At 34.3% G+C, this 57,671-nt stretch carries 51 protein-coding genes, 6 tRNA genes and 1 riboswitch (1 of these 58 running past the window's edge); of the genes, 11 read left to right on the top strand and 46 right to left on the bottom strand.

Going from position 1 to position 57,671, the window contains the following annotated elements; all coding sequences use genetic code 11:
* The 5 genes in view from fabG to H8909_RS02565 are tightly spaced (at most 54 nt apart) and all read left to right on the top strand, a layout consistent with a single transcriptional unit that may run on beyond the window.
* Nucleotides 1–126 carry the 3' portion of a 3-oxoacyl-[acyl-carrier-protein] reductase gene (fabG, locus tag H8909_RS02585; protein WP_187011710.1) on the top strand. Its footprint begins 627 nt before the window's first position, so only the last 126 of its 753 coding nucleotides appear in the window; its start codon lies beyond the left edge, outside the window; it ends in the stop codon at nt 124–126.
* A gap of 10 nt (nt 127–136) precedes the next feature.
* Nucleotides 137–1,387, top strand: coding sequence for a beta-ketoacyl-ACP synthase II (fabF, locus tag H8909_RS02580; protein WP_187011709.1), 1,251 nt, complete (start codon nt 137–139; stop codon nt 1,385–1,387).
* Nucleotides 1,374–1,802 carry a 3-hydroxyacyl-ACP dehydratase FabZ gene (gene fabZ, locus H8909_RS02575; protein WP_022424954.1) on the top strand — a complete coding sequence of 143 codons (429 nt, stop codon included), beginning with the start codon at nt 1,374–1,376 and terminating at the stop codon, nt 1,800–1,802. Before fabF ends, fabZ begins: the two co-directional genes overlap by 14 nt.
* Nucleotides 1,802–2,470, top strand: a complete 669-nt coding sequence (locus H8909_RS02570) for a biotin--[acetyl-CoA-carboxylase] ligase (protein ID WP_187011708.1) — start codon at nt 1,802–1,804, stop codon at nt 2,468–2,470. The genes fabZ and H8909_RS02570 overlap by 1 nt, the downstream gene beginning before the upstream one ends.
* A gap of 54 nt (nt 2,471–2,524) precedes the next feature.
* On the top strand, nt 2,525–2,980 hold the full coding sequence (locus H8909_RS02565; protein WP_187011707.1) for a MarR family winged helix-turn-helix transcriptional regulator: 456 nt from the start codon (nt 2,525–2,527) through the stop codon (nt 2,978–2,980).
* Between the two features lie 297 nt (nt 2,981–3,277).
* On the opposite strand, the gene thiD is transcribed toward H8909_RS02565, so the two are convergent.
* From thiD to H8909_RS02505, 12 genes are all read right to left on the bottom strand, one after another.
* Nucleotides 3,278–4,696, bottom strand: a complete 1,419-nt coding sequence (gene thiD, locus H8909_RS13735; RefSeq protein WP_187011706.1) for a bifunctional hydroxymethylpyrimidine kinase/phosphomethylpyrimidine kinase — start codon at nt 4,694–4,696, stop codon at nt 3,278–3,280.
* Nucleotides 4,683–5,483 (bottom strand): hydroxyethylthiazole kinase, encoded by an 801-nt coding sequence (gene thiM, locus H8909_RS02555; protein WP_238928198.1) that lies wholly within the window; start codon nt 5,481–5,483, stop codon nt 4,683–4,685. Before thiM ends, thiD begins: the two co-directional genes overlap by 14 nt.
* A 33-nt stretch (nt 5,484–5,516) precedes the next feature.
* Nucleotides 5,517–5,617, bottom strand: a riboswitch (TPP riboswitch).
* A 246-nt stretch (nt 5,618–5,863) separates the two neighbouring features.
* Nucleotides 5,864–5,946: transfer RNA gene (locus H8909_RS02550), tRNA-Leu, on the bottom strand.
* Nucleotides 5,947–5,953: 7 nt separating this feature from the next.
* A tRNA-Lys gene (locus H8909_RS02545) sits at nt 5,954–6,029 on the bottom strand.
* A 5-nt stretch (nt 6,030–6,034) separates the two neighbouring features.
* Nucleotides 6,035–6,110: transfer RNA gene (locus H8909_RS02540), tRNA-Thr, on the bottom strand.
* 7 nt (nt 6,111–6,117) lie between these two features.
* Nucleotides 6,118–6,193: transfer RNA gene (locus H8909_RS02535), tRNA-Val, on the bottom strand.
* A 5-nt stretch (nt 6,194–6,198) separates the two neighbouring features.
* A tRNA-Glu gene (locus H8909_RS02530) sits at nt 6,199–6,274 on the bottom strand.
* A 2-nt stretch (nt 6,275–6,276) separates the two neighbouring features.
* A tRNA-Asn gene (locus tag H8909_RS02525) sits at nt 6,277–6,351 on the bottom strand.
* Nucleotides 6,352–6,489: 138 nt separating this feature from the next.
* Nucleotides 6,490–6,831, bottom strand: a complete 342-nt coding sequence (locus H8909_RS02520; protein ID WP_187011704.1) for a tautomerase family protein — start codon at nt 6,829–6,831, stop codon at nt 6,490–6,492.
* 193 nt (nt 6,832–7,024) lie between these two features.
* The gene (locus H8909_RS02515; RefSeq protein ID WP_187011703.1) at nt 7,025–8,188 is read right to left on the bottom strand and encodes an RNA-guided endonuclease InsQ/TnpB family protein; all 1,164 of its coding nucleotides are present in this window, start codon (nt 8,186–8,188) and stop codon (nt 7,025–7,027) included.
* A gap of 642 nt (nt 8,189–8,830) precedes the next feature.
* Nucleotides 8,831–9,604, bottom strand: a complete 774-nt coding sequence (locus H8909_RS02510) for an HAD family hydrolase (RefSeq protein WP_187011702.1) — start codon at nt 9,602–9,604, stop codon at nt 8,831–8,833.
* A gap of 52 nt (nt 9,605–9,656) precedes the next feature.
* On the bottom strand, nt 9,657–10,607 hold the full coding sequence (locus tag H8909_RS02505; protein ID WP_187011701.1) for an L-lactate dehydrogenase: 951 nt from the start codon (nt 10,605–10,607) through the stop codon (nt 9,657–9,659).
* 82 nt (nt 10,608–10,689) lie between these two features.
* Here H8909_RS02505 and H8909_RS02500 point away from each other — a divergent pair, with 82 nt between their 5' ends.
* The 3 genes from H8909_RS02500 to H8909_RS02490 all read left to right on the top strand — a co-directional run bounded on the left by H8909_RS02500 (nt 10,690) and on the right by H8909_RS02490 (nt 13,732).
* Entirely contained in the window at nt 10,690–11,892 is a 1,203-nt protein-coding gene (locus H8909_RS02500; RefSeq protein WP_187011700.1) for a class I SAM-dependent rRNA methyltransferase, read from the top strand.
* Between the two features lie 79 nt (nt 11,893–11,971).
* Nucleotides 11,972–12,307: a DUF3784 domain-containing protein gene (locus H8909_RS02495; RefSeq protein WP_187011699.1), complete on the top strand. Its 336-nt coding sequence runs from the start codon at nt 11,972–11,974 to the stop codon at nt 12,305–12,307.
* 315 nt (nt 12,308–12,622) lie between these two features.
* On the top strand, nt 12,623–13,732 hold the full coding sequence (locus tag H8909_RS02490) for a 5-methyltetrahydropteroyltriglutamate--homocysteine S-methyltransferase (RefSeq protein ID WP_187011698.1): 1,110 nt from the start codon (nt 12,623–12,625) through the stop codon (nt 13,730–13,732).
* A gap of 58 nt (nt 13,733–13,790) precedes the next feature.
* On the opposite strand, the gene H8909_RS02485 is transcribed toward H8909_RS02490, so the two are convergent.
* The 16 genes from H8909_RS02485 to H8909_RS02410 all read right to left on the bottom strand — a co-directional run bounded on the left by H8909_RS02485 (nt 13,791) and on the right by H8909_RS02410 (nt 33,246).
* On the bottom strand, nt 13,791–14,030 hold the full coding sequence (locus tag H8909_RS02485; RefSeq protein ID WP_117458100.1) for a purine biosynthesis protein PurH: 240 nt from the start codon (nt 14,028–14,030) through the stop codon (nt 13,791–13,793).
* On the bottom strand, nt 14,027–14,734 hold the full coding sequence (locus H8909_RS02480) for an EFR1 family ferrodoxin (RefSeq protein WP_187011697.1): 708 nt from the start codon (nt 14,732–14,734) through the stop codon (nt 14,027–14,029). The genes H8909_RS02485 and H8909_RS02480 overlap by 4 nt, the downstream gene beginning before the upstream one ends.
* Nucleotides 14,735–14,773: 39 nt before the next feature.
* Nucleotides 14,774–15,574: an SDR family NAD(P)-dependent oxidoreductase gene (locus tag H8909_RS02475; protein ID WP_022425935.1), complete on the bottom strand. Its 801-nt coding sequence runs from the start codon at nt 15,572–15,574 to the stop codon at nt 14,774–14,776.
* A gap of 84 nt (nt 15,575–15,658) precedes the next feature.
* Entirely contained in the window at nt 15,659–16,708 is a 1,050-nt protein-coding gene (locus H8909_RS02470) for a GTP pyrophosphokinase (RefSeq protein ID WP_187011696.1), read from the bottom strand.
* A gap of 298 nt (nt 16,709–17,006) precedes the next feature.
* Nucleotides 17,007–17,801 carry a prolipoprotein diacylglyceryl transferase gene (lgt, locus tag H8909_RS02465; protein WP_187011695.1) on the bottom strand — a complete coding sequence of 265 codons (795 nt, stop codon included), beginning with the start codon at nt 17,799–17,801 and terminating at the stop codon, nt 17,007–17,009.
* 3 nt (nt 17,802–17,804) lie between these two features.
* Nucleotides 17,805–18,740, bottom strand: a complete 936-nt coding sequence (gene hprK, locus H8909_RS02460) for an HPr(Ser) kinase/phosphatase (protein ID WP_117458104.1) — start codon at nt 18,738–18,740, stop codon at nt 17,805–17,807.
* A gap of 11 nt (nt 18,741–18,751) precedes the next feature.
* A complete protein-coding gene (gene uvrA / locus H8909_RS02455) occupies nt 18,752–21,574 on the bottom strand; it encodes an excinuclease ABC subunit UvrA (RefSeq protein ID WP_187011694.1) in 2,823 nt (940 codons plus the stop codon).
* On the bottom strand, nt 21,549–22,913 hold the full coding sequence (locus tag H8909_RS02450) for a CCA tRNA nucleotidyltransferase (RefSeq protein ID WP_187011693.1): 1,365 nt from the start codon (nt 22,911–22,913) through the stop codon (nt 21,549–21,551). The genes uvrA and H8909_RS02450 overlap by 26 nt, the downstream gene beginning before the upstream one ends.
* A complete protein-coding gene (gene uvrB, locus H8909_RS02445; RefSeq protein ID WP_187011692.1) occupies nt 22,903–24,873 on the bottom strand; it encodes an excinuclease ABC subunit UvrB in 1,971 nt (656 codons plus the stop codon). Before uvrB ends, H8909_RS02450 begins: the two co-directional genes overlap by 11 nt.
* A gap of 14 nt (nt 24,874–24,887) precedes the next feature.
* A complete protein-coding gene (locus H8909_RS02440) occupies nt 24,888–26,300 on the bottom strand; it encodes a S41 family peptidase (RefSeq protein WP_187011691.1) in 1,413 nt (470 codons plus the stop codon).
* A 115-nt stretch (nt 26,301–26,415) separates the two neighbouring features.
* Nucleotides 26,416–27,429 (bottom strand): type I glyceraldehyde-3-phosphate dehydrogenase, encoded by a 1,014-nt coding sequence (gene gap, locus H8909_RS02435; protein ID WP_187011690.1) that lies wholly within the window; start codon nt 27,427–27,429, stop codon nt 26,416–26,418.
* 201 nt (nt 27,430–27,630) lie between these two features.
* Nucleotides 27,631–27,969, bottom strand: coding sequence for a DNA-directed RNA polymerase subunit delta (gene rpoE / locus H8909_RS02430; protein ID WP_187011689.1), 339 nt, complete (start codon nt 27,967–27,969; stop codon nt 27,631–27,633).
* 9 nt (nt 27,970–27,978) lie between these two features.
* Nucleotides 27,979–29,640: an arginine--tRNA ligase gene (gene argS, locus H8909_RS02425; protein WP_187011688.1), complete on the bottom strand. Its 1,662-nt coding sequence runs from the start codon at nt 29,638–29,640 to the stop codon at nt 27,979–27,981.
* Nucleotides 29,641–29,708: 68 nt separating this feature from the next.
* Complete coding sequence (cls, locus tag H8909_RS02420) at nt 29,709–31,271, bottom strand: cardiolipin synthase (RefSeq protein WP_187011687.1); 1,563 nt, start codon at nt 31,269–31,271, stop codon at nt 29,709–29,711.
* Nucleotides 31,268–31,663, bottom strand: a complete 396-nt coding sequence (locus H8909_RS02415; RefSeq protein ID WP_117458112.1) for a YwiB family protein — start codon at nt 31,661–31,663, stop codon at nt 31,268–31,270. The genes cls and H8909_RS02415 overlap by 4 nt, the downstream gene beginning before the upstream one ends.
* A complete protein-coding gene (locus H8909_RS02410; RefSeq protein ID WP_187011686.1) occupies nt 31,663–33,246 on the bottom strand; it encodes an HD domain-containing protein in 1,584 nt (527 codons plus the stop codon). The genes H8909_RS02415 and H8909_RS02410 overlap by 1 nt, the downstream gene beginning before the upstream one ends.
* A gap of 88 nt (nt 33,247–33,334) precedes the next feature.
* Between H8909_RS02410 and H8909_RS02405 the strand changes: the two genes are divergently transcribed.
* The gene (locus H8909_RS02405; protein WP_187011685.1) at nt 33,335–34,150 is read left to right on the top strand and encodes a purine-nucleoside phosphorylase; all 816 of its coding nucleotides are present in this window, start codon (nt 33,335–33,337) and stop codon (nt 34,148–34,150) included.
* A gap of 29 nt (nt 34,151–34,179) precedes the next feature.
* Here the strand turns inward: H8909_RS02405 and H8909_RS02400 are convergent, their stop codons facing one another.
* The 6 genes from H8909_RS02400 to H8909_RS02375 form a co-directional block, all read right to left on the bottom strand.
* Nucleotides 34,180–35,643 (bottom strand): family 1 glycosylhydrolase, encoded by a 1,464-nt coding sequence (locus H8909_RS02400; RefSeq protein ID WP_117458115.1) that lies wholly within the window; start codon nt 35,641–35,643, stop codon nt 34,180–34,182.
* Between the two features lie 73 nt (nt 35,644–35,716).
* Nucleotides 35,717–37,030, bottom strand: coding sequence for a hypothetical protein (locus tag H8909_RS02395; protein ID WP_117458116.1), 1,314 nt, complete (start codon nt 37,028–37,030; stop codon nt 35,717–35,719).
* Nucleotides 37,008–38,114: a metallophosphoesterase gene (locus H8909_RS02390; protein ID WP_187011684.1), complete on the bottom strand. Its 1,107-nt coding sequence runs from the start codon at nt 38,112–38,114 to the stop codon at nt 37,008–37,010. The genes H8909_RS02395 and H8909_RS02390 overlap by 23 nt, the downstream gene beginning before the upstream one ends.
* Nucleotides 38,115–38,159: 45 nt before the next feature.
* Nucleotides 38,160–38,834 (bottom strand): GntR family transcriptional regulator, encoded by a 675-nt coding sequence (locus H8909_RS02385; RefSeq protein WP_022425953.1) that lies wholly within the window; start codon nt 38,832–38,834, stop codon nt 38,160–38,162.
* 16 nt (nt 38,835–38,850) lie between these two features.
* Nucleotides 38,851–39,843: an isocitrate/isopropylmalate dehydrogenase family protein gene (locus tag H8909_RS02380; protein WP_187011683.1), complete on the bottom strand. Its 993-nt coding sequence runs from the start codon at nt 39,841–39,843 to the stop codon at nt 38,851–38,853.
* Nucleotides 39,843–41,762 carry an aconitate hydratase gene (locus tag H8909_RS02375; RefSeq protein WP_187011682.1) on the bottom strand — a complete coding sequence of 640 codons (1,920 nt, stop codon included), beginning with the start codon at nt 41,760–41,762 and terminating at the stop codon, nt 39,843–39,845. The genes H8909_RS02380 and H8909_RS02375 overlap by 1 nt, the downstream gene beginning before the upstream one ends.
* A gap of 128 nt (nt 41,763–41,890) precedes the next feature.
* Here H8909_RS02375 and abc-f point away from each other — a divergent pair, with 128 nt between their 5' ends.
* Nucleotides 41,891–43,747: a ribosomal protection-like ABC-F family protein gene (abc-f, locus tag H8909_RS02370; RefSeq protein ID WP_187011681.1), complete on the top strand. Its 1,857-nt coding sequence runs from the start codon at nt 41,891–41,893 to the stop codon at nt 43,745–43,747.
* 23 nt (nt 43,748–43,770) lie between these two features.
* Here the strand turns inward: abc-f and H8909_RS02365 are convergent, their stop codons facing one another.
* The 4 genes from H8909_RS02365 to H8909_RS02350 all read right to left on the bottom strand — a co-directional run bounded on the left by H8909_RS02365 (nt 43,771) and on the right by H8909_RS02350 (nt 48,874).
* Complete coding sequence (locus tag H8909_RS02365) at nt 43,771–44,619, bottom strand: hypothetical protein (RefSeq protein ID WP_187011680.1); 849 nt, start codon at nt 44,617–44,619, stop codon at nt 43,771–43,773.
* 66 nt (nt 44,620–44,685) lie between these two features.
* Nucleotides 44,686–46,116: a glycoside hydrolase family 1 protein gene (locus tag H8909_RS02360; RefSeq protein ID WP_022425958.1), complete on the bottom strand. Its 1,431-nt coding sequence runs from the start codon at nt 46,114–46,116 to the stop codon at nt 44,686–44,688.
* 136 nt (nt 46,117–46,252) lie between these two features.
* Complete coding sequence (locus H8909_RS02355; RefSeq protein ID WP_117458123.1) at nt 46,253–46,714, bottom strand: GNAT family N-acetyltransferase; 462 nt, start codon at nt 46,712–46,714, stop codon at nt 46,253–46,255.
* Between the two features lie 78 nt (nt 46,715–46,792).
* Nucleotides 46,793–48,874 (bottom strand): glutamine synthetase III family protein, encoded by a 2,082-nt coding sequence (locus H8909_RS02350; RefSeq protein ID WP_117458124.1) that lies wholly within the window; start codon nt 48,872–48,874, stop codon nt 46,793–46,795.
* A 231-nt stretch (nt 48,875–49,105) separates the two neighbouring features.
* On the opposite strand from H8909_RS02350, the gene H8909_RS02345 reads away from it, so the two are divergent.
* A complete protein-coding gene (locus tag H8909_RS02345) occupies nt 49,106–49,786 on the top strand; it encodes a response regulator transcription factor (protein WP_117458125.1) in 681 nt (226 codons plus the stop codon).
* A gap of 35 nt (nt 49,787–49,821) precedes the next feature.
* On the opposite strand, the gene H8909_RS02340 is transcribed toward H8909_RS02345, so the two are convergent.
* The 8 genes from H8909_RS02340 to H8909_RS02305 form a co-directional block, all read right to left on the bottom strand.
* Nucleotides 49,822–50,331, bottom strand: a complete 510-nt coding sequence (locus tag H8909_RS02340) for a hypothetical protein (RefSeq protein ID WP_117460087.1) — start codon at nt 50,329–50,331, stop codon at nt 49,822–49,824.
* Nucleotides 50,332–50,453: 122 nt separating this feature from the next.
* Entirely contained in the window at nt 50,454–51,860 is a 1,407-nt protein-coding gene (locus tag H8909_RS02335) for a PTS sugar transporter subunit IIC (protein ID WP_187011679.1), read from the bottom strand.
* A 298-nt stretch (nt 51,861–52,158) separates the two neighbouring features.
* The gene (locus H8909_RS02330; protein ID WP_187011678.1) at nt 52,159–53,568 is read right to left on the bottom strand and encodes a PTS sugar transporter subunit IIC; all 1,410 of its coding nucleotides are present in this window, start codon (nt 53,566–53,568) and stop codon (nt 52,159–52,161) included.
* A 295-nt stretch (nt 53,569–53,863) separates the two neighbouring features.
* Nucleotides 53,864–54,568, bottom strand: coding sequence for a GntR family transcriptional regulator (locus H8909_RS13730; protein WP_187011677.1), 705 nt, complete (start codon nt 54,566–54,568; stop codon nt 53,864–53,866).
* 57 nt (nt 54,569–54,625) lie between these two features.
* Nucleotides 54,626–55,168, bottom strand: coding sequence for a phosphodiesterase (yfcE, locus tag H8909_RS02320; RefSeq protein WP_187011676.1), 543 nt, complete (start codon nt 55,166–55,168; stop codon nt 54,626–54,628).
* 1 nt (nt 55,169) lies between these two features.
* Complete coding sequence (locus H8909_RS02315; protein ID WP_187011675.1) at nt 55,170–55,916, bottom strand: exodeoxyribonuclease III; 747 nt, start codon at nt 55,914–55,916, stop codon at nt 55,170–55,172.
* A gap of 24 nt (nt 55,917–55,940) precedes the next feature.
* On the bottom strand, nt 55,941–56,564 hold the full coding sequence (locus H8909_RS02310) for a GyrI-like domain-containing protein (RefSeq protein ID WP_129982278.1): 624 nt from the start codon (nt 56,562–56,564) through the stop codon (nt 55,941–55,943).
* A 225-nt stretch (nt 56,565–56,789) separates the two neighbouring features.
* Nucleotides 56,790–57,275 (bottom strand): peptidylprolyl isomerase, encoded by a 486-nt coding sequence (locus H8909_RS02305; RefSeq protein ID WP_022425969.1) that lies wholly within the window; start codon nt 57,273–57,275, stop codon nt 56,790–56,792.
* Nucleotides 57,276–57,671: the final 396 nt, after the last annotated feature.

The following is a 57,671-nucleotide window of genomic DNA, read 5'->3' as shown; positions in this document are numbered from 1 at the left end:
TCTATTCCTTTAGGAACACTTGGACATGTAGAGGATGTTGCAAAGACAATCGCATTCCTAGCAAGTGATGATGCAAAGTATATTACAGGACAGACCATTCATGTAGATGGTGGAATGGCTATGTAAGGAGGAGCTTATGACAAAACGTAGAGTAGTAGTTACAGGTATAGGAACTATTAATCCTATTGGACATAATGTAGAAGAAACATGGAAATCTATTGAAGAAGGTAAGTGCGGTATTGCGCCTATTTCTTTATTTGATACAAAAGGTATGAAGGTCACTCTTGCAGGTGAAGTCAAAGACTTTGATGTCACAAAGTATATTGATAAAAAAGAAGCGAAGAAGATGGACCGCTTTATTCAGATGGGTATGATTGCATCAAAAGAAGCAATGCTTGATAGTGGTCTTGATATCAACAATATTGATTCTCATCGTTTTGGAGTGATTGTATCAAGTGGTATTGGTGGTTTAGGTTCTATCGAAAAGAACTATCAGACAGGAGAAAAGAGAGGTTTTGATAGAGTATCTCCTTTCTTTATTCCTATGACTATTTCTAACTTAGCAGCTGGTCATATTGCGATTGCTTATCATGCACAAGGGTTATGTACCTGCCCAGTAACTGCATGTGCAGGTGGTACAAATGCGATTGGTGATGCATTTAGAAATATTCGTGATGGTTATCAGGATGTCATGATTGCAGGTGGTTGTGAAGCATCTGTGACTCCTTTAGGTATTGGTGGATTTACTTCTATGAAGGCTTTAAGTGATGCCACTGATCCAAACCGTGCTTCTATTCCTTTTGACAAAGAAAGAAATGGATTCGTCATGGGTGAAGGTGCAGGTATTCTTATTCTTGAAGAATTAGAACATGCCTTAAAGAGAGGTGCGCATATTTATGGTGAAATGACTGGTTATGGTGTAAGCTGTGATGCCCATCATATTACTGCCCCACTTCCTAATGGTGAAGGTGGTGCTTATGCCATGCAGAATGCATTAGATGATGCAGGTATCAGTTATGATGTGATCGATTATATTAATGCACATGGTACTTCTACTCATTTAAATGATTTATGTGAAACTGAAGCGATTAAATCAGTATTTAAGGAACATGCATACAAGCTTGCGGTAAGTTCTACTAAAGGTCATACAGGGCATTGTTTAGGAGCTGCAGGGGGTATTGAAGCAGTACTATCAGTATTGGCCTTAAAGCATAACTTTATTCCTCCTACTTTGAATTATCAGGTAAAGGATGAAGAATGTGATTTAAATGTAGTACCAAATATTGGTGTTAAGAAAGATCTTCATTATGTCATGAGTAATTCATTAGGTTTTGGTGGACATAATGCAAGTATTATATTCAAGGAGTATGACAATGGAACTAAATAGTAATGAAATCGCGAAAATTAATCCTCATCGTTATCCATTTGCGCTTGTAGATCGTATTACTGATTATAAGCCAGGAGAATATGCGAAAGGCATTAAGTGTGTCAGTGTAAATGAAATGCAGTTTATGGGACATTTCCCTGAGCATCATGTGATGCCAGGTGTATTGATTGTAGAAGCTTTAGCACAGACTGGATGTATTGCGATATTAAGTCAGGAAGAACATCAAGGTAAGATTGTCTTCTTTGCAGGAATCAATAAATGTAAGTTTAAAGGACAGGTCATTCCTGGAGATGTGATGGAATTAGAATGTACACTCACAAGAATGAGAGGTAAGATCGGTATTGGTGAAGCAAAAGCAACAGTCAATGGTAAAACTGTTGTACAGGCTGAACTCACTTTTGCGATAGGTGACTAATGAAATATATAGAATTTGAAGAAATTGATTCTACTAATACGTATATTCATGATCATTATCAGGAATTAGATGATGATACAATTGTCCGTGCACATTATCAGACTCATGGTCGAGGACGTTCTAATCATATCTGGGAGGCAGATAAGAATGAACAGCTTCTCTTTAGTTATTATATGAAACAGAACGTGGATCCTTTAAAAGTGTCTGCCATTATGGCTTATGCGATTGTGACAGTTCTAAGAATGAAACAGATCAATGCATTCATTAAGTGGCCAAATGATATATATGTAAATAATCAGAAGATTGCAGGTATTCTTGTAGAGACGATTTATGAGAATACTTTACAGGGTATTATTATTGGGACAGGTCTCAATGTAAGTAAGGGTTCTTATTATTCTCTATCTGATGTGATAAATCATCCTATTGATAAAGAAAAGCTGATGTTAAATATTATTGATACATTTAAAAATATGCTTCATATGCCTTTTGCATCTTTATTAGATGGCATGAATCGTCATTCTTATTTAAGAGGTAAGACAATTCCCTATAAAGAGTATGGTTTAGTGAAATTCTTATATCTAGATGAGAATTGTCATCTTGTGATAGAGGATGAAAACAAGAAAAAACATACGATTCTCTTAAATGAATTATCATTAGGTCGTATATAATCAGTCTTCTCAAATATGTGATAAAATTGTAGAATAGAGTCAAGGAGTGGAATTATGGACGCGAAAAAGAATAATTTAATGGATTCTATTAATACAGTTTTTAAACTCGCCATTAAAGTACAGGAAGATTATATTAAGTATAGTCCTTTTCCTGAATTATCAATGAATGAAATGCATATTATAGAGGCTGTAAGTAAGCAGCAGTTTCCTACTATGACAAATGTTGCAAAGACATTAAAGGTAACTGTAGGAACATTAACTACTAATGTGAAGACTATTGTGAATAAAGGTTTTCTTACAAGAGAACGTTCTTCTGCAGATCATCGTGTCACATATCTACGTATTACTGATAAGGGATATCAGGCATTAGAGGTTCATAACCAGTTCCATAGGGATTTATCTGAACTTTATAGTCAGCATATTCCTGATGAAATGATTGGCTGGGTATATGATACAATAGAGAACGTCATAGAAGACTTAAAAGAATACCAGAAAAAACTTAACAAATAATATAACCCCCTATAGAAGTTAATTCTTCTATAGGGGGTTCTTTTAACTTAATTTATTTCATTTTAACTTTGCGAATGTTAATGTGTAAATTTTTAAGTTAAATAAAAAAATCCTCCAGATGATATATCTAGAGGATATTCATAAGATGTGCCCACCTTCAAGTAATAGATATATTACTCGAAGCAGCAAAATAAATAATATGAGTATAAACCACGCTTTGAATTCTTTCATGCCCTTAACCTCTTAAAAGAGATTATATCAGGCAGTTATGGAATTATTGTGTATTTATCAATATTTTTAGATATTGTAGCCATGATCCATAGGACCACTTCCCTGACCTAAATCTAACATAGCACCTATCGCACCAGAAAGATATGTTTTAGCATTTTTAACTGATTCTTCTAGTGTATAGCCTTTTGCTAAGTTGGATGCAATCGCACTTGATAAAGTACATCCTGTACCATGTGTATTACTGTTGTCTATTCTATGTCCTTTAAACCAAGTACCCTTTTCACCATTGTATAGGTAGTCATTGGCATCATTTAATTGATGTCCACCTTTGACTAATACAGCGCAATGATATGTGTCATAGATCTTCTTAGCCGCTATTTCCATATCTTCTACAGTCTTAACTTCCATATCAGTGAGTACTTCTGTTTCTGGAATATTAGGAGTAATGACTTCAGCAATAGGAAGTAATTCTTCCTTTAATGTAGAAATAGCTTCATCACTAATAAGCTTTGCGCCACTTGTCGCAACCATGACTGGATCTACCACAATATGCTTCGCATCATAATGTTTCAACATTTCTACAATAGTATGAATAAGTGCTTTAGAAGACACCATACCAATCTTAACAGCTTCAGGATAGATATCATCAAATACAGCACGAATCTGGCTTTCTAAGAACTTTGGAGTAACATCCATAATATCTGTCACACCCGTTGTATTCTGGGCTGTGAGGGCTGTAATAGCGCTCATACCAAATACTTTATTAGCAAGCATTGTCTTTAAGTCTGCTTGTATTCCTGCACCACCACTAGAGTCACTACCGGCAATAGTTAAACATGTATGCATTGTTTCATAAAGTGCATCTACACGCTTCTTTAAATCAATAGTAGCCTGTTTGATATTCTTCTGACCAAATAAAGCACTAATAACCGCAATACCATCAATACCTGTATCTTTAAGTAATAAGCAGTTATCATAACTAATTCCACCAATGGCTACCATTGGAAGATCCACTGTTTCAGTCATTTCTTTTAAACGCTTGATACCTAATACTTCTGCATCATCTTTAGAAGATGTAGGGAAAATAGCTCCTACACCTAAATAGTCTGCACCTTGTTCTTTCGCAATTCTTGCTTCTTCTATAGTATGTGCACTCACACCAATGATCTTATCTGGTCCAAGAATTTCTCTTGCCTTCACACATGCCATATCATCCTGACCTACATGAACACCATCTGCATCTATTTTCTTAGCAAGCATGACATTATCATTAATAATAAATGGTACATCAAATAAACAACATAGTTCTTTAATATTCTTTGCTTCTTCATAGAAAGAGGCTTCATCTAGGTCTTTTTCTCTTAGCTGAAGACAAGTAGCACCACCCATTAAAACATCTCTTACCTGCTCATATAGAGTCTGTTCTCCTGTCCAATGACGATCAGTCACAGCATAGAGTCTCAACATATCATTATTGAACTTCATATTTACCACTCTTTTCTAATTCTTCATCAGTCATATTGAATAATGCATCAATTAAATAAGTACGAAGTGTTGCATTACCTTCGCCTTCTTTTAATTTAGATGCACCAATTTCACCCGCAATACCCATGGACATAACAGCTGCCGCAGCACTATCTACACTATTTTCTACTGTTAGGAAACAGCCTAAGATACCTGATAACATACATCCTGTACCAGTAATAGCACTCATCTCTTTGCATCCATTATTGATCATATAGCACTTATTACCATCTGTGACATAATCTACAAGACCAGTCACAATAATAATAGTATTGAGTTCTTTTGCGAATGCTTTGATATCATCAATGAGATCATGTGAGTTCTTCTGATCTTCTGCAGATGCATCAACACCTTTAGTATGACCTGTACCAGCCATTAAAGTCTTGATTTCTGAAATATTCCCTTTGATAGCATCAAAATGAATCTGTTCTAATAGTTCTTTACATGTATTAGTACGTAAATCAGTCGCACCAGCACCTACTGGATCTAATACAGTAATATGCTTACATGCATTAGATGCCTTACCTGCTTCAAACATAGAAGCAATCTTCACCTGATTAAGAGTCCCAATATTAATATTTAATGCATTACTGATAGAAGTCATCTGAGCCACTTCTGTGATCTCATCTGACATAATAGGACTGCCTCCAATGGCAAGAATCGCATTGGCTACATCATTCACTGTTACATAGTTAGTGATGTTGTGTACTAATGGTTTTACTTCTCTTAATTTCTTAATGTAGTTCATATTCTTTTCCTCCATAAAAAAGAGCACGCTGAAAGAAGGTGCTCATAAAATTCCTACGTTGGCATTATCCAAATCAGGTTTCATGGTCAAGACTTATGTCTACTCTCAGCAAATTAGCTCCCATTTCAATTATAATAATATGTTAAAACAATCAGTTATGAAATACAAGGGATTTCATGACTATATACATATTTACTACTCTATCCTAGAGTATTATAATATACACATCATTCTGTTATAGCTTCCCAAAATATATGAGATACTAATGAGCTTCCCCTCATCAAATTCTCTTCTATAATGGAATGTAATCTACCATTTTGGTAGATTTTTTATTTTTAGGCATAAAAAAACACCGAATACTTCGGTGTTTGCATTCAGAATGGTGCGGGTGACAGGACTTGAACCTGCACGCCGAAGCACTAGATCCTAAGTCTAGCGTGTCTGCCAATTTCACCACACCCGCATCAAGATGGTGACTCGCAGGGGATTTGAACCCCTGACCCTCTGATTAAAAGTCAGATGCTCTGCCATCTGAGCTAGCGAGTCACTAATGGTGCCGACTAGAGGACTTGAACCCCCAACCTACTGATTACAAGTCAGTTGCTCTACCAGTTGAGCTAAGTCGGCAAAAAAATGGTGGAGGTTAACGGGCTCGAACCGCTGACCCTCTGCTTGTAAGGCAGATGCTCTCCCAACTGAGCTAAACCTCCATATATGGTGACCGGTACGGGATTCGAACCCGTGAATGCATGCGTGAAAGGCATGTGAGTTAACCGTTTCTCCAACCGGCCACTGGCGCTTGAAGAGGGATTTGAACCCCCGACCGATCGGTTAACAGCCGATTGCTCTACCGCTGAGCTATTCAAGCACTTCAGAATGCTTGTTTATATTACCATGCAGATACACCTTTTGCAACCCTTTTTTTGAAAAAATTGCATTTTTTTGTGTTTTTTTATTATGTTTAGCTGTTTTAAGACAAAAAAATAAGATTTTGCTAGGCAAAATCTTATTCGTAGATACCACCGTGACCCCATTTTTCAAATTCAGAGATAGTAACATACTGATTTGAAGCAGGAATCTTTGTAATTTTCACTAAAGCTTTAGTAAGTTCAGCTACAAACTGTTCCTTCTGTTCATCTGTATAATGACCTTTTAAGTATAATGTGATCATCATACAATTTGCTTCCTGGCCTTTAAAATAAATAAGCTGATTGTCTTCAATATGAATCATGAATGTATCTACTGATTCACCAGGAAATACTGTGATTAACTTTCCTACAGTAGTTTTTAATTCAACTTCCTGAGAAAGAGTCAATGTCTTGTTTGTACGTAATGCTAAATATGGCATAATTCATTCTGCCACTCAAAATGTGATTAAATATACTCACATCGAGATAATGTAAGTTCTCACGAACATTACTTACTATTTCATTGTGTATGCTTTCGATTGACAAACGTCATATCTACTCACAAGTTCAAGTACACTTCATAGTCGTAAATTCCCGAAATAGCCTTCGGTACATACCTACGTTTGCGTTTGTTTATGCAACTTCGTAAGTGGTAGCATCTCTCAGATTAAGTGCAGCATTGAAATCTCTGTCTTCGATATAGCCACAGTCACATTTGAAAACTCTATCTGAAAGCTTTAAATCTTTTTTGATATGCTTGCAGCAATGACATGTCTTAGATGATGGGAACCATCTATCTGCTACTCGAAGTTCAATTCCGTTCTCCTTGCATTTAGCTTGGAGCTTTGTTTTAAATTCATAAAACTTCTGCGAAGCAACTGCCTTTGAAAGATGCTTGTTCTTCATCATTCCTGATACGTTTAGATCTTCAATCGTTATATAAGATGGCTTGGTTTTCACTATCTCTGCGATTGTCTTATTGATGTAATCAGTACGAATATTGTCTATTCTATGATGAAGTTTCTGTATCTTAAGCCTCTGTTTCTGTATATTTCTTTTTTGAGTGGACTCTCCTTTCTTTAGATTTTCATACTTTCGAGAAAGACTTCTCTGTTCTCGAACAAGCTTTTTTTCAAGCTTCTTTAATTTTGCAGATTTATTGATGTTCTTATAAGTTTTTCCGTTAGAGACAATCGCAAAGTCCTTTAATCCAAGGTCAATACCGATTCCTTCACTGGAATTATTGGCTGACGTTTTGTCTGGGATTTCTATAAGAACTGAAACATAGTATCTATCAGCTTTTATTGAGACATGACCGCTCTTAATTACGTTTCCATCTTTTGTAGTTGGAATATATCCTTTCTCTTTGATGCGTACCCAGCCAAGTGACGGAATCTTGAGTCTGTGTCTTTCACAGTGGCAATCTTTTGGATTATTCCTTACAAAATACATTTTCACATCAGATCTGCCTTTCTTCTTAAATTTTGGAAAGGCACTCTTGTGATTAAAGAATCTTTTAAATGCGGTCTGTCCGTCATTTACTGCCTGTGTTACCGATTTTGAATAAGCTTCCTTGATCCAGGAATATTCTGGATGACTCGGAAGATACTCATTGTTAAGCCATACTCTAAACTGGCTGCTGCTCATAAACTTTTTTCCATTTTCATGAAGCTCCTTATTATGAGCAAGATAGAAGTTATAGATAAATCTGCAAGTACCTATTGTTTTACGAATCCTGACTTTCTGCTCCTCTGTCGGATTTATTTCCGTCTTGAAGCTCTTCAGCAATTTCCTCATCCCTTTCTATCTGTTTTTTTTATACTTACGAAGCCCATACAGCCTGCATGAGAACACATGGAGTATTGAAACAATATCCTCATGAGTTCTCCATCTGATTTCTAATCTAATTATAGAACAAATAGAAAATTTATGCATCAAGTTCAGCTTCATGAACACCGTTTATTAGGCGTTAAAAAAATTTTCACTAACCTGTGGTCTGAGGGTATTCAAATTATGGTCTTGATTTTCCGTTCCATTACTTCATCTAATAAATCGTTACACGGTTTGCATAATCTTCAATACACTGGTCTACAATAATTCTTTTGCATTATAAAACTATCTTAAAAATGTAACTTAATTTAGTAAATGATGATTATAAGTATAATAATTCCTATTAGTTGGGGTTCGGTTTGCCTTTAAAGTTCCTTCTCTATCTCAACGTTATAATATCTTAACAGATACGCCTAAAAGTCAATAAAATCCGTTGGTTTAAAATTTGTGATATTTAATGTATTCATTTTAATACTCCCTTTATGAGCATATTTAAACACATTCAAACACAATGGTCGATATATTCAGTTACTTATAGTTCCCTCCTTTACAATTCATGTTATACCTTAGTATACAACTTTTTTTGATTTTTTACTACATTTATGACTTTTATATTAAATTATGATCTAAACAGTAGTGATACACACCATCTTCTGCTACAGATAAACATATATCATCCGCAATAGCCTTCACATTATCAGTCGCATTCCCCATTGCAACTCCTGTTCCTACTGCTTCTAACATCTCTATATCATTTGTTCCATCACCAAACGCAATGGCTTCATTAGGACTGAAATGATAATACTCTAATACCTTATGTATACCATTACCCTTTCCACCACCTGCTGGAATAATATCTACCGCCCTATTCCACCACGCTGTAATCTGGGCTCCTTCTACATTCTTCATTAATGCATCATATTCATTCTCATATCCACCACACATGATCTGATAGATATCTTCATTCACAAATGTATCAAAGTCTTCTGATACATTCACTTTCTGTTTAGAGAATGCATAATAATCATCTAAATCTTGATCTGTGCCATTGGCTTTACTATCATCTTTACTTGCAAGAGAGACATATCTATTAATAGAAGATGCATTCTCTATGATTCTTAATACATCTTTGTGCGGGATAGGATGACTATATAAAACATGTCCTTCCTTATCAAAACAATAAGACCCATTAAAAGAAAGTATGGCATCAAAAGTCACTCCTTCAAAAGTAGGTACACTTAAAGGATGTCTTCCTGTCGCAATACATACCTTTATATTATTAGCCTGTAATCTCTGTAATGTTTCTATAGTAATATCAGAAACACTGCGTGTTTCCATATTGCTTAAAGTTCCATCAATATCAAAAAATGCAATCTTAATCATAACAAATCCTCCATGGATCCATTCTAACACAAAAAGAGAGGTTAACCCTCTCTTAGTCTAACTGTTGACAGAAATCTTTCAGAACTTTATATGATTCCTCTAGTGCTTTCTGCTCATCTTCTTTCATATTTATTTCTACTATTTCTTTAGCTCCTGTCTTATCAATAATAGTAGGAACACTTAAGAAGATATCATTCATACCATACTGCCCATCTAAATGTACAGATACTGGATAAATTCTATTTTCATTAAAGAGAATAGATTTTACGATAGCTGTAGTTGCTGCCGCAATACCATAACATGTATTCCCTTTACGGTTAAAAATCTGCCATCCATCTTCAATAACAGCATGTCTTAATGTTTCCTTAGTGGCATCCTTAGTACGTTCTGCATTATCCTTTAATACATCTTCTACACTCTTACCACCAATAGTTGCACTAGACCATGTTACCATTTCTGAATCTCCATGTTCACCACATACATATGCTGATACACTCTTTGCATCTAAATGATACATATCAGCTAAACGACAAGATAATCTTGCACTATCAAGAGTTGTACCACTACCAATTACCTGGTTCTTTGGTAAACCTGATTCCTTCCAAGTAATATAACTCATAATATCTACTGGGTTAGATACAACAATAAAGATACCATTGAATCCTGAAGCCATTGTAGAACTTACAATAGACTTAATAATCTTAATACTTGGTGCTAACATCTGTAAACGATCATGAGAATCTTTAGGCATTGGTGCTGATGCTGTAATAATGACTACGTCTGCATCCTTACAATCAGAATAATCACCTGCTTTTACTTTAATATTTCTATTCATGAAGTAAACTGACTGCTGCATATCTAATGCTTCACCATATGCTTTTTCTTTATTAATATCTATTAATACAATCTCTTCACAAAGTCCCTGATTAATAATTGAGTAGGCAGTTGTAGCACCTACATTACCTAAACCAACAATAACTACTTTAGAATCCTTAAAACTCATATTAGTTTTTCCTCCTTGAATTGTTAATATTGTAGCACAACTGTCTGATCAAATGTATAATAATTACCAAGAGAGGTTAATTATGAAAACTAAAGTACTATTAAAAAAAGGTGAAGGCCGTACTATTAATGCAGGCGGCTTATGGATTTATGACAATGAAATAAAAGAGATACATGGACATTTCAAGAATGGGGATATTGTAGATGTATATGCCCATAATGAGTATCCGTTAGGAAGAGGTTATATTAACCAGAATTCTAAGATTAGAATTCGTTTAATGACTAGAAATATTAATCAAGAGATTGATTCTGATTTCTTACGTATGAGATTACAGAATGCCTGGGATTATCGTAAAAAGACAGTGGATACTTCTAGTTGTCGTATTGTGTTTGGAGATGCTGATTTCTTACCAGGTTTAGTAATTGATAAGTTTGAAGATGTATTAGTTGTACAGTCTCTTGCATTAGGTATTGATGCGTTTAAGGAAGAGATTGTAGAACTTATGAAGGATATTCTACTACAGGATGGCATTACTATTAGAGGTGTATATGAGCGTAGTGATGCCAAGGAACGTACTAAGGAAGGCATGGAAAGAGTCAAAGGATTTATTGGTGAACCTTTTGATCCTCATATTGATATTGTAGAGAATGGTGTTAAGTATCATATAGATGTCGCAGAAGGACAGAAGACTGGTTTCTTCCTTGATCAGAAATATAATAGACTAGCAATACAGAAATTATGTAAAGATGCAAAGGCATTGGATTGTTTTACTTATATTGGTACTTTTGCACTCAATGCTGGTATTGCAGGGGCTCAAAGTGTTTTAGGTGTGGATGCATCTCAATTTGCGGTAGATCTTGCAAATGAGAATTCTAAGTTTAATGGTTTAGAAGATACTGTTAAGTTTGAGTGTCATGATGTATTTGATTTTTTACCAGAATTAGAGGCTCAGGGAGAGTTATTTGATATGGTTATATTAGATCCCCCTGCTTTCACAAAGTCTCGTGCATCTATTAAGAATGCGATTAAAGGCTATCGTGAGATTAATATGAGAGGTATGAAACTAGTAAAAGATGGTGGATATCTGGCTACATGTTCATGTTCTCATTTTATGGATTATGATACATTTACTAAAACTATTGGACAGGCTGCAAAGCTCGTACATAAGAGATTAAGACAGGTAGAATTTAGAACACAGGCTGCAGATCATCCTATTTTGTGGAATGGTGATGAGAATAGCTATTACTTGAAATTCTATATCTTCCAGGTTGTTGATGAAAAGTAATGAATAGAAAAAAAACGTTAATGCTTGATTTATCTAAAGAAACAGCAGAAAATCGGAATTTGAAGCGGAGGTATGTATTATGAATATAGGATTTTGGTCGTGTATAATTTTGGTAATACTATTTCTGATTATAGGTGTGTTATTTGCGATTTTTAAGGAAAAAGCAGCAAAATTTGTTTCAGGATTTAATTCATTTTCTAAAGAAGAACAGGCATTGTATGATAAAGCTCATATCTCTCGTGATATAAGAAATCAGTGCTTTATGTGGGCTATTATAATGTTGGCAGGAGCATTATTATCCTGCTTTTTAACCCCATATATAGCTATACCAACCTATATTATTTGGTTAGTTCTGTTTTTTAGAGAAGTCCACTTTGATAATCATAAAGCGTTTGAAAAATATTTATTAAAATAAATTCCAGGTTATAGATAAAAAGTAAGAAAGGATGATGACTCGTTTGGTCATCATCCTTATCAGTTATAACTTACATTTTTGGTTATTTTCTCTATTTTGTCAGTTATAACTGACAAAATATGGATTTACATACGAAAGAAATAGAAAGACTTATATAAAAGAACCTTATAACGGAATATGGAAGATTCCTTCTGACTTATATAAGAGTATAAAGATTAATATAGTTTTAAACTATATATAACTGTATATTATATGTATTTCTCAATGGTCAAGGTAGTTGTTATAATACAATCACTAACCAAGGAGGAATAAGAAATGGGAAATGTACCTTTTAGATATGATTTTGTAGGAAGTTTTTTAAGACCACAGGCTCTTAAGGATGCTAAGGAAGCATTGGATAACGGACAGTTATCTCAGGAAGATTATGATCACATTGTAGATGAAGAAGTTGTAAAAGTAGTTAAGAAACAAAAAGAATTAGGATACCATGTAATTACTGATGGAGAATTCAGAAGAACATTCTGGCATTTAGATTTCATGTGGGGATTTGAAGGTGTTGAACATAAGAATACTGGTAATGGTGTAAGATTTAATGGTGAACTTGCAGTATTGGATGATACTTATCTTGTAGGTAAAATTAAGGCAAAAGCACATCCTTTTGTGGAATACTTTAAGTTTTTAAAACAGTTTGAAGATGAAAACACAGTGGCTAAGTATACTATTCCAGCCCCTGCACAGACATTCCAGCAGATGATTGTACCTGCTAACTTTGAAACTACAAGAAAGTTTTATGCCACAAATGAAGAACTCATTCATGATATTGGTGTGGCTTATCAGGACGTCATTAAACAGTTCTATGATGCAGGATGTCGCAATCTACAGTTAGATGACTGTACTTGGGGTGCGATTGTAGGAGATGCCGCAAAACAGAGATATGAATCTTTAGGACTTGATTTGGAAGAAGTAAAGGCTGAATTACTTGCAGTCAATAACCTTGCATTAGAAAATAAACCAGAAGATATGGTGATTACATCACATATCTGTCGTGGTAATTACCATTCTACATTCTTTGCGAAAGGTCCTTATAATTCTGTAGCTGATTATGTATTTGCGAAAGAAAATGTGGATGCTTTATATCTAGAATATGATGATGAAAGATCTGGAGGATTTGCACCTCTCGCAAAAGTATCAGAAGATAAAAAGGTTGTATTAGGGTTGATTACAACTAAGACACCTGAATTAGAAGATAAAGAAACAGTGATTAAGAGAATTCATGAGGCTGCTAAGTTTATTCCACTAGATAGACTCTATTTAAGTCCACAATGTGGATTCGCTTCTTGTGCAATCGGTAATAAACTCACTGAAGAACAGCAGTGGGCTAAATTAAAATTAGTCAAAGAAATTGCGGAAGAGGTATGGGGATAAGAACTTCGAAAGAAGTTCTTTTTTCATACATAAAAAGAAGTAAGATCACTCTTACTTCTTATATCATTGAACAGCCGCCTCTGTTGCCACCACGTTTATCATCTACTTCGTAGTGGGCATTGAATTCTCTGTTGATTTCATCTAATTCCTTTAAACCATCAATATATGCATCATACATAGAAATGATTCCCTGTGAACAGCCATCACATAAACCATCTACTATACCTAATGCATCATTCACAATTTGTTCTCTCTGTTCTCTTGTTGTATTCTTGATTAAAATATCTTCTTTGATCATAGTAACCCCCTGTATTGTCCTTTGTCCTTATTTTTAAATCTAATTGCATTCACAGGACAATGATGTAAACATCTTAAACACATCATACACTGTTCTTTCTTGAATGTCACATGCTCTTTCATTTCTATCGCCTGTTCAGGACATTCTTTCGCACATAAGCCACAATGAATACAAGATTCATCAATAGTGAGGTTATATGTTTTTCTTACCTGTTTATATTGAAACGAACAGGCCTTATTAATAAAAACTGGAACTGTTCCTTTCAAGTAGTCCCCTATTCTTCTTTCCTTGATCTGTGTTATGATTTCTTCTATTTGAGGATCTATTTGAGATTCTATCTTTTCATTTTTAGATGCATCATACATAGGAATATATGTATCCACCATTTTCACACCATACATGGCATAAAAACCTGTCCCCTTTTTCTGCATGATCTTGTTGGCCTCTTTTCCAATATTACCTGGTTTACCACCATAAGTGACTACAAAATACAAATATGATTTGGAAGAGACAGACAATCTTTCTAAGAAATCCTTCACAATATCAGGTAACCCAAAGAAATAAACAGGTGTGACTATACCAATCATTTCATCCTGTTTAATACCTTGAGCTGATTCAATAGATTGCATTGTATCCTGTAAGGACTTTGAAAGTACTTCTGCCACATAGTGACTATTTCCTGTTCCACTAAAATAATAAATCATAGTTTTCTCCTTTGAAAAAAGGAAACGCATTGCGTTTCCTTATGGTCTCATTCCTAATCCACCTTCAAGAGTGATTGTTTCACCAGTCATATATTTGAAGTCTGGAGAAGTTAATTGTACAACAACACGTCCGATTTCTTTTTCATTGTCACCAAAATGTCCCATAGGTGGTGTATGAACATTGGCCTTGAAAGCTTCTGGATAAGCTTTTTCAAACTTTTCAAGCTGTGCAGTCCAAGCAAGTGGGCATACAACGTTTACGTTGATACCATCTGCAGCCCATTCAGTTGCAGCAACACGTGTTAAACCACGGATACCTTCTTTTGCAGCTGCATAAGAGCACTGACCTTTGTTTCCGAATAATCCAGCACCAGATGCGAAGTTGATAACTGAACCTTTTGTTTCTTTTAAGTATGGATAACATGCTTTCATATAATAGAATGCTGCATATAATCCTGAATACATAGCTAAATCAAACTGTTCCGTAGTATGTTCTGCAAGAGATACACCAGATGCACTTGCCTGCGCATTATTGACTAATGCATCAATATGACCAAACTTTTCAATTGCCTTTTCAACAACTGCTTTTACTACTGCTTCATTATCAGCACCTGCATTCACATCAGCCTGTACTGGAAGAACTTCTACATTATAAAGTCTTTCAATTTCTTCTTTTGCATCTTCTAGTTTCTTTAGGTTACGTCCAGTGATGACAATATTTGCGCCTTCTTTCGCAAATGCTGTTACGATACCATAACCAATTGAACCACATGTTCCATCTTCAAGTACTGCACGTCCACCACCAGTCACAATGACAGTCTTACCTTCTAAAAAGCCCATATTATTTACCTTCTTTCTTTTAATTTAAAAGCGTTAATATAATTATACATGAATTAATTATAAATGTGTGAAATATGATATATATTAATTAATTCCTTTGTCTACTTCATTCTTGCTTGGAATGCTGAACATTTCATTACTGATGATATTTTCAGGATCATCCACACCCTGATTCAACAACATGATCAGTGATACCCAGACAAAGATATCATAAGGGTTGAAATACTTATTCTTTTCTAGGAAACGGAGCTTTGACTGTGCAAAGTTTACGATGTTATCTCTATTTTCTATAATAAATTCATCGAGTTCATGAACATACATATAGCCTAGATTATGGAATCTTTTTACAACTCTTAATTCAGATATAATATAAGGCTCTTCTTTGATTGATACATTGAACTGTTCACAGATAATCTGTGTTAATTCACTCATAATAGGAGAATCATGATAATAAGTCATGAGAGAGTTATAGTTCAAGTCTGTCTTTAACACCTTCTCTATATGATCAATACCCCTATTGTATTCTTCTATATCATCTCTTATATTCACAAATTCTTCATCTAGAATTTCTAGAGTTGCACTCAGTCTTGTGAGTCTTCTACGAATATCCTTAGGAATTTCATATTGTGACTTATAACCTAGACCATGTTCTACTTCAGCCCAAGAATGCTGGAGAATAGTTCTTATCTGTATTTCAAAGACAATATGACGATAATCTGAGTATTCAATCATATTTAGTCTTGCTTCATTATATTTTACTAATAAATGAAGAGAGTTATAACCGAAATCAATACGGTCATCATAGTTCTTCTTTCTCTTATCATTGTATTCCACAATATCAAAATTCTGTTTAATTAATTTATATATGACATCAATATCTGATTCAAACAATGTAATAATACGGCATGCAACGATATCTGTAATATCATTAACATCCTTGTACTTATGTTTTAAACAGATCTTACGTCTTAATGCATCTTCTGTTTTAATACGTATCGCAAAATTAGAAATCTTTATATTATTCTTTGTAATGATATTTTCAATAATATCTGTAATATCATGTTTTAATGAACGATAAAGACTCTGATTGTCATAATATTGCTGGATGATATGATTTTCGATTCTTTTATCCATCTTTTACACCTCTTAACTATCATATATATGATACATTAACTTAATATGAAGAAAAAGCGAAAGATTAATTCTTTCGCTTTTAATGGTTAGTCTTACACATATTCATTAGTTAATTTTTTCTGCCTGTATATAATCGTCCAATATTCATTCCTATTTTTTGTGCAAATGCACATTTTTATGTAATACACTGAAACATGCTGCACTCACAACACTCTATTAAATCAAAAAAACGCCAGAACTGGATATCAAAATCCTATACCGACGTTTTTGACCACAATTGTCCTATTAACTTTTCACTTTAGTTCTTTCGCTTTTGATAGTTTCTTAAGTAATATATACCAGCAACACCCACAACAATAAATACTATAGATGTAAGTTGGGCCATACGGATAGGACCTAACATAAGTGAGTCAGTACGTAATCCTTCCACAAAGAATCTCACAATACCATAACCGATAAAGTAAGAGAAGAACTGTTCACCTGTACATTGTGCTTTCTTCTTAACTACAAGAATAATCACAAGAAAGACAATCAAGTTTCCTACTGATTCATAAAGGAATGTAGGATGATGATAAGCCCCCTCAATATACATATTATTAATAATAAATTGAGGAAGATGTAATAGTTTGAGGAATTTTAATGAAACAGCTGAACCAAATGCTTCATGGTTAAAGAAGTTTCCCCAGCGACCACATGCCTGCGCAATGAGTACACCTGGCATAATCGCATCACCTGCCACCAAGAAAGGAATATCCTTCTTTTTAAAGAAGTAATAGCTATAGATGAGTGCTGCTATGATTCCACCTTGTATCGCAAGCCCACCATGCCATATCGCAATAATTTCTTCAGGATGAGACATATAGAGTTCTTTCCACATGAAGATGACATACCAGATACGGGCACCGACAATTCCTGTCATGAGTACTCCAAAGAAGTAATCTGATAAAATTTCAGAACTATAGCCTAATTTCTTAAAATTATACTGACCTAGCATGTAGGCGATGAATGCACCAATAATGATACATACTGCATACATATGAATCTGCAGACCACCGATTTTAAGAAATATATTATATTCTGGAAAGAATTGCATAACTTACACCTGCTTACTTTTAATGTTTTCAAGGATTCTATTCACAAATTCTTTACTTGAATCAAATCCAGAATCCTTAAGCTGCATATTCATGACAGCCGCTTCAATAATAACTGACATAGAACGTCCACCAGTTACTGGTACAACGATCTTAGGAATAGGAACTGAAAGAATATCTTCAGTAACATCATCTTCTTCTACTCCGATACGTCTATATTCACGAGATGGTAACCATCTTTCTAACTGAATAATAAGGTCTACCTTTTCTTTTGGAAGAACACTCGCAGCTCCAAACATCTTAGAAGCATCAATAACACCAATACCACGGATTTCTAATAGATTCTTTAAAACTGTTGGTGCTTTCCCAATAATAGACTGCCCAATATGGTAGAGTTCTACTGCATCATCCGCAATCAACTGATGTCCTCTCTTAATAAGTTCAAGTGCGATTTCGGATTTACCAATACCACTATCCCCTTTGATAATAACACCTTTACCATAAATATTTAAGAATACACCATGAATCTGTGTTTCAGGTGCTAATAATTCATCTAATTTACCCATTAAGTTAATAGAAACTCTTCCTGTTGCCATCTCTGTTTCAAAGATTGGGAAGTTTCTCTTACAAGCAATATTTCTAAGTATTTCTGGTGCTTCATAACCCTTTGCGATAATGATACAAGGTGTTTCATCATTCACTAACTTAGAAAAACAAGCCAATTGACTTTCCTTAGTCATTTCCTTAATAAATATATTTTCTTTATCACCTAATAGAATAATTCTTCTAAAATCACTATGTTTAAAGAAGCCGGCAAGTTCAAAACCAGGACGATTTATTTCTGCGACAAATACTTCTCTTTCTAAAGATTCTTCATCTCCAGATACACGTTTATAGGCTGGATTATTCATCAAGTCTTTTAGTTTTACGGACTTTCCCATAAAATACCTCCTTACAATAGGTTCTTAAGAAAGCGTCCTGTATGGCTCTTTTCACACTTTGCGACCTTTTCAGGGGTGCCTTCTACGACTATTGTACCACCATTGTCGCCGCCTTCCAATCCTAAATCGATGATGTGATCTGCAACCTTAATGACATCTAGATTGTGTTCAATCACTAATACTGTATCACCATTATCCACAATCTTCTGTAATACGCCAATGAGTCTATTCACATCATCACTGTGTAATCCTGTTGTAGGTTCATCAAGAATATATAATGTTTTTCCAGTTGAACGCTTTTGTAATTCTGATGCAAGTTTTACTCTTTGGGCTTCACCACCAGAAAGTGTTGTCGCACTTTGTCCTAGTTTAATATAGCCAAGTCCTACATCATATAATGCTTGTAGTTTAGTATGAATACGAGGAAGATTTTCAAAGAAAGTAAGTGATTCTTCTACAGTCATTTCTAATACATCATAGATGTTCTTATCCTTATAAGTGACCTGTAATGTCTCCTCATTATAACGATGTCCATGACATTCTTCACAAGGTACATAAACATCTGGCAAGAAGTTCATAGAGATACGTTTAACACCATCTCCCTGACATGCTTCACAACGTCCACCTTTCACATTAAATGAGAAACGTCCCTTATCATATCCACGTATTTTAGCTTCTGGAGTCTTCGCAAATAAATCACGAATATCATCAAAGACACCTGTATAAGTGACTGGATTAGAACGTGGTGTACGACCAATTGGTTCCTGTGACACTTCAATTACCTTATCAATATTCTCTATACCACGTATTTCTTTATGTTTACCTGGCAATTCACGTGAACGGTAAATCTTTGCACGTAATGCTTTACATAGAATATCATTCACTAAAGTAGATTTACCTGAACCAGACACACCTGTAACCGCAATAAACTTACCTAATGGAAACTTCACATTAATATTCTTTAAGTTATGTTCCTTAGCCCCACGTACTTCTAAATAAAGACCATTGCCTTTATGTCTTGTTTTAGGAACCTCAATCTTCTTTCTACCAGATAAATAATCACCTGTAATAGAGTTTTCATTGGCAGCGACTTCTTCAGGTGTGCCATAGGCAACTACCTGTCCACCATGAATACCAGCACCAGGTCCAATATCAATAATATAATCAGATTCACGCATTGTATCTTCATCATGTTCTACGACAAGAACACTATTTCCTAAATCACGCATTTCCTGTAGTGTATGAATAAGTTTCTCATTGTCTCTTTGATGAAGACCAATAGACGGTTCATCTAATACATATAAAACACCTGTTAAGCGTGAACCAATCTGAGTAGCTAGACGAATACGCTGTGCTTCACCACCGGATAATCCTCCAGCGCGTCTAGAAAGTGTTAAATATCCAAGTCCTACTTCATTTAAGAATGTCAAACGATCATGAATTTCTTTTAAGATCAAATGCGCAATCTTTTCTTCCATTTCTGATAACTTTAAGTTTTCTACAAACTCTAAAGCTTTCTCAATAGAAAGATTCGTAAATTCAATGATATTTAAACCACCCACCTGTACACTTAAGACCATTTCATTCAGTCTTGCACCGTGGCATGTAGGACAGGTATGTTCAGCCATAAATGAGGCATACCATTCTTTAGACCATTTAGAAGATGTTTCTTCATAACGTCTTTGTATAAGTGTAACAACACCTTCAATATAGTTTGTTGTACGAGAAACATTGCCAGAAGAAGAAACAATTGTATAAGTAATAGGATCATGTGAACCAGTAAAGATAATATCTCTTTCTTCTTCATCAAAGTCCTTTAAAGGTTTATCTAAGTCAATATGATAATATTCACATAGTTTTAAGAATCTCTGCCATTCAATACGATCAGTACCAACTGCTGTCTTAAAATAACGAATACCACCTTCATTAATACTTAAGTTCCAATCTGGTACTAATAAATCTAAATCAACTTCTTCCTTAATACCTAAACCTTTACAATCAGGACAGGCACCTAAGGGATTATTAAATGAGAATAGACGTGGTTCTAGTTTAGGAACAGAGAAACCACAAATAGGACAGGCATAGTTAGAAGAGAAAAGCTTTTCTGTACCCTGAGTCAAATTCTCTACAATAGCTTCACCCTCTGTAAGTTTTAAAGCCGTTTCTAAAGATTCTATCAAACGTGTACGATATCCTTCTTTTTTCTTGATACGATCAACAATAACATCGATAGTATGTTTTTTATTTTTTTCTAGAGTAATGTCTTCATCAAGAGTATACGTGCTTCCATCTACCTTAACTCTGACATACCCTTCTTTTCTTAATTTATCAAAGAGATCTTTATGTGTTCCCTTTTGGTTCATTGCCATACGTGCAAGTATCTGAAGTTTATCTCCATCATCATATGTATCCACAATATCACCCATCTGTTTTAATGTCTGGGCTTCTATCTTAATACCATGATGAGGACAATAAGCATGTCCTACACGTGCATATAATAAACGTAGATAATCATAAATCTCAGTCACTGTACCAACAGTAGAACGAGGATTATTAGATGTTGTTTTCTGATCAATCGCAATAGCGGGTGATAACCCTTCTATTGAATCTACATCCGGTTTTTCCATTCCACCTAAGAACTGTCTTGCATATGAGTTTAATGATTCTACATAACGTCTCTGACCTTCTGCATAGATTGTATCAAACGCAAGAGATGTTTTACCACTTCCTGATAAACCAGTCATAATGACTAATTGATTCTTAGGAATATCTATATTCACATTCTTAAGGTTATTGACACGTGCACCTCTAACCGCAATGACATCCTGTTTCATTCTTCAACCTCCTTATAATCACTTCTTTATTTAAACCTTGTAATTGGTAATCATAGGCAAGAGAAAGGATTTTAGAATAATCCTGATGATTCTCAAAACCTTCATTAATTAAATCTTTACCTGTCACAATAGCTGCAGGAGCATGATCCCCACAAATAGAGATCATTTCCTCTATATATTCATTTAACTCATTAATAGAAGCACTTGTGACCATACCTCTACCTAACTTATCACATCTTGCAAGATAAAGAAGATCTTTTAAAGGAGCCTTCTGATCAATCGCTTTTAAGAAGCGTAAGAATTTGATTTTTCTTGCATGATTACGAGAAAATGTAGGTAATACCATATGATATTGAATCATAGTATAAATATATTTCTTCTGTTTATGAGAAAGAATTAAATCAACCTTCTCATTAAAGAGAGCTGCACCTTCTTCTGCATGACCATAAGCATGTCCTTCTGGTGTTGTCACTAGTGGTTTACCTATATCATGTAATAAAGCACTCCACATAAACCATAACGGTTCACTTGTATGATGCTTACATAAAGCTGCTAAGTCAGTCACCAACATTGTATGATTCCATACACTACCTTCTGGATGATAGTCAGTTCTTTGATGTGTTGTGACTAAATCTTCTAAGTAGAATGGTAAACCATGAATATCTCTTAAGAAATTAAATCCCTGTGAAGGATATAATCCCATCAATATCTTACAATATTCTGTATAAATACGTTCGATACTTAAAGTCTCTAATCCACCTTCTTCTACAATAGATTGACAGAGATTCTTTGTGTCTCCATCCATCTTAAAGCCATAGCGTGACATAAAAGAAGCACCTCTTAATACACGTAATGGATCTTCTGAAAAATGATCTTTATTTGTAGCACGTAAAATACCATTCTTTAAATCTTCCTGTCCTGAATAGATATCAATCACTTTCTCTGTTTCTACATCATATAACATACTATTAATAGTGAAATCTCTTCTAGCACAGGCTTTTTCTAAAGGAAGATCAGGATCCACAATAATATTAAAATCCTGATGCTTCATTCCTGTCTTCTCTTCTATTCTAGGTAAGGCAAATTCATAACCTTCTAATGTAGAAAGATGTACAACCGCAAAGGATGCACCCATCACCTGCACTGTCCCAAAGGGAGATAATACTTCCTTTAAAGCCTCAAAAGAGAGGTGATGTACTTCTACATCAATATCTTTAGATCTTCTTTTTAATAGAAAATCTCGTACACACCCTCCTACTAAATAGACATGTCCTCCTGCCTGTTTAATTGCCTCAAAAATATCTAATGCGAGAGGTGTGAGATTAAACTTACTTTCCATCTTTAATCTCCTCTATCATATCGCGTAATTCCATAGCTCGTTCAAAGTCAAGCACCTTAGCTGCTTCCTTCATCTGTCTTTCTAATTCCTCAAGAAGAACCTTCTTATCCTTCTTAGGTGCCTTACGGCCTTTCTTGACAAGCTTCTGTGCTTCATCAATGACTTCCTGTCCATGGATTGCTTCTCTAATTTCTTTCTTGATAGTCGTAGGTATAATACCATGGGCTTTATTATAAGCTTCCTGTATTTCTCTACGACGACTTGTTTCATCAATGGCACGCTGCATTGAATCAGTAATACGGTCTGCATACATGATTACATGACCGTCCGCATTTCTTGCAGCACGACCAATTGTCTGAATCAATGAACGTTCACTTCTTAAGAACCCTTCCTTATCTGCATCTAAAATACATACAAGAGAGACTTCTGGAAGGTCTAAACCTTCTCTTAATAAGTTGATACCAATTAAAACATCATATTTACCTAAACGTAAATCTCTTAATATTTCTGTACGTTCTAATGTCTTTGTTTCTGAATGAAGATAAGCGACCTTTAAACCAAATTCCTTAAGATAATCAGTTAAATCTTCAGCCATTCTCTTTGTAAGAGTCGTAATAAGTACACGTTCATTTCTTTCTATACGTAACTGTATTTCACTAATAATATCATCAATCTGATCTTCAATAGGACGCACTTCAATAATAGGATCTAATAATCCTGTTGGACGAATAATCTGTTCAACATATTCACCATGGACACCTTCTAATTCATAATCACCCGGTGTGGCAGATACAAATATTGCCTGGGGAATAAGCTTTTCAAACTCTTCAAAACGAAGTGGTCTGTTATCTAAAGCACTTGGTAAACGAAAGCCATATTCTACCAATGTTTCTTTACGGCTTCTATCTCCGTTAAACATACCTCTGATCTGTGGAAGCATAACATGAGATTCATCGACAATAAGTAAGAAATCATCAGGGAAATAATCTATTAAACAATAAGGTCTTTCTCCTGGTTTTCTCCCATCAATATGACGTGAATAGTTTTCAATACCTGGACAGATACCCACTTCTCTCAACATTTCAATATCATGTCTTGTACGGTTATCTATTCTTTCATATTCAAGAGGTTTTGCGGCATCTTGATAATATTGTAGACGATCTTTTAATTCTTCTTCTATCGTATCACAGGCATGAAGCATCTTTTCACGACTTGTAATATATTCTTCAGCCGGATAAATTGTATAAGTATTATAAGATGCTTGAACATGACCAGTCAGAGGATCTACTTCTGTAATACGATCTACTTCATCACCAAATAATTCAATACGTATAATATAAGATTCAGTATGACCTGGTACTATTTCAATCACATCACCACGTACTCTAAAAGTACCTTTGACCTGATCCATATCATTTCTTGTATATTGTCTATCGACTAAGAATGTAAGTAATTCACGTCGATCTATTTCTTGTCCTACACGTAAGGAGAAGATCATTTCCTGATAACTCTGTGGATTACCTAACCCATAAATAGCTGCCACAGAGGCTACGACAATTGTATCTTTTCTTTCTAATAAAGAGTTCATCGCAGCAGCTCTTAACATCTCTATTTCTTCATTTGTCTGTGATTCTTTATCAATATATGTATCACTCTTGGGTATATAGGCTTCTGGCTGGTAGAAATCGAAGTTTGAAATAAAGTATTCTACACGATTTTCTGGAAAGAATTCCTTTAATTCACTATATAACTGTCCTGCAAGAGTTTTATTATGTGATAGTACAAGAGTAGGTTTATTCACCTGTGCAATGACATTCGCAAAGGTAAATGTCTTACCAGTTCCTGTACCACCTAATAATACCTGTGTCTTTTTACCTTGATGAATACCTTCTACTAATTCTTTAATAGCCTCGGGCTGGTCACCCATTGGTTTAAATTTTGATACAAGCTTGTAAGACATAAAATCCCCTCTTTCTATATTAAAGTAAGTACCTTCTGTAAACTATTATCATATTCCTTATGACTTAATCTTTCTGCAAGTACAGAAACCATGCATTCCTGATCACTATATTCTAATACGCCATCTACAGTTAATCCATGATCCTGTTCAAAACGTTTTAATGCATCACTCACTCCTTGTGAGAAATAACCATCTGTACGACCTGGATTATAACCTAACACATCTAATAATCTTTCCATCACAATAATAGAATTATTCACATTATCCACATAAAACTTATCACTATAATAAGTAAAATAAGCTGATAAGAGAGATTGATCCTCTACAGTGACATCTGGAGTCCATCCCTTCTTATTAATATTCACACCCTTAGGTGTATACCACTTTGCATAAGTGTATTTCAATACAGAACCATCAGATAAGTTCGTCTGTGCCTGGATAGTCCCTTTCCCATAAGACTGCTGCCCAATAAGTTTATATCCCTGTATTTCTTTAAATGTACCTGCACATAATTCAGATGCACTTGCAGTACCACTATTCATTAAAATATAACCATTAGAAAATGCATAATGTGTCTTACTATTATCCTTATATGTTTCAGTCTGACCCTTCTTATTCTTAACAGTAAAGAGTGTCTCTCCCTTCTCATTAAATAAAGAAAGAAGATCTCTTGCAGCAGTAATATAACCTCCACCATTACCTCTTAAATCTAGAATAATATCTGAGACATTCTGTTTCTTAAATTCTTTTAAAGCTTTTTCTACATGCTGAGCAGTTGTATCACCAAAAGTAGAAATATTCACATAACCATATGTTTTATTATTTGTAGTACCTACATAATAAGTCACATCGGAACTGAAATTCTTACGTACTGCTTTTACATTTAAAGTCTGTTGAAATCTTTTTACTTTTAAAGAGACTTCTGTCCCTTCATTTCCTTTAATATATTCCTGCATTTCAGTACTAGTCATACCAGAAAGTGATTTATTATCAGCATCAGTAATGATATCTCCTGCTTTAAGACCTGCATTTTCTGCACTGCTTCCTTCAATAATACCGGTTAATAAAGCACCGCTATGTACAGGTGAGAAATAAACACCAATACCACTGTAATTACCATTAATATCACTATTAAATTCTTTATTCTCTTGTGTAGACATATAAGAAGAATGTGAATCACCTAAACCATCTACCAATCCTGCAATCATACGATCTTGAATAGATGTTTTAGAATCAGTTGTATCCAGCCAATTATTATTAAGAAGTTCTACTACTTCATCTACTACTGTCATATTTGTCTTATCTTCAGCACTTGCATCACTATTATGAAAGACTAAATAACCACTCCCAAACCCAAGAGCTAAACATAATACACCTATGACTATATATTTGATTAATAAGTTTTTCTTTCTTTTATTGAATTCCATGTTCAAGTCACCTCGTTTCATTATTTTATCATAACATGACTGTTTTGAGTAGAAACTTGACCAAAAAGAAAAGATCCCTATAATAGGGATCTTCCATTATTTAATTCAGATCTGATTAAGCTAATTCTGAGAAATACTTGATTGTCTTAACCATGTTAGAAGTGAATGAGTTTTCATTGTCGTACCAAGATACAACCTGAACTTCACTATTTCCATCAGGTAAAGCGTTAACCATAGTCTGAGTTGCGTCAAATAATGAACCGTAAGTCATTCCAACGATGTCAGAAGATACGATTTCGTCTTCATTGTAACCGAATGAATCAGTTGCAGCAGCCTTCATAGCAGCGTTAACTTCATCAACAGTAACAGTACCCTTAACAACAGCTGTTAAAACTGTAGTTGATCCAGTTGGAACTGGTACACGAACTGCAGAACCGATTAATTTACCATTTAATTCTGGGATAACTAAACCGATAGCTTTTGCAGCACCTGTAGATGTTGGTACGATGTTAACTGCAGCAGCTCTAGATCTTCTTAAGTTACCTTTTCTCTGTGGTCCATCAAGAAGCATCTGGTCACCAGTGTAACCATGAACTGTTAACATGATACCACCCTGGATTTCTGCTAACTTGTTTAATGCATTAGCCATTGGAGCTAAGCAGTTTGTAGTACAAGAAGCTGCAGAGATAACCTTATCTTCTGTTGTTAATGTTTCGTTGTTTACGTTGAATACGATAGTCTTAAGATCGCTTCCAGCTGGAGCTGAAATAACAACCTTCTTAGCACCTGCAGCTACATGAGCTTCAGCTTTTGCTTTTGAAGTGTAGAAACCAGTACATTCAAGAACTACGTCTACGTCTAATTCACCCCAAGGTAATTTAGAAGCATCTGGTTCTTTATAGATAGTGATCTTCTTACCGTTAACTGTGATGAAATCTTCTCCTGCTTCTACTGTATCAGCATGAGCATATTTACCCTGTGAAGAATCATACTTTAATAAGTAAGCTAACATTTTAGGTGAAGTTAAATCGTTGATAGCTACTACTTCATAACCTTCTGCATCAAACATCTGTCTGAATGCTAAACGACCGATACGGCCAAATCCATTAATTGCAACTTTTACTGCCATAATATGACATTCCTCCTTAAATAATTTCTATTTGTATTATAATCCAGCACTTAACTAAAATCAACTATTTCACAAGGATTTATGTAAAGGTAAACCCTTTCATCAAAACTTTTTTTAATGTTTAGAATAAAACACAAAAATAAAGCATAATCATGTAAAAACTATATTAATTTATAGAAAAAAAAGAATAAGGATTTCTCCTTATTCTTCTTCACCATAGTTATCTTCAACTAAGCCTTCGTCTTCTTCTTCAGCGCTTTCTTCTGATTCATCTTCATTGTAGATATCATTCATATCGATATGCACTTCTTCGAATCTATGTCTTGTTCTAAGATCCCATTTGTTTTCACCAATAGTGATCATACGACCATCTAAGATCATATTTGTATAGAATAATGATTCGTTATCATCTTTCTGTTCTTCATCAAATTCTTTCTTTTCAGCAACTTCTTTCCAAATATCATAGAAACTCATTGCTCCTGCTGATTTAGTAAGAATTTCGAATGCGATATTTACCATTGACTCTTGTCTGTAATCCATAGTAGCCTCCTACATCTTTTCTGGTGCATGGACACCAATTAAGTTTAATGCGTTAGCAAGTGTAATGCGTGTTGCTTCTACAAGTGCTAAACGTTGAGAAGATAATTCTTTGTTTTCTTCATCAATTACATGACAGTCACCATAGAATGAATGGAATAACTGTGCTAATTTCTGAATATAGTTTGCAATCTTATGAGGGGCTCTTGTACGAGCTGCATCATTGATTGTGTTTTTGAATTCATTAATGTGTTTTAATAATTCAATTTCTTTTGGGTTATTAATCAATTCAAAGTGATCTGCAGGTTCAATGTTCTTTTCTGCTGCTGATCTCATGATTGAACACATTCTTGCATGTGCATACTGTGCATAGTATACAGGGTTTTCATTTGACTGTGATTTTGCAAGTCCTAAGTCAAAATCAAATGGTGTGTTTGCTGCTTTTGCTACAAAGAAATAACGAGTTGCATCTACACCAATATCATCAATTAAGTCACGAATAGTAACAGCGTTACCAGTACGTTTACTCATCTTAACTACTTCACCGTTTTCAACCATTCTTACCATCTGTAAGATATCGATATTCAACTGATCTGCATTATAACCTAAAGCCTGAATAGCTGCTTTCATACGGTTGATATAACCATGGTGGTCAGCACCAAGTAAGTCAACTAAGTAATCATAGCCTCTATTCAACTTACTTAAGTGATATGCAATATCTGGTGTGAAGTATGTATAGCTTCCATCAGTTTTAATAAGAACACGGTCCTTATCATCACCAAAATCAGTTGTTCTAAACCATAAGGCTCCATCCTGTTCATATGTATAGCCTTTTTCTTTTAACTTATTAATTGCAGGTTCAATCTTATTACCTTCATATAAAGAAGTTTCAGAGAACCATACATCAAATGATACACGGAATTCCTTTAAGATATCTTTGATCTTCTGTAATTCATGTTCAGTACCAACCTTACGGAAATAAGCAATGGCTTCTTCTTCAGTTAACTGAGTTAAAGCATCTCCTTCTTTTTCCTTGATACTCTTCGCAATATCAATGACATCCTGTCCCATATATCCATCTTCTGGAATTGGGCGTTCGATATCAAATAATGCAAGATAACGGCTGTATAGAGATAATGCAAGGTTAGTGATCTGTTTACCTGCATCATTAATATAATATTCTCTAGTTACATCATAACCTGCTTTAGTCATGATACGACAGATAGAATCACCTACTGCAGCACCCTTTGCATGACCTAAGTGTAAGTCTCCTGTAGGGTTGGCAGAAACGAATTCTACGTTATATTTCTTTCCTTCACCGAAGTGAGTCTGTCCATAATTATCCTTTTCTGAAAGTACTTCAGTAATTACTGAAGTAAGCGCATCATTTTTCATAAAGAAGTTAATAAAACCAGGACCAGCAATTTCTACTTTTTCTACATGTGCTGCTTCCTGATCAAGTGAATCAACAATGGCTGTCGCAATTTCACGAGGATTCTTATGGAGTGTTCTTGTCAGCTGCATTGCAATGTTAGTAGAATAATCACCATGAGTAGAATCCTTAGGAATCTCAATCATGATATTTTCAGGGGTGATATCTACTGCTTCAAAGCACTTATTAACAGACTGACCAATGGCGATTTTTAGTGAGTTTTCAAGCTTATTTTCAGCCATCTTGTATTCCTCCTTTTTTATTTCATACTCTAAATAATGTATCACAAAATGTTGGACTGTCAAGAATTTTATAGAAGTGGAGAGAATAATCTCAATAATCCTTCTACGAGTCCTTTAAAATGACGGCTGTCATCTATTTTTACAGGTGCACAAATCTCATTCATTTCTCTAAAATCTCTCTTGATTGCAGATAAACATTCTGCTTCATATAATAAGACATTACATTCAAAGTGTAAGTATAAAGAACGATAATCAAAGTTGATGGTTCCTACTGTGGCTGCTTTACCATCTACTAACATGACTTTCGCATGTAAGAAGCCTGGTAAATATTCATACACCTCAATACCAGCACGAATGAGATCATAATAATAAGAACGTGTCACTCTAAAGATAATCTTCTTATCTGGTACATGAGGGACATATAATCTGATCTTAACACCATTCTTAGAAGCAAGACACAATGCCTTCAACATAACATCATCAATAATAAAATAAGGTGTCATAATATCAATACTTCTAGAAGCATGTGTAATCATATTTAAATAAACAGATTCTCCTACCCCTTCATCATCGAGTGGATCATCTCCATAAGGTAATACATAACCTGTATTCTTAAATGGTTCAGGATGGTAGGTATGGGGTTTAAATTGTTCTATATCTTCTCCATGATATTCCTTATGATAAGCATAGAATGTAGAAAGAAACATAGATGTCAAAGACCATACCGCTTCCCCTTCTAAACGAATCCCTGTATCCTTCCAATGTCCAAAACGCATCTTACAGTTGATATACTCATCAGCCAAGTTAAAACCTCCAGAATAACCAATATAACCATCAATCACACAGATCTTACGATGGTCTCTATGATTCTGGCTTAAAGAGAAGACAGGAATAAAACGGTTAAACATCACTGTTTTAATGCCTGACTCTTCTAATTTCTTCGCAAAGTGAAGAGGTACAGTTGTAAAGGAACCAAAATCATCAAAGATAAAGCGTACATCAACACCTTCTTTAACCTTCTGTTTTAATATTCCAATAATAGTATCAAACATCAGTCCTTTAGAAACAATAAAGTATTCCATAAAGATAAAGTGTTTTGCATGTAAAAGATCTTTAATCATATCTTGGTAGTTATAATCACTTAATGAATAGTACTTACATTCTGTATGATTATATATAGGAAATGATTGTCTATTGAGATAATCTAAAGAAATAATCTTCTTATTAATAATCTGATTTCTAATAACTGGATCCTGATATCTTGTTTCATTAAAGTATTGTACTTCTGGCTGAATCTTTCTTTTTAACCAGCGTGATGGTCTCTTGTTACCTAACAAGAGATAAAGTAATCCTCCTGCGTTAGGCAATAACATTATAAAGAAGATCCATGTCATCTTATAGTTTGTATTCTCATCTTTACTAATTAAATAAAAGATCATAAATGCAGACAAAGAAACAAACAAGAAACGAACCACACCATTAAAGTCTGTGAGTATTGATGCAAAGTATACAAGATAAATAGCTTGAATACAGATGAGCGCAATATAGATCACAATTGGGCTCAATAAGAACTGGATAAAACGATATAGATATTCAAAGAACAATGCTGTAAAACGTTTTATATATTTCATGAAGGCATCCCTTCTTCATCTATATCAGAGTAATGCACCATCATATAAGCTTTTGTTACAAGATGTTCCTGGTCATAGAGTTCATAGATAAATTTCATTGTACCTTCTCTATATTCTAAAGAAATCACTTTTGTATGAAGTTCTACAACACCATAAGGTAATGTATATTTATTCGGTACACGCATATCCTTATTAAAATGTAATACAGATTGATCATTCACAAGATGTACATGTGTATCATCATATTGGATACGCATTGGTTTTCCTTCTACTTCAAAAGAGATATGATGAACACCTTTTACTTCATAATGGTCTCCTATCTCTTTATATTTTACTTTTTCTTTGACGGGGCCATTGACTAATAAACATTCATAAGAAATTCTTTTTTTCATCATCCTACCTCCTTAATTATATAGTAACCTTCTGTACGATACCCATTTTCTAGATAAAAATCAAGAGATTGTGTATGAGGAATAATCTTGATTACATCTTTATTGTATTTTTTAAAGAAATCTTCTATTGCAGCTAACACTTCTTTTTCATAGAACTCTCTACGGTCATCAGGAAGTAATACAATGTCTTTGACACAATCATCAATAATATGTGCACATCCAATAACATGATCTTCTTGATAGAATTCTAAGAATAATCCTTCCTGATTCCATTCTTTAGAAGCCTGTTCAAGAATATAGTGTGTACCCTGTGCATCGTTATATTTATTAAAAGACTGATATCTAAAAGATGAACGTCTAATAACTTGTCTTGTAGAAAAGATTTTTTGATCCTGTTTGGCTTTACCTAACAATATAGCTTGTACAATTTCTGATTCTTCTGGTAATGAACTAATTGTTCCATCTTGTTTAAGTATTTCTACTTCATTCGCATGTCTGACCTCCATACGTTTATAAGGCACCTGATTCATAATCGCATCACTTGTAACATAATAGCGAGGATCTAGTCCTTCTTCTATACATATCTTTCGTGTATTTTCATAATCTTCATCACCCTTAAGTGTACGATATTTAAATAATTCTCTTTCTAATAAACGAGTCGATAAATCTTTAAGAATTGTATCATCTTCATCCATAAAGCATCTTATATAATAGAGTAATGATGTTTCATCAAGTCTCACAAATTGTTCAGGTGTGAAGTTATCCTCTAAGAAAGGAATAAGAAGTGGAAATGAAGATTTAAAGGTATAGTTTTGTTTATATAAATCCTTTACACGTTTCATAACACTCCCTAGTACTTGTTCATAACTTCTAGATACGGGGTGATAATACACCTGCCAATACATATAATAACGAGCTAGAATATAATCTTCTATTGCCTGTACACCAGATGATTTAAAGACAATACGATTATCTACAATACGCATAGTACGTAATATTCTTGATAAATCAAACTGTCCATAAGTCACACCACAGTTATAAGAATCACGTAGAAGGTAATCCATACGATCAGCATCTACCTGACTAGAGATCATCTGCACCAACATTGGTTTATCAGCTTTCTTTTCTATAATACGTGCCACATCTTCAGGCAAATGAGGATCAACCTGTGAGAGGACTTCATGTACCTCTGTATGTCCTCTAATAAGCGCTGTGGTCATCTCTTCATGATTATAATGAAAGATTCCTTCAAATGAATGAGAGAAAGGACCATGTCCTAAATCATGTAATAAAGCGGCACATAATACAGTTAAACGTTCATAGTCTGTTAAGTGGTTTTTGACTTGATCTAACTCTGTCATTTGTCGAGTTATTTCATAAACACCTAAAGAATGGACAAAACGTGAATGTTCTGCACTAGGAAATACCATGGATGTACCTCCTAACTGTTTAATACGTCTTAAACGCTGAAATTCTTTTGTATTAATCAGTTTCCAGATAGGCATATATTCAACACGTATATAATCATGAACAACATCTCTAAATACTTTTGTATCAAATAAACGGTAATCTTCTAAATGCATGGTATCACCTTCCTTATCAGGGTTATTTTATCATTTTTAAGAGCTATTTGCGAATGATATAGGTTATAATAGCTATGGAGGTATATTTATGTATATTGATGAAATTTATGCTGCGCGTGATTATATTCAGTCACGTTATAAAAATCCTATTGATGTTGCCATTGTATTAGGTTCAGGTTTAGGACCACTTGCTGATGTGATTAATGAACCTGTAGAAATTGATTATAAGGATATCCCTTATTTCCCTGTTTCTACTGTACCAGGACATGCTGGTAAATTAATTATTGGTGAAATTGGTGGTAAGACTGTTGCCTGTATGAAAGGACGTTTCCATTTCTATGAAGGCTATGATATGCAGAAAGTCACAATGCCTATTCGTGTATTTAGTGCTTTAGGTATTAAGAACTTAATTGTGACTAATGCCTGTGGTGGTGTAAGAGATGATTTAAATCCAGGACAGATTGTGATTATTTCTGATCATTTATCATTTATGATGCCATCACCTTTAAGAGGACCTAACCTAGATGATTTTGGACCACGTTTCAAGGATATGACTGATGTTTATACATCAGCATTACGTTCTCTTGCCTTTGAATCTGCAAAGAAAGTGAATGTAGATGTAAAAGAAGGCGTTTATTGTTTCTTTAAAGGACCACAGTTTGAAACACCTGCAGAAATCAGAGCATTCAAGACACTTGGTGCAGATATGGTAGGTATGTCTACAGTGCCTGAAGCTATTGTTGCAAGACATTCTGATATGAAGATTTTAGGTATTTCACTTGTAACTAATAAAGCAGCAGGACTATCAAATAATGAATTAAATCATATAGAAGTCATGGAAGCAGCAAATAGTGCAGAGGAAAGACTTGTTAAGCTTGTAAAACAAATTCTAGAAGACATGTAAAAAAGACCAGCTCGCGCTGGTCTTTTTTATTAGTCTAGATTTTCACCATTAGATTCAATAACTTTCTTATACCAGTAGAAAGAGTCTTTCTTACTTCTCTTCATAGTACCAGTACCATCATCATGTTTATCTACATAAATAAAGCCATAACGTTTTCTCATTTCTCCAGTACCTGCAGAAACAAGGTCAATACAGCCCCAAGTTGTATAACCGATTAAATCAATACCTTCTTCAATCGCTTTATCCATTTCTTTAATATGTGCACGGTAGTAGTCAATTCTATAATCATCATGAATAGAGCCATCTTCTTCTACTGTATCAAAGGCACCTAAACCATTTTCTACAACCATTAATGGTAATTCATAACGGTCATAAACAACCTCAAGATAGTATCTTAATCCCTGAGGATCTAATGCCCATCCCCAATCAGAATATGTTAAGTAAGGGTTACGTACACCAAATGACATATTACCACTTACTGTATCTTCATTCTTATGAGTTGTAATAGACTGAGACATATAATATGAGAATGTATAAAGATCAACAGTACCATTCTTTAATTCTACTAGATCCTGTTCTGTGATATCTAATTCTACATTATGTTCCTTCCATAAGCGTTTCGCATATGTTGGATATTTACCTTTACACTGTACATCTCCACAATAGAAGATACCCTTTTCCCATTTATAACGATTAAAGAGAATATCTTCTGGATCAGATGTGAGTGGATAATAAGTAATACCACAGATCATGCAGCCAATCTGATAGTCAGGATCAATTGCATGACCAATCTGTACAGCTCTCGCACTCGCTACAAACTGATAATGAAGATGCTGATATGCTTCCTGGAAAGCTTCATCACTTGCATCATCTGGTAAGAAGTTAATTGTATTATTGATTTCATTAAATGTAAGCCAGTATTTAACTAAGCCTTTATATTCTTTAAAGATTGTAGTTACATACTTTTCATATAATTCAATATACTTTCTATCCTGCCAGTCACCATACTTTTCTTCTAATGCAAGTGGTGTATCAAAGTGCCAGATAGAAACGAGTGGTTCAATACCAGCATTTCTTAGTTCTGTGAATACATTTCTATAGAAGTCTAAACCAGCCTGATTTGGTTCTGTTTCTTCTCCTGTAGGGTAGATTCTAGACCATGAAATAGAAAGTCTGAACATCTTGAATCCCATTTCTTTAAGTAAGGCAATATCTTCCTTATAGTGATGATAGAAATCAATACCATCATGGTTAGGATAAAGTTCATCATCAAAGACTGCAAAATGAGCCCCTTCTGGTAATTTAAAGCCATGGTTAGGTAATTTCTGTTTCTGACCATCCTTATCAATAAATGTAACCATTCTAGGAGTATTGACTGTTCCTCCTGTAGTTACATCAGTACGGGCCATACCTCTTCCATCTACATTCCATGCCCCTTCACATTGATTGGCAGCAACAGCGCCACCCCAATAAAAATCTTTACTAAATGTCATTGTTTATTCCTCCTAAATCATATTATATGAATTTTGAAACAAATATATTAAAAACTGACAGATTATGAAAATATTATTTTGGAATATCACATGAACCATAGTAATTATTCAAACCTACAATATGTGTATAGGTTTTGTGATTGATAGAGATATAATCTACATTTTCTGTAAGGTTCTTATATGTATTCTCTATTTGATATTCACAATAAGGGTTCTTCATAATAGTTCCTGAATAATTTATATCAGTAGAAATAGGATAAGCATTATAGACAGGCATATTAGTATAAAGTGGTATTTCTAGTATACGTTTCACATGATCCATATGATTAGAGATATACCCTTTCAACATATTCTTTGCTTCACTATAAGGTGCTCTGATGTTAGACATATAATAATGATGACCAGGATTATTGTTGTGGACATCAAATTTCTGCAGATAAAGAGAATCCTGTCCTTTAGTGATATAATTATCAGCTAAATACTTAGAACCATAGAGAATAGCTTTTTCTCTTGTATCCCAGTTTCTTGATGCCGCAAAGTCTATCCCATCCTGATCACTACTGTTTGCTCCAATATTATATATATTATAGAAGAGAGGTCCTTGCGGATTGTTTCTTGCATGTCCTCCACGAAGTCCTAGTCCTCCACCTGTCTGTTCCTGAATCGCACGGGTAATGAGTAATGACATAGAGACGTTATTTACTTCTGCACTGTAACGATAGAGTTCGGCCCAATCTTTTTTAGACTGGGGTTCTATACCTGACATTTCAGTTTCTGCCAGCATTCTTTTTCCTTCCTGTAATGTTTCAGAAGGATTATAAGTGAGTTTCTCAAACATCAACGCATGATAAGCATCCAAACCATTACGTGGATCTAAGAAATAACGGGCTGCATTCATAGAGACACGACACCATGTCTGTCCTTCTATAATATCAGGAGAGGCAATCATTGAAAAATCATTTGTATCTATTAATGATTTACTTTGGAAGATGGATGCAGTTTGACTAAAATCTAAAGAAGTATTAAGAGGTATATAGCACCATTCTGGATAAAGTGCATGTAAGAATCGTAAAGATTGTTTATAACTATCAGGAAATGATGTGATTTCTTTTTCAAAAGATTCATCAAATACATATGCAATCACATTACGACTTGATATATAGCCTTCTTTCTTCTCACCATTCACATATATATAACCATAATATTGAGAACCTCTTTGTCCTTCTACAACTAAAGGTTGTCCCATTGTGAGTGTTTGATTAAGAAAAGATGTATTCTCTTTAACTAAGAAAATATGAGGTGCAAGTTCCTTATACGAAGTACATTGATGAACACCTAGAAGTAAAACTAGTACACATACTATCTTAATAATCGATGTCTTCTTCATTGACCCACCCCACCTGTGCACCACAGATAACATAGACATAATGTCCATATACTCCTGCAATCTTCACTTCAGTGCCTTTTTCACCTATAACCCAATGATCTGTATAATCATCTAAACAATAGAGATGATGATTTCTTTCATATAAGAATTCATTCTTAATAGAGATCATTACATGATCACTCACTCTATAACATTGACTAAACTCTTTTCCTTTCTTCATCATCTTTACTTCATAATCTGGAAAAGCTATCTTGTGGTCTACTTCACCATTGCCATAAAGATCTTTATTTAATACACCTATAGGAAATGGCTGTACACATTCTGTTTGATATGTCACTTCCCCCTTATAACTATGAATAATAAGCGCATTTAATTGTGAGATAGGCTTTACTCCTGTTCCTCCATCAATACAGATGATCTTCTTTTCTTCATCTATAATAATGTCATTATGAATAGAACGAGGGAAATAATTAGATGTAGGAAGATGTCCTACTACAACTGTATATTTTAATGAATGTCCTAATTCATAAAAATGTTGGAGTTCGAGGTAAGATGATAAACCACACTCCTTATAGTTTTCTCTTGGTTCTACACCTGCATGGACAAATAAATAGTCATTAAATAATAGTGTAGTAGGTAAATGGGACATGAACTTTAATTCTTGTTTAAGCTTTTCAGCCATAATCTTCTGCATACCTAAAGGTGTTTCATGTCCATCACTAAAATGTTCATGATTATAAATATCTCTAATAATACCGTTCTTACTATTTCTCTTTAAATACTTAGGAATTTCTCCTGCAATTTCTGGAATAGTAAGTAATGCATTCATCGCCCATTCACAATTACCCATCAAAACATAACACTTAGGAAAGCGTGAAAGATTCATAATAAAGTGTATTGTTTCTAATACCTGGTCTCCTTTTTCTACAAAGTCACCAATAATCACCAAATAATCCTCTACAGGATCATAATTCACTTTTCTTAATAATTCTTTAAAGCGGTCTAAATGACCATGTATATCTGATATCGCAATCAAACGATAATCATTCTTTTCTTTTTTAATTAAATGTTTAGGTGTAAGCATAAATACCTCCTGATATCATTCTACAACAAAAAAAGTAGGTTGACCCTACTTTCTTGTTGCATAATATTTTCTTACAAGCATTTGTGTTTTACGAATATGTCTTTGAATACGTTCTGTTGCTTCATCTTTGTCTCCATCAATGATGGCTTCTAGAATAGCACGATGTTCTGCAAGTGATGATTCTAAACGTTCAGGACGTGCAATAGAATGTCTTGATGTTACAGAAACATAGTAATGAATATCCTTTAGAATCTGTTCAAAATAGGTAGACTGTGTTGCCTGATAAATAGATTCATGGAATAGAATATTAAAATCATTCACTTTATCAAAGTCACCCTTTGTAGTATAGAATTCTAGTAATTCAAATACTTCTTTAATTTTAGCAAGATGTACTTCATCCATACGATCAATTGCGAATGAAACAGCTAATCCCTCTAAAGAAAGACGTATTTCAAACATATCATCAATATCACGAGGTGAAAAACCTTTCACATAAACACCTTTGTTAGGAATACTTTCTACTAAACCTTCTAATTCTAGCTGTTTTAATGCTTCTCTAATAGGTGTACGAGAAATCTTTAACTCTTTCGCAAGTGTTAATTCATTTAGTTTATCACCGCATTGATAACTTTCATTAAGAATACGATCACGTAATAAGATAAATATTTTAGAGCCCAATGATCCATGGGAAGTTGATTCAAAAATGCTATGAGATGGCATTTCTTGGTCCCTCCTCTTATAATTTATCGATAATTGCGTCTGTAAACTCTTTTGTAGTTGCCTGTCCACCAATATCAGGTGTTGTAAACTTACCTTCTTCTACAACTGCTGCTAAGGCTTCTCTTAAAGATTGTGCTTCTTTCTGTTTATTTAATGCTTCAAGCATCATTGCGAATGCAAGAATTAAAGAACTTGGGTTCGCAATACCTTTACCTGCAATATCAGGTGCACTGCCATGAACAGCTTCATAAATACGGTAATCATCGCCAATATTACCTGATGGGGCAATACCAAGACCACCTACAAGACCTGCACATAAGTCAGAAACAATATCCCCATATAAATTTGGTGCAACAAGGACATCAAATGTTTCTGGACGCTGTACAAGCTGCATACACATATTATCAATAATAACTTCCTGTGTTTCTATTTCTGGATAGTCTTTTGCCACTTCTCTATAACAATCAAGGAAAAGACCATCTGTATACTTCATTATATTGGCTTTATGGATGGCTGTCACTTTTTTTCTGTTATTTGTGCGTGCATATTCAAATGCATAACGACAAATACGTGTGGAAGCTTCTCTAGTGATCAACTTAACACCATTCGCAATATCTTCAGTGAGCATATATTCAATACCTTTATATAAATCTTCAGTATTTTCTCTAATGATGACTAAGTCAATATTTTCATATTTAGAATCAATACCCTTGAAGTTACGTAAAGGACGTACATTGGCATAAGTAGAGAATTTCTGTCTTAATGCGACATTCACACTTCTAAAACCTGTTCCAATTGGAGTTGCTGTAGGACCTTTTAATGCCCATTTGTATTCTTCAATGGCATCTACAAGACCAGGTTCCCATACTTCACCTGTTTCTTTTGCATATTCTGCACCTGCTCTATATTTAACCCATTCAATATCTAGGTTCATTGCTTTTGTGATAGATTCAACACTTGCTGAAATCTCTGGTCCAATACCATCACCTGGAATAAGTACTGCTTTCATTAGAAATCTCCTCCTAGTTCTTTAATTGCGTTTAATAATCCACCATACTGAATCATGACTTTTTCACGTGCTGATAATGATAGATGTGCTGTAATAGTTTCATTTGTATTCTTATTAGTCACTACAATGTCTTTACCTTCTTCTACAGCTGTTAATAAGTCACTTAATTCATAGTCATCCTGATCATTGAAGAAATCATAGTCTTTTGCATCAATGACAAGTGGAAGAATACCATTGTTGATTAAGTTAGAACGATGAATTCTCGCAAATGAAATTGCGAAAATAGCTTTGATCTTTAAGTAGTTAGGTACTAATGCAGCATGTTCTCTTGATGAACCCTGTCCATAGTTATCTCCACCTACAATGAAACCACCATTGTTTTTAACGGCTCTATTATAGAATTCAGGATCTACCTTAGAGAATGAGAACTTAGCTAAATGAGGGACATTAGAACGGAATGGAAGTAGTTTAGAATCAGAAGGTACGATATGGTCTGTAGAGATATTGTCTCCTACTTTTAATACAACTTTACCGCTTACTGTATCTGTTAACTTATCTCCTCTAGGAACTGGTTTGATGTTAGGTCCCATATAAATTTCATTATCAGGGATATATTCACTAATAAAGAAGTTAGGATTCTTCACAAATGGTGTATCTGGTACTTCTTCTAATGCCATATCATCTTCAAATTCCTGTGATAAATAACCTTTGACTGCAGATAATGCAGCAACTTCTGGAGATACTAGATATACACTTGCATCATTTGTACCAGAACGTCCTTTAAAGTTACGGTTGATTGTTCTTAAAGATACACCTTTTGATAATGGAGCCTGTCCCATACCGATACAAGGACCACAACCACATTCAAGGATTCTAGCACCTGCATGAATCATATCTGCAAGAGCACCATTTTGTGCAAGCATAGAAAGAATAGAAGAAGAACCTGGAGCGATAACTAAAGAAACATCTTCAGCCACTTTACGACCTTTTAAGATCTTTGCAGCACGCATCATATCTGGTAAAGATGAGTTTGTACAAGAACCAATGACTACCTGATTGATCTTCATACCTTCTAATTCTTTTACATCTACTACATTATCTGGTGAATGAGGCTGAGCAACCATAGGAACTAATGTAGACATATCGATTTCAATAGTTTCATCATATGTTGCATCATCATCTGCTTTCATTTCAACATGTTCATCTTCTCTACCCTGCTGTTTTAAGTAAGCTAAAGTATTTTCATCTGTTGGGAACACTGAAGTAGTGGCACCAAGTTCTGCACCCATGTTACAGATAGTCGCACGGTCAGTTAATGAAAGGTCACTTAAACCTTCACCTGTATATTCAACAATCTTATTAACTCCACCTTTTACAGATAATTCCTGTAAGATTTTTAAGATAACGTCTTTTGCAGATACCCAAGGTGCTTTACGTCCTGTTAGTTTAACCTGTAATACTGATGGACACTGAACATAGTACTTACCTGTTGCCATGGCAACAGCGACATCAAGTCCTCCTGCACCAATCGCAATCATACCCATTGCACCACATGTTGGTGTATGAGAATCTGAACCAATAAGCGTCTTACCTGGATGTGAGAAATTTTCAAGCTGTAACTGATGACAGACACCATTACCTGGTTTAGAGAATGTGATACCATGTTTTCTTGCAACAGATTTAATAAATTCATGGTCATCCATGTTTTCAAAACCAGTCTGAAGCATGTTATGGTCAATATAAGCGACTGCTTTTTCTACTGCAACATGACCTACATTCATTGCTTCTAACTGAAGATAAGCCATTGTACCTGTAGAATCCTGTGTTAAAGTCTGATCAATTCCGATACAAATAGATGTTCCTGGGACTAATTCTCCTTTTTTAAGATGTGCATTCAAGATTTTATACGCTAGATTCATATAATCTTCTCCCCCTTGTTTCTTATTGTATACAATTATACACATATACTATTATCTGTGCAATATAAAAAACAAAGATAATTTGTATTTATTTCGTTAAATTGGTACAATACATTGGGTGATGAAAAATGATATTATCTTGTTCAGGACTATCTAAATCTTATTCAGGAAAAGAAGTCCTAAAAAATATAACATTCCATATAGAAGAGCATGATAAACTTGCCATTATTGGTGTTAATGGTGCTGGTAAGAGTACATTGCTTAGAATTCTTTTAAATGAAGAAGCTTATGATGATGGTATAATGACTATTGCGAAGAATATTCGTATTGGTACATTGAATCAGGAACATAAGTTTGATCTTAATAAGAGTATTTATGAAACATTGGAAGAACCTTTTGAAGATTTAAAGAAAATAGAGAAACGTATACATGAATTGGAACAGGAAATGGCTGTCACAAATGATTTAGATACAATCATGAATCAGTATGATTCTTTATTATCTAAATTCCAGGATGAAGGCGGTTATGCCATGGAGTCACAGGTAAAAGGTGTTCTCAATGGTTTAGGTTTTGATGAGGATATGTGGTATAAACCTATTGGTATTTTATCTGGTGGACAGAAGACAAGAATTGCGTTAGGTCAGTTGTTATTACGTTCTCCCGATTTATTATTACTAGATGAACCGACCAACCATCTTGATGTAAATTCTATTGAATGGTTAGAAAACTATTTAAAACAGTATAATAAAGCTGTAATTGTAGTATCTCATGACCGTTATTTTATTGATCAAGTGTCTACTTCTATTATGGAAATAGAGAATGGTAAGAGTAAAATCTATAAATGTAATTATTCTAAATATGCTGAAATCAAGAAGCATGATCGTGATGTAGAATTAAAACACTATTTAAATAACCAAAAAGATATTAAACGTATGCAGGAGTCTATTGATCGTTTAAAATCTTATAACCGTGAAAAACAGGTAAAACGTGCTGAATCTAAAGAGAAAGCACTTGAACGTATGGAGAAGGTAGAAAGACCTGAAAGTCTTCCTTCTAGTATCCGTTTTGCATTTGAGCCTGAAATAGAGAGTGGTTATGATGTTTTAAAAGTAGATGATGTAGCGATGGCTTTTGATAAGCCATTGTTCGATTCTGTGTCTTTTGAAGTCAAGAAAGGTGAAAGAGTTGCTTTACTTGGTCCTAATGGTGTAGGTAAGACAACTATGTTCCATTTGATTCTTAAAGATTATTTACCTGTACATGGACGTATTCGTTTAGGTTCTAAGGTGATGATTGGTTATTATGATCAGGAACAGACTTCTTTATCTCCTGAAAAAACAATCTTTGATGAAATACATGATGCTTATCCTGATATGAATAATACAGAAATCAGAAATATCTGTGCTGCATTCTTATTTAAAGGTGAAGATGTATTTAAAACAATTGATGTTTTATCTGGTGGTGAAAAAGGACGTATCGTCTTAATTAAGTTATTACTTAACAAAGCAAACTTCTTAATTCTAGATGAACCAACAAACCATTTAGATATTCAATCTAAAGAAGTGCTAGAAGATGCATTATTAGATTTCCCTGGTACTATTCTCTTTATTTCTCATGACCGTTATTTTATTAATAAATTGGCTACTAAGATTGTAGAGATGAATCCTCATGGTGATGAAATATTTGGTGGTAACTATGCTTATTATCTTGAACATCGTAAAGTAGAAGAAGTTGTGAAAGAAACAGCGGTAAAAGTTCAAAATAACATTGACAAGAAAAAGAAGAATAGATTAAAGAAGATAGAAAATGATATTTCTGACTTTGAAGAGAAGATCAGTGCGAAGGAAGAAGAACTCCATAGTGATGAAGTGATGAATGATTATCAGAAGTATAATGAAATCACTGCTGAACTAGAAGACTTAAACAACAAATTAGAAGAACTCATGATAGAATGGGAAGAACTTTCAGAAGAGATGAACGCTTAAAAGGACTAGGGGCAACCCTAGTCCTAATTTCTTTGTTTTAAGTTATAGATAAGTATAAATGCACAGATAAAATCACCAATGATTGATACAATAAATGGATAAAATGCATAAAGATCTTTTAATGTTGGTAAGAAAGATAAGGCAAAAATATTCTGTGAATAACATAAGAACTTAATGCCTATCACCATAAAAGCAATCATATAAGTAAACCATAAACAATAATGTGTATAGATTCCTCCTGGCACAACATGCTTTAATCTTTCATATTCATTCTCTGTTCCTCTATTATGAGATAACTTAATATACATATTCTTATATATCTTGAGATTCATACGTGAGAACATGATGATTGGAATATAGAGTAATGTCCAGAAACCAATAGTCCCTAAGTAAGGACACAATAAACCACTCACAATAGAAGCACCCATACATATATAGAAGGAACGCGGCATAGTAAATGTCAGCCCTTCAGGATCAAAGTAATCATAAAGTTCTCTTCCACCATAACGATGTAACCATTTATTTCTTTCATCATAAACAGTCTTAATAGATAAGACATTAACCATTAAACCAATCATATAAAGTACTGTATTCAGCAATTCCCCTCTTTTATTAATAAGAGTCACAGTACTGTCTCCATCTAATTGATAGAGGAAAAGCATAATAACTGAAGTTACAACAACTAACATTACAGATAGTATAAAATAAGCATTATAGAGTGTGTCTTTTTCTGAATCATCAGCCTTTTTAATACGATATTCCATCAAGCCATAAAGACCTGTTTCTATTAATACAGCAAGACTTCCTAGACCTATAGGAGGATTAATTAGGAAAATAAACCAGCTTATTAGCGATAAAATAATAGCGTTCATATTTCCCTCCTTTCTAACCTATCATACACTAAAAAAAACATCCGGAAAAGACCGGATGTTCATTTATTATTCAACGTCGAAGTCGTCTGATAAGTCTTCACCATTAGTAGCGATGACTTTCTTATACCAGTAGAATGAATCTTTCTTATAACGGTCAAGAGTTCCTACTTCTTCATCTGTAGTATCTACATAGATGAAACCATATCTCTTTCTGATACCTTCATGAGTTGATACTAAGTCGATTGCTGACCAAGGGCAGTAACCCATCATTTCGATGTTTTCAGTAACAGCCTTATGTAACTGTTCGATATGTGCTCTTAAGTATGCAATTCTGTAGTTATCATGAACACGACCATCTTCTAATGTATCGTATGCACCTAAACCATTTTCAGTAACGATCATTGGTAAATGATAACGAGAATACATTTCTCTCATAGTTGCTAAGAAACCATCTGGATCAATTTCCCAACCAAATTCAGTCTTCTTAAGGTTTGGATTTGCATATCCTTTATAGTAACCTGCTTCACCACGAGCTGACTGCTGGTCTGCACCTGGATCTAATTCATCATCAGCTGCTGCTTTCTGTACAGTTGCAGTTGAATAGTAGTTGAAACCAATGAAGTCTGGATGTGCATTCTTCATAGCTTCTTCATCACCTTCAGCAAATGTAGGTGTTGCATCATTTTCTTCTAAGTAAGTCCATACTAAGTTATTGTATTTTCCATAAACTGCCATATCTAAATATAACCAGTTTCTGATTGCATTGTATTCCTGAGCTGCTAAATTATCTTCTGGCTTACAAGTTGCTGGATATACATAAGAAATATTTGGAGCTGGACCAATCTTAGCATTAGGAAGCATTTCATGACATAAAACCATAGCTTTAGCCTGAGCAACTAACATATGGTGGTTCTGCTGATATACTTCTTTTAATACATTTGTAGTACCTTCAGGAATTCTTAATGTACCAATAATTGGACCAACTAAAGTAAGCATGTTCTGTTCGTTGATAGTTAACCAATATTTAACTCTATCACCGAAGTTTTCAAACATAACCTTTGCGAAGTTAACGAACCAGTCTACTGATTCAGGATTAGACCAAGAACCTCTCTTATCTAATGCATCAGGCATATCAAAGTGGAACATAGTCACTAATGGTTCGATATTATATTCTAAACATGTATTAATCACATCATTGTAATGATCGATACCTGCCTGATTTACTTCACCAGTTCCATTAGGAATAAGTCTAGTCCAAGCGATTGAGAAACGGTATGTCTTGAATCCCATTTCAGCCATTAACTTGATATCTTCTTTATAACGATGATAGTGATCGGCACATACATCTAAAGATGCAGTTCCCGCTGGTAATTCTTTAACATCCTGACATGATGGTCCTTTACCATCTGATAAATTAGCACCTTCTACCTGATAAGCTGAAGTAGATGCACCCCATAAGAAATCTTTTGGAAAAGCTTTTAATTTGTTGTCTAACATTTATGAGTCTCCTTTTCTTTTTTTCTGACACCATTATAACGGAAGATTTTAAAAATCATGATTCTTTTCAAGAATAGAAAAAAGAGAGAATATTTTCACATTTTCTCACTTATCTTACACTTTTTTAAAAAGTATCTTAAATTTTCTTTTCCATTAAGTATCTTAGAAGTCTTTCTCCACGTCTTTCATTGATTTGTTCTTCAATGACTGCATAACCTTTAGATTCAAAGAATGGTTTAGATGTAATAGATGAAGTCACATTAATTACATGACTTCCATGTTTTTTTGCATATTCTTCTAACTCTTCTACAAGTTTAGATGCAATCCCTTTTCTTAAATAATCAGGATGAACATATAAACGATCCAAATATCCAGTTTTGCCAATATTACCGAATGCAATCAACTTATCATCTTCCTCAACCACGATAGTATGATTTTTCTCTAAAGACTTTTCCCAATGATATTCATTAGCAGCCTTAGGTGCAATAGCATCTAATTGTTCTTCACTATAATCATTCTTATTGACTTCATGGACAGTGACATAAAATAAATCCATAACTGCATGAAGATCTGTGTCCTTGTATTCTCTAAATTCCATTTATATCACCTCTATTTCATACATCACATTATACCATTATTTGCCCATAAAAAAAACGGTCATTATAGACCGTTTCTATTAAATACCGAATAATAAATCGATATAGTTTGGAATTGGATACTGCTGAGCACTTACCTTAGTTTCTAAGCTATCAGCAGTTGCACGTAATGCATCCATAGCTGGGATAACTAAATCCCTCCATGCAGTTGCAGTATCTAATGTAGAAGAATCAGTTGATTCAGCTTTATTGATGGCAGTTTCTAATGTAATCATCTGTTCACGCATAGTTGAAAGTAAAGAAGTTAATACCTTTAAGTCTTCAACCATAAATGTATTGTCTACACCAGCCTTAGCTACTTCTTTTGCATCATTAGCTAAAGTACCACATGCCTTTACATATGCTGGATATAATTCAGTCTTAGCCATTGATAATGCTGTTAAAGCTTCAACACGGATTGTCTTAGCATAGTTATCTAACTGGATGTCATAACGTGAATCAATTTCAGCTTCAGTGAATACACCATGTTTTACAAACATTTCACGGATTTCAGGTTTCTTTAAGCAAGCGCATGCATCTACAGAGTTTGCGTGGTTAGGTAATCCACGTCTTGCAGCTTCTTCTTTCCATTCTTCTGAATATCCATCACCATTGAAGATGATTCTTTCATGATTCTTGAAGAATTCTCTAATGATATCATCTAATGATTCACCTGCATCTAATTTAGCAGCCATCTGATCATATTCTTCAGCCATAATAGCATTTAACATAGTGTTAACTGCTGCAACTGACTGAGATGAACCAACCATACGGAATTCAAATTTATTACCTGTGAAGGCAAAAGGAGATGTTCTGTTTCTGTCTGTTGAGTCTTTAGAGAAATCTGGGATAACTGATACACCAGTAGTGAATCTTTCACCAGTAGTCTTATTTAATTCTTCACCATCAATGATTGCTTTAATAACTTTATTTAAGTCATCACCAACGAATGCTGAAACAATTGCAGGTGGAGCTTCGTTAGCACCTAGTCTGTGGTCATTACCAGCACATGCAGCAGATAATCTTAATAATTCAGCATATTCATCAACACCCTTGAGAGCACATGCAAGAGTAGCTAAGAAAGGCTTATTGTTGATTGGGTCAGGTCCAGGATTAAATAAGTTAATACCTGTATTAGTCATTAATGACCAGTTGTTATGTTTACCAGAGCCGTTAACACCTTCAAATGGTTTTTCATGTAATAAACATCTTAAACCATGTTTCTTCGCAATATCCTGAGATAACTGCATTACTAATGCATTGTTATCAGCAGTTACATTAGCTACTGTATATACACAAGCAACTTCATGCTGTGCAGGAGCTACTTCGTTATGCTTAGTCTTTGAAGGAATACCATATTTCCATAATTCGTTATCAAGATCCTTCATGAAGGCACCTACTTTACGTTTAATAGAACCAAAGTAGTGATCTTCTAATTCCTGACCCTTAGGAGCAGGAGCGCCATAAAGAGTACGACCAGTTAACTTTAAGTCAACTCTCTTCTGCCAGTATTCATCTAATACTAAGAAATATTCCTGTTCAGCACCAACTGAAGCAGTCACTTTATCAACACCTTCTAAACCAATCTTAGTTAATAAGTTAGAAGCTGATGCACTTAAAGCATCACAAGCACGTAATAATGGAGTCTTTTTATCAAGTGCTTCACCAGTATAAGAACAGAATAATGTAGGAATATATAAGCTTCCGTCTTTTACAAAGGCTGGAGAAGTACAATCCCATGCAGTATAACCACGTGCTTCGAAAGTAGCACGAATACCACCAGATGGGAAAGAAGAGGCATCAGGTTCACCTTTTCTTAATGTCTTACCACTAAATTCAAGAACTGCTCCACCATTTCCATCTGGTTCTAAGAAAGCATCATGCTTTTCTGCAGTTAAACCAGTCATTGGCATAAACCAATGAGTGAAATGTGTAGCACCATTTTCAACAGCCCAGATCTTCATTGCATTTGCGATTACTGTCGCAACTTCTTTTGAAAGAGGTTCTCCCTTATCTAGAGCTTCATGGAAAGCTTTATAAGTAGATTTAGGAATGCGTTCCTTCATAGTTTCGTCGTTAAATGTATAACGACCGTATTCATCTAAAAGTTTGTTCATTTCCATACGATTACATCTCCTTTTTATGGGTATGATTGTAGCAATAAAAAATATTTGCGTCAATACTTTTTTATCACTGTGCAATAATTTTTATCATTCACTCCTTATTGCACCCACATAGTATCACAAAATGTAGGCTTTTAACTACTCTAATTCAATAATTTTCACTTTTTAAAAAATATTAGCCAACTTGTTATTTAATACCGAAAAGATTATAATTGTAGCGAGGTGAAAAACATGTTTGGAAAACAGAAAACATTGATCATAGATCACAACAGTGAACGTAATAATCGCATTAAGAATTATCTCGACCAGGATCATTTCATTTGTTATCAAGCAAAGACATTGGATGAATTTAATTCTCTTTATACAAACAATAATTATGATTGTATTATTCTAGAAGATGTATTTCCTGGTATTAATACTAATAAGTTCCTAGTAAAAAATAGACGTAACTCACAAGCTATAACTATAGTTGTAAGTGATATGTTAAATGAAGCTTACTTAGAAGATTTATTAGATGCCGGTGCTGATGATTACATTGTAGTACCCTTCTCATTAACTTCTTTATTAAGAAAAATTCAAGATGTCTATAAGATGGGTGTTTTAAGACCTAGAAAGATCTACCGTTTTAAAGATATTATATTAGATGATACTGCTAAGACCGTTTCATTAAATGATCATTCAGTCACTCTAACTAAAAATGAATTTAAACTATTAAAAATGTTGATGTCTCATCCCTATCAACCTTATACTTCAACCAAGATTTTTGAAGGTATCTGGGGTGATAGTGTTTATGCAGACGATCAATCAGTCATGAACCTAGTAAGTTCACTTATAATAAAATTAAATAGAACAGGCTCTCATGAAGAGTATATCAGACGCTTTGGCGCTAACTCTTATAAGATGGCTATATAGAAAAAAAAGAATGCATCACGCATTCTTTTTTTCTTTTAGCTTCTCTTATTGATTTTTCTACGTCTTCTGTTTTCGCGTCTTTCTTTCTTTTCAATCTTACGATGCTGGTCAGTATAATCCGCTACTGTACAGTGGATACGTTTATTAGATTCGCAAATTGCATCTACAAATTCATATCTATCTTTTGGGAATGTACTATATCTCTTCTTTAAATCTGTATAAAGTTCAATAGCATGAGGTCTAGTGACTAAGTCAGCCATTCTTGATACTGGATCACAAATGACTTCACATGACATTAAGTCTACTTCTTTTTGAGGTAATAATCTTCTTTTAAAGATTAAAGTTTTGCCATCGACAATATATTTATAAGGACGACACCCTAAGAAATAAAAATACAATACAGCTAAGAAAATTGAAACAATAATAAATGACTGCTGATCCAATGATTTTAATACAAACATGACGATATCATAAACCCAAACAAGAGTTAAAGCACCTAGCCAGATACCTACAGCTAGATTTGGTTTTACCTTGAATTCTTTCATAAAAAAAAGGCCTCACTTTCTTTTATATTATACAATATTTAGTCCTTTATTACAATAAAAAAGAAGAGAGGCAAGGCTCTCTTCCCATTGTCGAAATATTATAATTATAAACTTTAAATAAATTATTCAGCAGCCTGTTTAGCCTGATACTTTTCGTAAGCAATTAGGAATGGGATGTAGATTAATGTTGATGCTGCAAGTACGATCAACTGAGAAATTGCACCCATTGGGCGACCACCTGTAGCTAAGAAGCCAAGGATAACTGGTGGCATTGTCCAAGGTACTTCAAGTACGATCTTAGGACAGAATCCACTAGAAACTAAAATATAACCAATTACGATAGTAGCAACTGGAGCTAAGATAAATGGAATGTCTAGAATTGGGTTCAATACTAGAGGGATACCAAATGTCATAGTTTCGTTGATGTTGAATAAACCTGGAACGATTGAGATACCAGCGATTGTTCTGTTATCTTCACGTTTAGAGAAGATAAGAATTGCGATTACTAAACCGATTGTAACACCAGAACCACCGAATTCACCAAACATCTGTAACATAGTTAAGTTCATTACATATGGAATGTCCTTCTGAGTAGCACCTGCAGTATATGCAGCTGTGTTAGCATATAGTAATGGTCTGAAGATTGGTTCCTTAACAGCAGCAACCATGTTGTTACCATGGATACCTACGCACCAGAATAATGAGATAATTACATAAAGAATAGCAACTGCAAAGATATTGTTACCAATTAAGCTCTGTAATGGTTTCTGAACCATGTTGAAGATAAATGCGTTTAATTCAGAACCAGTAGCTAACTGACATACTAATCCAACAGCACCAACAACGATACATGTTAAGCAAGTTGGGATTAATACTTCGAATGCACGAGCAACTCCAGGTGGAACCTGTTCAGGCATCTTGATCTTTAATGAATCATTCTTACGGAACATGTTATAAATTTCCATACCAACGATTGCAACAATTAAACCTGTGAATAAACCAGTTGCAGCAGTGTAGTTACTTAAAATACCACTGTAAGTAAAGCTATCAGCTGTAATTTTATGCTTAGCAGCTTCACCAGTCACATTAATGAAATCACCTAAAGTATAACCATGAGATTTACCAGCCTTATCGATGAAAGAAGCACCTAAGTCCTTAGCAGCAAATGAAGTTGGAGTTACCATCATCCATAAGATGAATCCTAATACAGCTGGGTAAGCACCAGTTTCACCATTTGCTTCAGCAATTTCAGAAGCAAGTAGCATAGTAATACCAATAGTAATACATGAGATTGTAGCATACTGCATAGCAGCAAAGATTGGGTTAAGAACTTTAAGAGCCATAATTGGAGACCATAAAGCACCTAAACCTGTTGAATCATTTACTAAAACGTTTGTCCAAAGAACACCAACGGCACCTGAGATTGTAGCTGGCATGAAGTTCTGGAATGCATTCTTGATTGCATTCAAGTACTTATTCTGACCACACCAAGCACCGACACGTCCTAGCTTATCAGCAAAAGCGTCCATAAATTTTCCTCCCTAAATCTTTTCGACAATTACAGTATAATCGCTCTTTATAAAAATGTCAACGGTTACATTTTGAAATGTATGGTACTTTTAATCATAATATCCCCATTTTGAACTGTAACAAATTGAAATTATATTGATTATGAGCATGTTTTTCTAATAGCGCTTTCATTTTGCGAATTTTTGCTTTTTGAAAATAAAATATATTTAATTCAATCACTTTATATTTATTTTGTGAATTTGTTACAAAAAAGACAGTCAGCGACTGTCTTCAAAGTTTTAGAATAAATTGTTTTGCTTATTCAGCCTCAGCCTGTTTAGCCTGATACTTTTCGTAAGCAATTAGGAATGGGATGTAGATTAATGTTGATGCTGCAAGTACGATCAACTGAGAAATTGCACCCATTGGGCGACCACCTGTAGCTAAGAAGCCAAGGATAACTGGTGGCATTGTCCAAGGTACTTCAAGTACGATCTTAGGACAGAATCCACTAGAAACTAAGATATAACCAATTACGATAGTAGCAACTGGAGCTAAGATAAATGGAATGTCTAGGATTGGGTTCAATACTAGAGGGATACCAAATGTCATAGTTTCGTTGATGTTGAATAAACCTGGAACAACAGAGATACCAGCAATTGTTCTGTTATCTTCACGTTTAGAGAAGATAAGAATTGCGATTACTAAACCGATTGTAACACCAGAACCACCGAATTCACCAAACATCTGTAACATAGTTAAGTTCATTACATATGGAATGTCCTTCTGAGCAGCACCTGCAGTATATGCAGCTGTGTTAGCATATAGTAATGGTCTGAAGATTGGTTCCTTAACAGCAGCAACCATGTTGTTACCATGGATACCTACGCACCAGAATAATGAGATAATTACATAAAGAATAGCAACTGCAAAGATATTGTTACCAATTAAGCTCTGTAATGGTTTCTGAACCATGTTGAAGATAAATGCGTTTAATTCAGAACCAGTAGCTAACTGACATACTAATCCAACAGCACCAACAACGATACATGTTAAGCAAGTTGGGATTAATACTTCGAATGCACGAGCAACTCCAGGTGGAACCTGTTCAGGCATCTTGATCTTTAATGAATCATTCTTACGGAACATGTTATAAATTTCCATACCAACGATTGCAACAATTAAACCTGTGAATAAACCAGTTGCAGCAGTGTAGTTACTTAAAATACCACTGTAAGTAAAGCTATCAGCTGTAATTTTATGCTTAGCAGCTTCACCAGTCACATTAATGAAATCACCTAAAGTATAACCATGAGATTTACCAGCTTTATCGATGAAAGAAGCACCTAAGTCCTTAGCAGCAAATGAAGTTGGAGTTACCATCATCCATAAGATGAATCCTAATACAGCTGGGTAAGCACCAGTTTCACCATTTGCTTCAGCAATTTCAGAAGCAAGTAGCATAGTAATACCAATAGTAATACATGAGATTGTAGCATACTGCATAGCAGCAAAGATTGGGTTAAGAACTTTAAGAGCCATAATTGGAGACCATAAAGCACCTAAACCTGTTGAATCATTTACTAAAACGTTTGTCCAAAGAACACCAACGGCACCTGAGATTGTAGCTGGCATGAAGTTCTGGAATGCATTCTTGATTGCATTCAAGTACTTATTCTGACCACACCAAGCACCGACACGTCCTAGCTTATCAGCAAAAGCGTCCATAAATTTTCCTCCCTTAATTTTTTCGACAATACTGAGTATACTGATAAAACAATCGATTGTCAACGGTTACATTAGAAAAAATATGGTATTTTTAATTAAGAAGACCATATTTTTGCATCTATAAAATAGAAATTATATTGAAAAATTCAAGATATTTTTCATTCTACACGCATTGATTATATTTTCATAAAATAAAAATATAAATTTATTAATACAGTTATATTATTTGTATATTTTTACCACTTGTAAATAAATTGCAATATTAAAAGAGAACTATAACACATAGTTCTCTTAATTATTGTTCTACAATAACAGTTTGGAATTCAAAGTCTGCATAGTGACGACGATTGAATGTCAACTCAAATACAGAGCCATTAGAAAGGTATGTTGTCTGTTCTTCCTGAATATAAGGTTCCCCTTCACCTAGTCCTAAGAATGACTGTTCGAGTATTGTAGACAGTGCTGATGTGATCTTTAAATGACAACTCTGAACCGTCAAATGTAATTGATTGATTACATATTTATACAATGAATCCTTTAAGACTTCTGCTTTCAGGTTAACTAAACGATATAGCGGAATATATGTAATCTCTACACAATAAGGTTTTCCATCAACAGAACGATTTCTAATAATATGATAAACAAAGTCTCCTTCATCTATCTGTAGCTTTTCCGCTATTTTCTTATCACTTGGTATAACCTCAAATACTTTAATATCCGAAGTCACATCATGTCCTTCAAAACGCATAGAAAGACTGCGCATACGGACAGTTTCATTCTTTTCAGATACATTGAGTTCTTTCACAAATGTACCTGCTCCACGGCGACGAATAATGAGACCTTCTTTTACTAGAATCTCCAAAGCCTTCTTCATGGTTTCTTTATTACAATGGTAATTAACACATAACAAGTACTCGTAAGGAAGTTTCTGGCCCGAAGTATATTCTCCCGACTTAATCTTCTCTCTAATTGCATCTGCAATATCTCTATACTTTGCCACAAAACCACCTCCTCCTTAAAAATACCATACTTTAAAAAAGAATGCACTGTATAATTCTTATTTTGTAATTTTTTTACACCAAATCTTTTTATTTTCTAAATTATATAGTGTGAATGTTTCATTTTCATAAACTAAGAAACTCTTTACACCTTGTTTTGGTAAAGAAATAGAGTTTGGATTCACTGTGTAGAAGCCATGGTCTTCAAATACTGGAACATGATAATGTCCATAAAGGAATACATCACCCTTCTTTAAATAAGGCATATTGTCTTTATTGTATAAATGTCCATGAGTAATATAGAAATCATGTCCGTCTACATTAAGTAATGCATAATCACTTCTCATAGGGAAGTCTAAGACCATCTGGTCTACTTCTGCATCACAGTTACCTCTTACTGCAAGGATCTTATCTTTATATTTGTTTAATAAAGGAATACACTTTTTAGGTGCATAACCTTCTGGTAAGTCATTTCTAGGACCATGATATAAAATATCACCGAGGATAATTAAACGGTCTGGCTGCTCTTCATCAAAGTAGTGCATTACTTTTTCTAGGTCATTATAAGAACCATGAATGTCTGATATGATCATTAGTTTCATTTTATTCCATCTCCAATCCGATTGGGCAGTGATCACTACCAAGTATTTCACTATATATTAAACTCTCTTTTATTCTCTCTTTCAATGAATCAGAGACAATAAAATAGTCAATTCTCCATCCAGCATTTCTTTCTCTTGATTTAAACATATAACTCCACCATGTATAAGCATCCTTTTTATCTGGATAAAGATATCTGAATGTATCAATATAGCCATGAGATAAAAGTTCTGTCATCTTATTACGTTCCTGATCAGAGAAACCTGCATTATGATGATTGGATGAAGGGTTCTTTAAATCTATTTCATTATGAGCTACATTGAGGTCACCACAAAGGATGACAGGCTTATTAAGAGCATCTAAATAGGCAAGGAAGGCATCCTCCCATTCCATGCGATAATCAATTCTAGCAAGCTCTTTTTTAGAATTAGGTGTATAACATGTTACAAAGTAATAGTCTTCAAACTCTAATGTAATGACTCTTCCTTCCTGATCATGTTCCTCTATTCCTATTCCATAAGATACTGATAGTGGTTCTATTCGAGTAAGTACAGCTGTTCCACTATACCCCTTCTTAAGAGCATCATTAGTATAAAGTGTATAACCTGAGATATCTAATTCAATCTGATCTTTTTGCGCCTTAGTTTCCTGTAAGGCAAAAATATCAGCATTCAATGATTCAAAACTTTCTAAAAAACCTTTTTTTAAACAGGCACGAATGCCATTTACATTCCATGATACGTATTTCATATTCTCTCCTCAAAAAAAAAGGAGCTAAAAAGCCCCTTCTCCATTTTCTGCAATCGCATAACGAACAATTGTTTTCAGTTTTTCACTTGGTGTCTTTTCATAATCATTTAAGTAGACTTCATGATGGAATCCTTCTAAACGCATATTTTGAATAGTAATAAATTCCATAATCTGCTTAGTTGTATTGATTTCAGTATTATAAGCACCCTTATGTAGCATCTGTACGCAATGTCCTTCTGTCATCCTCTTAAGATATATATCTACAATGTAAGGATTATCCTTCTTGTTAGCAGCTTTCTGTTTAATAATTTCAAATGTATTCGGATCTAGAAGCTTTGGTTGTGCCATCATTAAAGTGAACTTAATCATCTTCTTACGAGTAACGTCAAACTTTGAATTATCATAGGTATCCCATAATCCTTCTAGCGGTGAAATAAGATAAACAAGATTCTTTTCCTGTTTAAAATACTCTCTAATTTCTGCTGACATGATTCGAAGAGCTTTTGATTTTAAGTGGAACTCTTCTACTTCAGGATTACCGATTCCATCAATCATGATGAAATTGAATTCTGGAACATCAACAATGTCAATCTTCTTTGTTGATGCATCATATTGTTTTTTATACTCTTTACGTATACCTTCCTTCATACGGCGCCTCCTTTCTTAAACGTAAACATTATACAAAAATTCACATGAAAATACTACCATTTTAGTATTATTTCTAAAGAATGTCTTGATAATGTGTCAATTTCATTAATATACTTTTGGGCATTGATTTATAACTGACAACAAAAAAGCTATTCACAAAGAATAGCCTAGATTTACTGTCAGTACTATATTGTATCAAGATTTCAATATTTCGCAACAGTTTTTTTATAATAATTTCATTGTCTTGATAACCTGTGGTTCATTAGGCATATCATTCCAAGGTGATCTTTTAACATTCGCAATCTTATCTACTTCTTCTAATCCTTCAGTAATTAAACCAAAAGCAGCATAGTCACCATCTAGATGTGGTGCGTCAGCATGCATAATAAAGAACTGAGATGAAGCAGAATCCTTAACCATTGTTCTTGCCATCGATAAAACACCTCTTGTATGCTTTAGGTTATTAGTCACACCATTAGATGCAAATTCACCCTTGATAGATGCTGCTGGATGTTCTTTCATATCAGTATCATATCCACCACCCTGGATCATGAATCCTGGGATAACACGATGGAAGATTAAGCCATCAAAAAAGTTATTTTTAATTAAGTTCACAAAGTTTTCTACAGTAATAGGCGCTACTTCTGGATATAATTCACCCTTCATTACATTGCCATCCTGCATTTCAATTTCAAATAAGATTTTTTCCATGATTTTCTCCATTTCCCCGCGCCTTTGTTGCGCGGACACAAATATATAACCAAACTCAAATCCCCCAAAACTCTAGTGTGCATCTCGATATAATAGTATAATCAAAGAGAGGTGGTATACTACAGAGCACGTAGGGGTGAGTAGGCAATTCTACTCAAATAGAATATCCTGAATGATTATAAGTCGCCGCTATCTTTTCAAGCACAAATAAGTTGGACTTAGAGCCAGGACACTTATGATTGTACAATCAACTGAGTGATTAGCTTAGATAGCAGTCAATGCCGCTTCTCTTCTTTCAATGAAAGGAGAGATTTTTTTATGAAGATTGTTAGACCAATCTGCTGTGGCATGGATGTTCACAAGAATATCATTGTGGCTACAATCGGTATTACTAAT

The sequence above is a fragment of the Catenibacterium faecis genome (genome assembly GCF_014306455.1).
GTDB classification, from domain to species: domain Bacteria; phylum Bacillota_I; class Bacilli_A; order Erysipelotrichales; family Coprobacillaceae; genus Catenibacterium; species Catenibacterium mitsuoka_A.
This window is presented reverse-complemented; position numbering and strand designations above follow the sequence as displayed.

Bases quoted from the DNA above. Each gene is read 5' to 3' on its own strand.
- fabF (WP_187011709.1), top strand. From the start codon at position 137: ATGACAAAACGTAGAGTAGTAGTTACAGGTATAGGAACTATTAATCCT.
- fabZ (WP_022424954.1), top strand. From the start codon at position 1,374: ATGGAACTAAATAGTAATGAAATCGCGAAAATTAATCCTCATCGTTAT.
- H8909_RS02570 (WP_187011708.1), top strand. From the start codon at position 1,802: ATGAAATATATAGAATTTGAAGAAATTGATTCTACTAATACGTATATT.
- H8909_RS02565 (WP_187011707.1), top strand. From the start codon at position 2,525: ATGGACGCGAAAAAGAATAATTTAATGGATTCTATTAATACAGTTTTT.
- thiD (WP_187011706.1), bottom strand. From the start codon at position 4,696: ATGAAGTTCAATAATGATATGTTGAGACTCTATGCTGTGACTGATCGT.
- thiM (WP_238928198.1), bottom strand. From the start codon at position 5,483: ATGAACTACATTAAGAAATTAAGAGAAGTAAAACCATTAGTACACAAC.
- H8909_RS02520 (WP_187011704.1), bottom strand. From the start codon at position 6,831: ATGCCATATTTAGCATTACGTACAAACAAGACATTGACTCTTTCTCAG.
- H8909_RS02515 (WP_187011703.1), bottom strand. From the start codon at position 8,188: ATGAGGAAATTGCTGAAGAGCTTCAAGACGGAAATAAATCCGACAGAG.
- H8909_RS02510 (WP_187011702.1), bottom strand. From the start codon at position 9,604: ATGATTAAGATTGCATTTTTTGATATTGATGGAACTTTAAGCAATATG.
- H8909_RS02505 (WP_187011701.1), bottom strand. From the start codon at position 10,607: ATGAGTTTTAAGGATTCTAAAGTAGTTATTGTTGGTTTAGGTAATGTA.
- H8909_RS02500 (WP_187011700.1), top strand. From the start codon at position 10,690: ATGAAAACTAAAGTACTATTAAAAAAAGGTGAAGGCCGTACTATTAAT.
- H8909_RS02495 (WP_187011699.1), top strand. From the start codon at position 11,972: ATGAATATAGGATTTTGGTCGTGTATAATTTTGGTAATACTATTTCTG.
- H8909_RS02490 (WP_187011698.1), top strand. From the start codon at position 12,623: ATGGGAAATGTACCTTTTAGATATGATTTTGTAGGAAGTTTTTTAAGA.
- H8909_RS02485 (WP_117458100.1), bottom strand. From the start codon at position 14,030: ATGATCAAAGAAGATATTTTAATCAAGAATACAACAAGAGAACAGAGA.
- H8909_RS02480 (WP_187011697.1), bottom strand. From the start codon at position 14,734: ATGATTTATTATTTTAGTGGAACAGGAAATAGTCACTATGTGGCAGAA.
- H8909_RS02475 (WP_022425935.1), bottom strand. From the start codon at position 15,574: ATGGGCTTTTTAGAAGGTAAGACTGTCATTGTGACTGGTGGTGGACGT.
- H8909_RS02470 (WP_187011696.1), bottom strand. From the start codon at position 16,708: ATGGATAAAAGAATCGAAAATCATATCATCCAGCAATATTATGACAAT.
- lgt (WP_187011695.1), bottom strand. From the start codon at position 17,801: ATGCAATTCTTTCCAGAATATAATATATTTCTTAAAATCGGTGGTCTG.
- hprK (WP_117458104.1), bottom strand. From the start codon at position 18,740: ATGGGAAAGTCCGTAAAACTAAAAGACTTGATGAATAATCCAGCCTAT.
- uvrA (WP_187011694.1), bottom strand. From the start codon at position 21,574: ATGAAACAGGATGTCATTGCGGTTAGAGGTGCACGTGTCAATAACCTT.
- H8909_RS02450 (WP_187011693.1), bottom strand. From the start codon at position 22,913: ATGGAAAGTAAGTTTAATCTCACACCTCTCGCATTAGATATTTTTGAG.
- uvrB (WP_187011692.1), bottom strand. From the start codon at position 24,873: ATGTCTTACAAGCTTGTATCAAAATTTAAACCAATGGGTGACCAGCCC.
- H8909_RS02440 (WP_187011691.1), bottom strand. From the start codon at position 26,300: ATGGAATTCAATAAAAGAAAGAAAAACTTATTAATCAAATATATAGTC.
- gap (WP_187011690.1), bottom strand. From the start codon at position 27,429: ATGGCAGTAAAAGTTGCAATTAATGGATTTGGCCGTATCGGTCGTTTA.
- rpoE (WP_187011689.1), bottom strand. From the start codon at position 27,969: ATGGATTACAGACAAGAGTCAATGGTAAATATCGCATTCGAAATTCTT.
- argS (WP_187011688.1), bottom strand. From the start codon at position 29,640: ATGGCTGAAAATAAGCTTGAAAACTCACTAAAAATCGCCATTGGTCAG.
- cls (WP_187011687.1), bottom strand. From the start codon at position 31,271: ATGAAATATATAAAACGTTTTACAGCATTGTTCTTTGAATATCTATAT.
- H8909_RS02415 (WP_117458112.1), bottom strand. From the start codon at position 31,663: ATGAAAAAAAGAATTTCTTATGAATGTTTATTAGTCAATGGCCCCGTC.
- H8909_RS02410 (WP_187011686.1), bottom strand. From the start codon at position 33,246: ATGCATTTAGAAGATTACCGTTTATTTGATACAAAAGTATTTAGAGAT.
- H8909_RS02405 (WP_187011685.1), top strand. From the start codon at position 33,335: ATGTATATTGATGAAATTTATGCTGCGCGTGATTATATTCAGTCACGT.
- H8909_RS02400 (WP_117458115.1), bottom strand. From the start codon at position 35,643: ATGACATTTAGTAAAGATTTTTATTGGGGTGGCGCTGTTGCTGCCAAT.
- H8909_RS02395 (WP_117458116.1), bottom strand. From the start codon at position 37,030: ATGAAGAAGACATCGATTATTAAGATAGTATGTGTACTAGTTTTACTT.
- H8909_RS02390 (WP_187011684.1), bottom strand. From the start codon at position 38,114: ATGCTTACACCTAAACATTTAATTAAAAAAGAAAAGAATGATTATCGT.
- H8909_RS02385 (WP_022425953.1), bottom strand. From the start codon at position 38,834: ATGCCATCTCATAGCATTTTTGAATCAACTTCCCATGGATCATTGGGC.
- H8909_RS02380 (WP_187011683.1), bottom strand. From the start codon at position 39,843: ATGAAAGCAGTACTTATTCCAGGTGATGGTATTGGACCAGAGATTTCA.
- H8909_RS02375 (WP_187011682.1), bottom strand. From the start codon at position 41,762: ATGAATCTAGCGTATAAAATCTTGAATGCACATCTTAAAAAAGGAGAA.
- abc-f (WP_187011681.1), top strand. From the start codon at position 41,891: ATGATATTATCTTGTTCAGGACTATCTAAATCTTATTCAGGAAAAGAA.
- H8909_RS02365 (WP_187011680.1), bottom strand. From the start codon at position 44,619: ATGAACGCTATTATTTTATCGCTAATAAGCTGGTTTATTTTCCTAATT.
- H8909_RS02360 (WP_022425958.1), bottom strand. From the start codon at position 46,116: ATGTTAGACAACAAATTAAAAGCTTTTCCAAAAGATTTCTTATGGGGT.
- H8909_RS02355 (WP_117458123.1), bottom strand. From the start codon at position 46,714: ATGGAATTTAGAGAATACAAGGACACAGATCTTCATGCAGTTATGGAT.
- H8909_RS02350 (WP_117458124.1), bottom strand. From the start codon at position 48,874: ATGGAAATGAACAAACTTTTAGATGAATACGGTCGTTATACATTTAAC.
- H8909_RS02345 (WP_117458125.1), top strand. From the start codon at position 49,106: ATGTTTGGAAAACAGAAAACATTGATCATAGATCACAACAGTGAACGT.
- H8909_RS02340 (WP_117460087.1), bottom strand. From the start codon at position 50,331: ATGAAAGAATTCAAGGTAAAACCAAATCTAGCTGTAGGTATCTGGCTA.
- H8909_RS02335 (WP_187011679.1), bottom strand. From the start codon at position 51,860: ATGGACGCTTTTGCTGATAAGCTAGGACGTGTCGGTGCTTGGTGTGGT.
- H8909_RS02330 (WP_187011678.1), bottom strand. From the start codon at position 53,568: ATGGACGCTTTTGCTGATAAGCTAGGACGTGTCGGTGCTTGGTGTGGT.
- yfcE (WP_187011676.1), bottom strand. From the start codon at position 55,168: ATGAAACTAATGATCATATCAGACATTCATGGTTCTTATAATGACCTA.
- H8909_RS02315 (WP_187011675.1), bottom strand. From the start codon at position 55,916: ATGAAATACGTATCATGGAATGTAAATGGCATTCGTGCCTGTTTAAAA.
- H8909_RS02310 (WP_129982278.1), bottom strand. From the start codon at position 56,564: ATGAAGGAAGGTATACGTAAAGAGTATAAAAAACAATATGATGCATCA.
- H8909_RS02305 (WP_022425969.1), bottom strand. From the start codon at position 57,275: ATGGAAAAAATCTTATTTGAAATTGAAATGCAGGATGGCAATGTAATG.